Here is a 55727-nt window from a genome sequence, read left to right on the forward strand (position 1 = left end):
ACCGGGTGGCGGAGGCATACCGCAGCAGCCGGGGGTCGACGGGCTTCATGGCACGGGCCTCAGTGCCCGGCGGGGACGCGCTGGGCGCCGGAGGCGTCGGGGGCGTGCTGGGCGGGGATGTGCTGGGTGCCGATCCGCTGCCGGAACACCCAGTAGGTCCAGGCCTGGTAGCCGATCACCACCGGGGTCATCAGGCCCGCCACCCAGGTCATGATCTTCAGGGTGTAGGGGCTGGAGGCCGCGTTGCCGACCGTCAGGCTCCACCGGGGGTCGGTGGTGGACGGCATCACATCGGGGAAGAGGGCCAGGAACAGCATGGCGAAGGCGGCCACCACCACCAGTCCGGAGCAGGTGAACGCCCAGCCCTCCCGGCCCAGTCGGTTGCACACCAGGGCGGCGGCCAGCGCCGCCACCGCCACCCCCAGCGCGGGCAGGCTGCGGCCATTGCCCGACTGGATCTGCGTCCACACCAGGAAGGCCACCCCCAGCACCCCAGCGGCCAGGCCGTACCAGCGCGCCTGGGCGCGGGCCCGGTGCCGGATCTCGCCCACCGTCTTCAGCGCGGCGAACACCGCGCCGTGGAAGGTGAACAGCACCAGGGTGAACAGCCCGCCCAACAGGGCGTACGGGCCCAGCAGATCGAGCACCGAGCCGGTGAAGTTCTTGTCGGGGCCGATCGGTACGCCCCGTACCAGGTTGGCGAAGGCGACGCCCCACAGGAAGGCGGGCAGCAGCGAGCACCAGAAGATGACCTGTTCCCAGTTGCGCTGCCAGCGCTCCTCGGGGCGCTTGTGGCGGTACTCGAAGGCCACACCACGCAGGATCAGGCAGACCAGGATGGCCAGCAGCGGCAGATAGAAGCCGCTGAACAAGGTGGCGTACCAGTCGGGGAAGGCGGCGAAGGTGGCGGCGCCGGCCGTGATCAGCCAGACCTCGTTGGCGTCCCAGACCGGGCCGATGGTGTTGATCAGCACCCGGCGTTCGGTGCGGTCCCGGGCCAGGGTCCTGGTCAGGACGCCGATGCCGAAGTCAAAGCCTTCCAGGAAGAAGTAGCCGGTCCACAGGACCGCTATCAGCAGGTACCAGAAGTCGTGGAGGTGCATAAGGGGTTGTCTCCGTTCCGCCGCGCGCCGGGCCGTTCAGGGTCCGCCGTCAGTACGCGTCAGTACGCGAAGGTCATCGGCTTCTCATCGGCCTCGGCCGCCGCCGCACCCGTGGGCAGCCGCAGCCGGGGGTCCTTCGCCGGGGGCTGTTCGTCGGTATCCGGCCCGGCCTTGGCGTACTTGACCAGCAACCGGACCTCGACCACCGCCAGCACCGCGTACAGCACGGTGAACACGGCCATGGAGGTGATGACTTCGCCCTGGCTCACTCCGGGCGACACCGCCTTGCCGGCCTTCAGCAGGCCATAGACCGCCCAGGGCTGCCGGCCCATCTCGGTGAAGATCCAGCCGAAGGAGTTGGCGATCAGCGGGAAGCCCATGGTGAGGATGCCGATCCGCCAGGACCACTTGGTGAGGAAGGGGCCCATCTCCTTGGTGCGGGTGAGCATCAGCCGGGGCACCTCGTGCTCGCCGGTGCGGAACTCCGGTGCCAGCCACAGCTTTTTGCGGGTGGTCCACAGTCCGATGACACCGGCGACAAAGGAGGTCATCCCGAAGCCGATCATCAGGCGGAAGCCCCAGAAGGTCATAAAGATGCTGGGGATGTAGTCGTCCGGCTTGCCGCCGTAGCGGGCCGCCTCCTGCCGGGCGATGTCATTGATGCCGGGCACCGCCTCGGAGAAGTTGCTGTGCGCCAGGAAGGAGAGCACACCGGGGACCTCGATCTCCACGCTGTTGTGGCCCTTGGAGACATCGCCCACCGCGAACACCGAGAACGGCGCCGGTGACTGGGTGTCCCAGAGCGCCTCGGCGGCGGCCATCTTCATCGGCTGCTGCTCGAACATCACCTTGCCCAGGCTGTCGCCGCTGATCGCGGTGCCCAGTCCGGCGATCACCGCCACCACCAGGCCCAGCCGCAACGAGGCCCGCATGGCGCCCACTTGGTGACGCTGCTTCTCGCCCAGCTCCGCTCCGCGCAGCTGCCGGCGCTTGGCCCGCCAGAGGTGGAGGGAGGCGATGCCGACCACAAAGGCGGCACCGGTGAGGAAGGCCGCGGTGATGGTATGGAAGACCACCACCAGGGTGGTGTTCTGGGTCAGTACCGCCCAGATGTCGGTGAGTTGGGCCTTGCCGGTGGCCGGGTCCACCCGGTAGCCGGTGGGGTGCTGCATCCAGGAGTTGGCGGCCAGGATGAAGTACGAGGAGAGCAGGGTGCCCACCGCGACGATCCAGATGCAGGCGCAGTGGAGCTTCTTGGGCAGCTTGTCCCAGCCGAAGATCCACAGTCCGATGAAGGTGGACTCGAAGAAGAAGGCGAGCAGCGCCTCCATGGCCAGTGGTGCCCCGAAGACATCGCCCACAAAGCGCGAGTAGTCGGACCAGTTCATCCCGAACTGGAACTCCTGCACGATGCCGGTGACCACGCCCATGGCGATATTGATCAGGAAGAGCTTTCCCCAGAACTTCGTGGCGTGGAAGTACTTCTGCTTCCCGGTACGGACCCAGGCCGTCTCCAGCCCGGCGGTGATCGCCGCCAGGCTGATGGTGAGGGGGACGAACAGGAAGTGGTAGACGGTGGTGATGCCGAACTGCCAGCGCGCCAGGGTCTCCGGCGCCAGAGCCAGATTCACTCTGCCCCTCCTTGCCTCGTGCACCGCCGGCGCCACACGCCGACGCTTTTGCCCCGTATGCCCCACTGAAAGCTGGACATAAAGGCGAGCTTGTGAACGCGTTCACATTCACAAGCCATTATGACGCACGGGGTTTCGCCTTGGACAGGGGGGTCCCATCCGGCCCTTGACAAGAGTCCGGACATGGCAATGCCCCGGACCGGGTCCCGGTCCGGGGCATTGCCCAAAGGCGGTCCGCCGGTTGTCAGAGCTCCTTGCGGAACTCCTCGGCCGCCCGCAGGAACAGGTCGTTGGCCTTTACCTCGCCGATGGTCACCCGAACTCCCTCGCCCGGGAACGGCCGCACCACCACACCGGCCCGGTCACAGGCCGCCGCGAAGTCCGCGGCGCGCTCCCCCAGCCGCAGCCAGACAAAGTTGGCCTGGGTGTCCGGCACCGTCCAGCCCTGGCCGGCCAGCGCCTCCACCACCCGGGTGCGCTCGGCCACCAGCGCCTCGACCCGCTCCAGCAGCGCCGTCTCGCTGCGCAGCGAGGCCACCGCGGCGTCCTGGGCGACCTGGCTCACCCCGAAGGGGACGGCGGTCTTGCGCAGCGCGGCCGCCACCGGCTCATGCGCCACCGCGAAGCCCACCCGCAGCCCGGCCAGGCCGTATGCCTTGGAGAAGGTGCGCAGCACACAGACGTTGGGCCGGTCCCGGTAGAGCTCGATCCCGTCCGGGACCTCCTCGTCCCGGATGAACTCGCGGTACGCCTCGTCCAGCACCACCAGCACATCGGAGGGCACCCGGTCCAGGAAGGACTCCAGCTCGGCCCGGCGCACCACGGTGCCGGTGGGGTTGTTGGGGTTGCAGACGAAGATCAGCCGGGTCCGCTCGGTGATCGCGGCCAGCATGGCATCCAGGTCGTGCACATCCCCGGCGGTCAGCGGCACCTGCACCGGGGTGGCCCCGGCGACCCGGGTGATGATCGGGTACGCCTCGAAGGACCGCCAGGCGTAGAGCACCTCGTCACCGGGGCCCGCGGTGGCCTGCACCAGCTGCTGGGCCACGCCCACCGAGCCGGTGCCGGTGGCCAGGTGGGTCAGCGGCACCTTGAAGTGGTCCGCCAGCTCCGCCATCAGCTCCGCGCAGGCCATGTCCGGGTAGCGGTTGAAGGAGCCGGCCGCGGCCAGGGCGCTCTCCAGCACGCCGGGCAGCGGCGGATAGGGGTTCTCGTTGGACGACAGCTTGTAGGCGACCGGGCCCCCGGGGGCGGCCGGCCGGCCCGGCTTATAGGTCGGCACACTGTCCAGCTCAGGGCGCAGCCTGGGAGTCTTCTCGGTCACCGCGGATCCTCCTCGCTTGAATACTGCACACCTTATGAGGATTCCCCCGGACGGCGTCCAGAGCCTGGGCGGCGCATCTTGGTCCGGCGCGCGCCGTGGCGGGCGCCGTGGCGCGCATCGCTCATGAAGGTGAGTTGGGGACTGGGGGAGACCTGGACCAGTCATCAGAGGTGGATATGCCAGGTCCCGACGGCTCATCGCCGGATGGCTCAACTGCCTCTGGTTCCAAGGTCATTGCCGGGTGTTTGTCGTGCAGAAACGTACCTGTCAACAGTGAATTCCCGCGCCCTGCCAATAAGCCACCCGAGCCCTACTATCGGCTCGCCATGACAGCAGCAGGGAAGCATCAGGTGAGCCGCGCGGAGTCGACGCGCAGGGGCGGCCGGCCGGGCCGGGCGGGTATCCGCGATGTGGCCGCCGCCGCCGGGGTGTCGATCACAACCGTGTCCGACGCCCTCAACGGCAAGGGCCGGCTGCCGGACGCCACCCGCCGCCATGTCCGCGAGGTCGCCGACCGGCTGGGCTACCGCCCCTCGGCCGCCGCCCGCACCCTTCGCACGGGCAAGTCCGGGCTGATCGGGCTGACCGTGACCACCTACGGGGATGAACCTTTCACCTTCACCGAGTTCGCCTACTTCGCCGAGATGGCCCGGGCCGCCACCTCGGCGGCGCTGGCCCGGGGCTATGCCCTGGTGATCCTGCCCGCCACCTCCCGGCACGATGTGTGGTCCAACGTGGCCCTGGACGGCACCGTGGTCATCGACCCCTCCGACCATGACCCGGTCGTCTCCGACCTGGTGCGCCAGGGCATCCCGGTGGTCTCCGACGGCCGCCCGGCCGGCACCCTGCCGGTCACCGCCTGGGTGGACAACGACCACGAGGCGGCCGTGCTGGGCATCCTGGACCACCTGGCGGAGGCCGGCGCCCGCCGGATCGGCCTGCTCACCGGCACCACCACCGACACCTACACCCGGCTGTCCACCCACGCCTATCTGCACTGGTGCGAGCGGGTGGGCCAGGATCCGGTCTATGAGCAGTACCCCGCGCACGACCCCCGCGCCGGGGCGGTCGCCGCCGACCGGCTGCTGGCCCGGCCCGACCGGCCGGACGCGGTCTACGGGCTGTTCGACCCCAATGGCACCGATCTGCTGGCCGCCGCCCGCCGCTACGGCCTGCGGGTCCCCGACGACCTGCTGCTGGTGTGCTGCAGCGAGTCCACCGTCTATGCCAACACCGAGCCGCCCATCACCACCCTGTCGCTCAAGCCGCGCCGGATCGGCACCGCCGTGGTGCAGCTGCTGATCGACGCCATCGAGGGGCTGGACTGCGGACGGCCGGTGGAACAGGTCATACCCACCGAGCTGATCGTGCGGACCTCCTCCGAGCGCCGCCCCCCGCGCGCCACGGTCAGCGCCCCGCGCGGCCCCGCCACCACCTGACCACCACCCGGCCACCCCCAATGTCGCCGCACGCCCCTTCCCCGCGCCCTTCGAGCCCCCTCCCGCACCACTCCGTCCCGCTCCGGTCCGCTCCGGTCTCCGGCGTCAACACGGCCGGCCCCGGGTACAGCAAAGCGAGCAGTTCGGCCGGGGGCCGTGACGGCATGACCCGCCACCTCGTTGACCGCCGCGAATGACGCAATTGGGGAGAAATGACCGTCGAACCTCGGTCCGCTCCCCGATTGACGGACCCTGGTGCGTCACAAGCCGCGACGGTCATTCCTATGATGGGCGAACGACACCACGGGCCGCCGGCGACCAGGCAGGGTCCACAAGGTGCACTGCGGCGCGACGGTGGAGGGGTCGATGGCTCAGGGGGCCGAACAGGAACCAGCGGCAAGGGTGGCGGAGGCGGCTACGCCCTACCCCGGGTACGCCGTACCTCCCGTCGCCTCCCCGTACGCCGCCGAGGCCGCCAATCCGTACACCGTCGAATACGCCCGTCCCGTCGCGCACCCGGAATTCCCCGCCATGGATCACCCGACCGTGCCCGCCGAGGGCACCGCCCACCTCGCCGCTTACACCCCGACCGCCCGCGATCTCCCGGTGATCGCCCAGGCCGTCCCCCAGGATGTGCCCACGGTGGAGCTGACCCCGGTGAGCACCCCGCAGACCCAGCCGCTGCCGCCCGGCCCCGGCCCGCTCTTTGTGGTGGGCGACGTCCACGGCTACCTCGATGAACTGCATGAGGCGCTGGCCGCCCAGGGGCTGATCGACGACCAGGGCCACTGGGCCGCGGGCAATGCCCGGCTGTGGTTCCTGGGCGACTTCACCGACCGCGGCCCGGACGGCGTGGGCGTGATCGACCTGGTGATGCGGCTGTCCGCGGAGGCCGCGGCGGCCGGCGGCTACTGCAAGGCTCTGATGGGCAATCACGAACTGCTGCTCATCGGCGCCAAGCGGTTCGCCGACACACCGGTCAACTCCGGCGCCGGCACCGCCTCCTTCCAGGCGGCCTGGCTGCTCAACGGCGGCCAGCGCACCGACATGGAGCGCCTGGAGGACCACCACCTGCAGTGGATGTCCCGGCTGGACGCCATGGCGGAGGAGGACGGGCACCTGCTGGTGCACTCCGACACCACGGCCTACCTGGACTACGGCGACTCCATCGAGGAGGTCAACGACGCGATCACCGTTGCCCTGCAGCGCAATGACCCGGACGAAGTCTGGGATCTGTTCCGCAAGTTCACCAAGCGGTTCGCCTTCCGGGACGAGTCCGGCAGCCAGGCCGCCCGCGAACTCCTGGACACCTATGGCGGCAGCCGGGTGGTGCACGGCCACAGCCCCATCCCCTATCTGCTGGGCGAGGTCGGCGCCGAGGACGAGGACGGCGAGGAGGGCGCGCCGGTGGTCAGCGGTCCGCATCTGTACGCGGACGGGCTGGCGCTGGCGATGGACGGCGGGGTCACCATGGCCGGAAAACTGCTGGTCGTGCAACTTCCCCTGGCCGGCTGAGGATTCACGCCGGGTAACGACGGGCAAGTACGGAGTTCCACCGGCATGGGCTAATTCGCAAAACGCACTGTCACCCCATGCCGGTGCGGCTCTACCATCGGCTTATCCGTAGCAGGCTCTCCTCCGTTTCCGCCCACCGTCCGGTACCAGCCGGCTACTAGGCCCTACGGAGCATCGGGGGATGCACATGAACAGCGCTCCGCATCTGCTGGCCGAGGACCGCCCGGAGTTCGAGCGGGCCCTGGACCAGGCGTTGCGTTCAGCGGACCGAGACCCGGAAATCAGCGCACTGATCGCCGCCGTGGGACAGCGGCTCAACACCGAACAACTGCGCACCATGGCGCTGGGCGCCATGGCCGCCATCTCGGCGTGCGCGATGGCGGAATACCGCACCTATGTCAGAGCGCGTGAGGAACAGCGCAGCCACAGCACGGCCGTTCAGCCCCAGCCCGTCGTCGCCGGCGGGTCCGCCCGGGGCGCGGACGGCGAACGGACGTCCGGCACCGCCGACTCCCCGGCGGCCGCCGCCGAGGGTGCGGGCGCCGGTGCGGTGCTCGCCGTACTGGCCCCGGTGCTGGCGGGGATCGCCGCGCTCCTCTTCCTGGTCATCGGGTATGTGCTGCGGCTGACCGCGGCCCATGACTCGGTGGGCGGCCCCATGGTCACCGTGGGCTGGTGGTTCGCCGGCCTGACCGCCGCCAGCGCGCTGGTCGCCATGGCCGCGCTGCTGATCACCGCGCTGCGCAATGGCAGCGGTGCGGGTCCGGGCGCGGGCGCGGAGGGCCGTGGCCACCATCGGCCGACCGAGGTCGATCTGGCCCGGGATGCCTGGCGCGAGGCCCTGCTGGAGCGCGGCATCCTGCCGTTCCTCCGGGAGGCCCTGGCGAACGCCCCGTCCTCGAACGGCGGTTCCCACGTCCCGCGACCGCGCGAGAGCAATGGGCGTACGCCGCACCTGGGTTACTCGCGGCCCGGTTTCACCAGCCCGGATTTCGGGGGCGGGTCGTCGTCTTCGGAGGAACGGCGGGAGTGAGGGGCCCGCTTCTCCATTCGAGCACCTTGCTCGCACAGCGGAAGTCGATCGATCCGCCCCGATTGAGGGAACTTCCGTTTATACGGCGGTAGTCGGGGTTTCTGCCTGCTTACGGTCCGGTGTGGAGGTGATGCTCACCATGAGCACGAGACAATCCCCACCGGACCGGACGGCGGGCAGGCAAGAGGCCATTGACGTCGGTGACTTCGTGTATGCGGCGACGGGGGCGCGGATTCGACGGATCACTCTGCCGAACGGAGAGCACTGGTTCCCTGCGGTGGATGTGTGCAAGGAACTGGGCTACACAACCACACGCAAGGCCCTGCTCGATCATGTCCCAGAGGAGCGCCGAGAGTTTCTCGAGACAGTGACTGGAAGTCACTCTCTCAGCGTTCCCGCAGGCAGGGAGTGGCGCCGAGACTTGCAGATGGTCGACTTGCAGGGTCTCATCCTGCTCGTCAACGGGTCCACCAAGCCCTCGTGCCAGCCCTTCAAGCAGTGGGTGGCAAAGGTCATCCGCATGGTTCAACAAGACGGCTCGTACTCCCTGGACAGGGCCGAAGCACAACCGTCGGCGGCCACGACATATACCGTGCCGGTGGAGATTGCCGAGGCGATCGTAAGGCTGGAAGAGAGCAACCTCCGGCTGGCCGAAGAGCTTTCGGCCGCGCAACGGGAGACCGGGCGGTCCCAGCGCGAAGTGGTCGAGGGCATCCGGGAACTCAGCACCGTGCAACAGGGCACCAATGACGCCCTGATGCGATTCATGTCCGAACTGTCTTCACAGTTCGACCGGCTGGCCGACCGCATGAGCGAGATCGTCGACCGTCCGCCGTCGGCCCGGGAACGGGCCCCCGCCCGTCCCCGGGTAACGGCCGAGTCCGTGATCAACGGCTGGCGGGACCGCAATCTGGCGGTCACCAATGACATCTGGGCGGTGGCCGCCTACATCCTCCCGGCACTCATCGAATCCGGCGAGTGCGCCCACCGGTTGGACGCCATCGCGGTGCGCACCGGGCTCACCGTCTCACGCGTCCATGACGCGCTGCGCATGATGCTGAAGCGCGGTTGCATCCGGCAGACCGGGACGCTGGGCGACGGTACGCCCGTCTACGCGCTCAAGTAGACGGGCGAAAGCGGGGCCCGAAGTCGCAACCGAAACTTGCGGCTTCGGGCCCGCTCGGACTGTACCGGGTGACGCTCTCCCTACCAGGGCGAACGCCGAGACCGTACCGTCCAGTGACGGTCTCGGGATACGCATGCTGCGGAACTTCAGCAGTCAGTCCGCCAGTGGCAGGTAGACCCGGTTGCCCTGGGCCGCGAACTCCTCGGACTTGGCGGCCATGCCCGCCAGGGCCTCGGCGTCGTAGCCGTTCGCGACGGCCGTCGAGCCGTCCCCGTGCTCATCGCGGATCTGCTGACTGATCTTCATCGAGCAGAACTTGGGCCCGCACATCGAGCAGAAGTGCGCGGTCTTCGCCGGCTCCGCCGGCAGGGTCTCGTCGTGGAAGGCGCGGGCCGTGTCGGGGTCCAGGGCCAGGTTGAACTGGTCCTCCCAGCGGAACTCGAACCGGGCGTCGGAGAGGGCGTCGTCCCAGACCTGGGCGTCGGGGTGGCCCTTGGCCAGGTCGGCCGCATGGGCGGCGATCTTGTAGGTGATCACACCGGTCTTGACGTCATCCCGGTCCGGCAGGCCCAGGTGCTCCTTGGGCGTGACGTAGCAGAGCATCGCCGTGCCCCACCAGGCGATCATCGCGGCGCCGATGCCCGAGGTGATGTGGTCGTAGGCGGGCGCCACATCGGTGGTCAGCGGGCCGAGGGTGTAGAACGGCGCCTCCTCGCAGATCTCCTGCTGGAGGTCGATGTTCTCCTTGATCTTGTGCATCGGGACATGGCCCGGGCCCTCGATCATGGTCTGCACATGGTGCCGCTTGGCGATGGAGTTGAGCTCGCCGAGGGTCTTCAGCTCGGCGAACTGCGCCTCGTCGTTGGCGTCCGCGATGGAGCCGGGGCGCAGGCCGTCGCCCAGCGAGAAGGTGACGTCGTAGGCGGCGAGGATCTCGCAGAGTTCCTCGAAGTTCTCGTAGAGGAAGGACTCCTTGTGGTGGGCCAGGCACCAGGCCGCCATGATGGAGCCACCGCGCGAGACGATGCCGGTCTTGCGGCGGGCGGTGAGCGGGACATAGCGCAGCAGCACGCCCGCGTGGACGGTCATATAGTCCACGCCCTGCTCGGCCTGCTCGATGACGGTGTCCTTGTAGATCTCCCAGGTCAGGTCCTCGGCCTTGCCGTCGACCTTCTCCAGTGCCTGGTAGAGCGGCACGGTGCCGATGGGGACAGGGGAGTTGCGCAGCACCCACTCGCGGGTGGTGTGGATATTGCGGCCGGTGGAGAGGTCCATCACCGTGTCGGCGCCCCAGCGGGTGGCCCAGGTCATCTTCTCCACCTCCTCCTCGATGGAGGAAGTGACCGCCGAGTTGCCGATGTTGGCGTTGACCTTCACCAGGAACTTCTTGCCGATGATCATCGGCTCGATCTCGGGGTGGTTGACGTTGGCCGGCAGCACGGCCCGGCCCGCGGCGATCTCCTCGCGGACGACCTCCGGCGAGACGTTCTCGCGCAGCGCCACATATTCCATCTCGGCGGTGATCTCGCCGCGCCGGGCGTAGGCGAGCTGGGTCACCGCGGCGCCGTCCCGGCCGCGGCGCGGCTGGCGGGGGCGGCCGGGGAAGACCGCGTCCAGATTGCGCAGTCCGCCGCGCGGCGAGGTGTGCTTGATGCCGTCGTCCTCGGGGCGGACGGGGCGTCCGGAGTACTCCTCGGTGTCGCCCCGGGCGATGATCCAGTTCTCGCGGAGCGGGGTCAGCCCGCGCCGTACATCGGTCTCCACGGCGGGGTCGGTGTAGGGGCCGGAGGTGTCGTACAGCCGGACGTCCTGTCCATTGCTGAGGTGCACCCGGCGCACCGGGACCCTGAGGTCCGGCCGTGAGCCGGTGAGGTAGTCCTTGTGCCAGCCGATCCGCTCGGCGGAACCGCTGGTCTGGGTGGACGTGGTGGCAGACGTGTGCGCGTCCTGCGTGGCCATAAGACCGTAACTCCCTACGCCGGCATTACCCGGTAACAGGTTCGGCGGTCGACGCAGCGGCTTCCGTACGAGTTCTTCGGTACGGAGGTCAGCGCCCTCTCAGCCCGGTGCTCCGAGCTCCCGCGATTGCAAAGGTGGCACAACGCTAGCGCCTTCCCCGGCGACACGGCCAGTGGGCCTTGGCATGATGCGGCGGTGACCAGCACCGACCCCGTGCCTCGCGCGCCCCAGCCACCGGCGCACGCTCCCGCGCACGCCCACGACCGCTCCCCCGGGCACGCCCATGGCCATGCCCATGGCCACTCCCATGCGCATGCGCATGGCCCGGCCGCCCCGGTCTCCACGCATCTGCGCAAGGTGATCGCCGCGGTGCTGATCCCCTTCGCGGTCGCGGTGGTGACGGGGCTGGTGGTGCTGTGGCCGGGGGGCGCGCCGCCGCATCAGCACTCCGGGGTGGGCCTGGACCAGCAGACGCGCGCGGGGCGCGTGGTGAGCGTGCAGCGCGCCGACTGCGCCGCGCTGGGCGCCCAGCCCGCCGCGCCCCCGCCGTCGGGTCCGGGACAGAACGGGCAGAACGCACCGGTCCAGGGGCCCTGCGAGAAGACCACCGTGGAGGTGGCCTCGGGGCCGGATCAGGGGCGCACCTTCACCGAGATCGTGCAGCCGAGTGCCTCCCGGCACTACACCACCGGGCAGAAGGTGGTGCTGGCCTACGCCCCCAAGGCCCCGGAGAACCTTCGCTATTCGGTGATGGATGTGGACCGCAAGCTGCCCATGGGCCTGCTGGCCGGGGTGTTCGCGCTGGCGGTGGTGGCCATCGGCCGGCTGCGCGGGGTGTTCGCCCTGGTGGCGCTGGTGCTCAGCTTCGGGCTGCTGACGATGTTCATCCTGCCGGCCATCCTGCAGGGTTCGGATCCGCTGCTGGTGGCGGTGATCGGCGGCAGCGCCATCATGCTGATGGCGCTCTATATGTGCCATGGCCTCAACGCCCGTACCTCGGTGGCGGTGCTGGGCACGCTGAGCTCGCTGATGGTGATCGGGCTGCTGGGTTCGCTGTTTATCGGCTGGGCGCATCTGACCGGGGACACCGATGACCAGACCGGTCTGGTGCACACCCTCTATCCGCATATCGAGATCCGGGGACTGCTGCTGGCGGGGATCATCATCGGGTCGCTGGGGGTGCTGGACGATGTGACGGTGACCCAGACCTCCGCGGTGTGGGAGCTGAAGGAGGCGGATCCGTCCGCGAGTTGGCGCAAACTGTACGGTTCCGCGATGCGCATCGGGCGCGATCACATCGCCTCGGTGGTCAACACTCTGGTGATGGCCTACGCGGGGGCCTCGTTGCCGCTGCTGCTGCTGTTCTCGATCGCGGACAGCGGGGTGAGCACGGTGGCGACCAGCGAGGTGGTGGCGGAGGAAATTGTCCGCACCCTGGTCGGCAGCATCGGGCTGGTGCTGTCGGTGCCGGTGACCACCGCGCTGGCGGCGCTGGTTGTCAGTGCCGATCGCCACACTGTGAGTACCGGGCGGCATCCCGGGGCAAGGGGCAGGGCAAGAGCCAGGGGCGGGCGCCGGCGACGAGCCGGCTGACCGCCGCTGAGGTCGGGGAACGGGGGATCACCGGTGATCGGTGAACTGGGCAGAGTCACCGGGACGGTGGGTCCCGGGCTGGTGGGCGAGGTGATCGTCCGGGTGCGGGGCGGCGCGGAGGCGTTCCTGGCGTATCCGGCGGAGCCCGGCGCCCGCCTGGAGCGGGGCACGGTGGTGATGGTCGTGGAGTACCAGCCGCCGCGCACGGTCTATGTGACCGCCGCCTACGACGGCGGATGACCGGCCCACGACGGCGGTCAGGGCCGGCCGCGGTGGCGGCCGGCCGGCCCATGCCCCGTTGGCCCGGCGGCAATTGATCAACACCAAGCCCTGGGCAAACGGCGCCAAGGGCGTCAAGGGCGTATGGCAGAGGGGGGTTCAACCGTGTTCATCGGAGTCATCGCGGGGGTCGTGGTCGTCGCGGCCGCGGTGCTGATCGGCCTGTTCAAGCTGATGTGGCGGGTGGCGGAGCCCAATGAGGCGCTGGTCATCTCCGGTTCCAAGCACCGCACCGAGGGCCTGGGCGAGGGCATGGGCTTCCGGATCGTCACCGGTCGCGGCACCCTGGTGCTGCCCGGGGTACAGGCGGTGCGCAAGCTGTCGCTGGACCTCAACGAGGCGGATCTCCATGTGGATTGCGTGACAAAGCAGGGCATTCCGCTGAAGGTCCATGGCGTGGTGATATTCAAGGTCGGCGACGATCTGGTGTCGATCGCCAATGCCGCCCGCCGCTTCCTGGACCAGCAGAAGGTGATGGCCGACCGGGTGCACAACGTCTTCGCCGGTCATCTGCGGTCCATCGTCGGCGGTCTCACCGTGGAGGACATGATCCGGGACCGGGAGCGGCTGACCGGGGAGACCCGGGCGGCCTCCGGCACCGAGATGGAGAAGCTGGGCCTGATCATCGACTCGCTGCAGATCCATGAGATCCAGGACCCCACCGGCTACATCAAGAACCTTTCCGCGCCGCATGCGGCGGCGGTGCAGCGGGATGCCCGGATCGCGCAGGCGGAGGCGGACCGGCTGGCCACCGAGGCGGAGCAGCAGGCGGCGGCCCGGATGGCCCAGGCCAAGCGGGACAGCGAGATCCTCCAGGCCGGTTACCAGGCCGAGCGGGACAGCGCGGCGGCCAAGGCCCGGCAGGCCGGGCCGCTGGCGGAGGCGGCGGCCCGCCAGGAGGTGGTGGTCCAGGAGACCCGGGTGGCGGAGCTGGCGGCGCACCGCAAGGAGCAGCAGCTGCAGGCGGAGGTGCGCAAGCCGGCCGACGCGGCGGCCTATGAGAAGCGGACGCTGGCCGAGGCCGAGCGGGACGCCCGGATCTCGGCCGCCCAGGCCAACGCCCGGGAGACCGAGCTGGCGGCCGCCGCCGAGGCGACCCGGGTGAAGGCGGCGGCGGCCGCCGAGGCGGAGGCCACCAAGGCGCGCGGCACGGCGGCCGCCGAGGCCACCCGGGCCACCGGTGAGGCCGAGGCCGCGGCGGCGCGGGCGCAGGGTCTGGCGGCCGCCGAGGCGGCCCGGGCCAAGGGTCTGGCGGAGGCCGAGGCCATCAAGGCCCGGGCGCTGGCGCTGGCGGAGAACCAGGAAGCGGTGGTGGCCCAGCAACTGGCCGAGAACTGGCCGGAGATCGTCCGGGCCGGGGCCGAAGCGTTTGGCAGTGTCGACCATATGGTGCTGCTCAATGGCGCGGACGGGGTGTCCGAGCTGCTGGCGAAGGCGCTGACCATGGGGGGTACGGGGCTGGGGCTGGCCCGCCAACTGCTGGCGTCCATGGGCCCGAGCGGCGGACCGGGTACGGGGAACGGAGCGGGTTCGGCGCTCGTCGGCGCCCGGGGTGCCGGGGGCTCGGCCGAGGAGGCCGGGGCTTCGGTGGTGGACGGGCTCGTCCCCCCGGCACACACCGCGGTGGCGGAGGAGTCCGGGGCGGCCGGGCAGCGGGGTGCGGCCCCGCGTACCGAGCGGGTGCCGATCGAGGCGGAGCCCGCCGTGGAGGGCGGTGCCGCGCGGGAGGGTTAGGCCGTGTCCGGCGGGTGCGGACCGTGTGGGGTCGCGCCCACGCGGCACAGCCGCGGAGGAACCCGGCCCGCGCCCCCTGACGGGGCGCGGGCTAACCCGCGTTCTGCCCTTCGGGGTTGCCGGCCAGGATGCTGTCCAGGGCGGCGGCCAGCTCGTAGTCGAAGTCGGCGACCGAGTGCTCCTCGCCCAGCGGGGCGACGCGGTCGGTGCGGTCCAGGAAGGCCACCAGGGGGGCCGCACCGGCCCGGAACAGGGCACCCTCGCCGCCCACTTGCAGCCGGATGAAGACGTCCGACAGATGCTGCGCGGAGGCGGGGGCGATATGCACATCGCCCTCGCCGGACGGCTGGCTCAGCCCGTCCAGCAGCAACTCCCTTGCGAACGCCCAGGTCACCGGGGCGTCCCCGGGGAGGTGGAAGGTGAACTTCACCGCATAGGGGTCGCTGCTGTCGTAGCCCAGCTCCACCGGGATACGGAAGGACAGCTCCTCGGAGACGAGGAACGTCATGATCACTTCTGCCTGAACTGTGTCGCGCATCGCCCAATGCCCCGTCTTCGTCGGTTTGGCCGGGATTGGATCCTCATGACCCGCTAATGACGCCATAGTCTGACAACAACGTGGCTCGGACCACAAGGAGTGATTTTTCAGTTACCGATAGAGACCGAGAGGGAGCTTACGAGCTCTCCGACTCTGGAGCGTAGCGACTCGACTACGGGGCGGAGTCGTTCCCGGCGGAATCGGTCCCGGGCAACCACGAGGAACTGGCCAAAGTGGCAGTCATCACAGGGCTGCTGGCAATCCGGACGGCCAACCTGCGGACGTGCGGGCGAAACACGGACAGCAGGCAGCACCGAAGACCCACTCCTGTCACAGGCAAACAGGTTGGAATCGTGGCGAGATGGACAGGACGGGCAGATGACACAAGCCGCCCGCTCGCACACGCGGTGCCGGGGTGAAAGAGCGGTGGCCGCTGACGGAAAAAGTACACCCCGGGCATTACCGCGCTGAGTTGACGAACCCCCCGAATTCCACCGAGGACTTAAATCAGCGGGCACAGTCGACGAAAGGCGCTGAAGCGACAAAGACACCGAACCACCGGAGTGCTGGAGTGCGTAGGGCCCGCGCCGAGTTCGGCGCGGGCCCTACGCCCCACGGTGCCCCGCGGGCACGACGCGCTTACCAGTCGCCCTTGGAGGACGAGGAGGAAGTGAACTTCTTGAAGACGAAGACCAGGCCGCCGATCAGCGCCACCAGCAGCAGGGCCTTGAAGACCAGGCTGATCAGGAAGCCCAGCACGCTCATGATCAGCGAGCCGCACACCACAACCACCAGGATCGGCAGCGCGATCCACTTGACCCACCAGGGCAGCCCCGCGAGTATCCCCTTCTCCGTCATGTCGTCCCCTGCTCTCCACGCGTCGTTGATGACCCCGGAACGGGAAGCCGCTCCGGTCTGCTTTCGATGCTAGGGCGGCGAAGGGGTCCGGCGGGGGCCTCGCGGCCCCCGTAGACCCCTGAGCGGACCCCTACGGGATGCCGGGGACGGCCGTCAGCTCTCAGGGGGAGAGAAGACCACCAAAACCCTGAGGTCCTCGCTGATGTGGTGGAAACGGTGCGGCTGCCCGGCCGGTACGTACACCACGCTGCCCCGCCCCACTTCGGTGGTCTCGGTGCCCACGGTGATCGACGCCCGGCCGCTCATCACCAGGTAGACCTCGTCCTGTTGGTGCGGCCCCTGGGGGTCCGGGCTGCCCGCGTCCAGGGCATAGAGCCCGACCGACATAGTGCGCTCCCGCAGGAACTGCAGATACGCCCCGTTGTTGGCGGCCCGCTCCGCCTCCAGCTCGTCCAGCCGGAACGCCTTCATGCGCCGTCATCCTCTCCGCGCGGGCCCCCGCGCGCTCCGCTCGCCTCCGACCGCACTTATGTCGCCTGTCGGACCCGTCTGCCACGATCTCATGTATGAAGAATTTCGCAGTAAAGACGATCGCCAACGCCGCGGCCCTGGCCGCCGCCATCTGGCTGCTCAAGGGCATCAGCCTGGGCGGCGCGACCACCGTGAAGAAGGCGGTCTCCCTGCTGCTGGTGGCACTCCTCTTCGGCCTGGTGAACTTCCTGGTCAAGCCGGTGGTGAAGTTCCTGTCCTTCCCGCTGTTCATCCTCACCCTGGGACTGATCACCCTGGTGATCAACGCCCTGATGCTGCTGCTCACCAGCTATCTGGCGGGCCGGCTCGACCTGGCCTTCCATGTGGACGGCTTTGCCTCGGCACTGGTCGGCGGCGTGATCGTCTCGGTGGTGGCCTGGGCGATGCATGTGATCCTGCCGGACGACAACGACTGACCAACCGGACTGTTGCACAGGCCACTTGACCGGCCGGCCCGGTCAACCGACCGGACCCCGAGGAGAGTTCAGCGGGCCGGCGGACCGTCGTAGCCCACCGTATTGGTGGCCAGCTCCTCCGGGGTGATCTCGGTGGCCCAGCCGTCCGGGGGCTCCTGGTACGGACTGCAGCTGCCACAGGCGGCACAGGTCCACCGGCCGTGGATGCCGTGGACGATCGCCCCGCAGCCGGCGCAGGTGTCCGTGGTGTAGTAGGGCGGCTCACCCGGCAGCGCCGGCGAGCTCCATGGGTGCTCATCCATGCGCCCCAGACTGCCACGCGCCCGCCATGGGCGACACCGAAGGAGCACACCGGGGTGCGGACAGCGGGAGCGGACAGAGGAAAGGGCGGCTCGAGCCTCCCCCCTCTTGGCTCGAGCCGCCCGGGATCTCCGCGCGAACCGCACCGAAGCGGTTCCGACGGAGAAGTTCCGCCCGAATCAGGCTAGTTGACTCAGCGTCAGTGTCCAATCACCCTGGCGACACAGCCCTATCGACTTATTTATAGTTCTCTACGGTCGGTGCTGGGCTAGCCGGGGAGGCTGCATGGATCTGACCCTGTTGCGCACCTTTGTCACGGTCCACCGGGCAGGCTCCTTCACCCGCGCCGCCGCCCTGCTGGGGCTCTCCCAGCCCGCGGTCACCGGCCAGATAAGGACCCTGGAGCGCCGGCTGGGCCACCCGCTGTTCCTGCGCAAGGCCCGTGGAGTGGTGCCCACCACCCTCGGCGACGAGCTGGCCCACAAGGTGGCGCCGCATGTGGACGCCCTCCAGGAGATCACCGAGGCGGGCCTGGACGAGCAGTGGCCGCACCGCACCCTGCACCTGGCCGGCCCGCCGGAGTTCACCGCGCTGCGCGCACTGCCCGCGCTGGCCCCGCTGATCGTCCAGGGGCTGACGGTGCGCACCGCCCATGGCATGGCCGAGGAGCTCTTCGAAGGGCTGGCGGACGGCCACCATGAACTGGCCATCACCACCTCGCGCCCGCGCGGGCGGCTGCTGACCGCCACCCCGCTGTGCGACGAGGAGCATGTCCTGGTCGGCGCCCCGCGCTATGCCGCCCGGCTGGGCGGGGCCGCGGTGGTGCGGGACAAGGGTGTGGCGGTACTGGAGCACCTGCCGGTGGTGGAGGTGCATGAGAGCCTGCCGTTTGTCACCCGCTACTGGACCGCCGTCTTCGACGCAAAGCCGGTGGCCGCCGGCACGGTGATCGTCCCCGATCTGCGCGCGGTGCTGTCCTGTGTGGCGGCCGGCGCCGGGATCGGGGTGCTGCCCCGCTATCTGTGCGCGGAGGCCCTGGACACCGGCGAGGTGGTGGCCCTGCTCAGCCCGCCGGTGCCCCCGCTGCGCACCTACTTCCTGGTGGTGCGGGCCGGAACGCTGGCCCTGCCCCATCTGGCCCGGGCACATGAGTGGCTGCTGCGCGCCGCGGTCTCCTGGTGAGACGGGGGTTTTGGCGGGTGTTCCCCGCGGCAGATGTCGCTTATGACCGTACGACCGGTGGTCAAACGCACCGCCCGCGCCATCCTGCTGGCCGAGGATCCGGCCTCCGGCGAGCCCCAGCTGATCCTGATCAAACGCACCAAGCCCGGCGAGCCGCCGTACTGGATCACCCCCGGCGGGGGCGTGGAGCCGGCGGACGAGTCGGTGGTCGCCGCGCTGCACCGGGAGGTGGACGAGGAGCTGGGCGCCAAGGTGGTGGATGTGGTGCCGGCCTTTGTGGACACCGTGCCGCACCGGCACGGGGTCAAGGTGCAGCACTTCTTCGTCTGTCTGCTGGCCTCGATGGACCTCTCGCTGCGGCATGGCCCGGAGGTGGACGAGCCGCGCGGGACCTATGAGGTGGTCCGGATTCCCTTCACCCGGGAGGGCATCGCCTCGGTGGAGGTGGTGCCGCCCTCGCTGCGCCAGTACCTCAGCGGCAATGTCGAGGGGGTACGGGCCCTGCTGGCGGACGACCTGGGCTGAGCAACTCCCCGCCGGACGGGGCCCGTTGTGGCGCGGCCACCGTCCGGCGCGGGCCTCAGGACGCCGTCAGCGCATAGGCCTCGCGCAGGTCCGGACCGTCGTAGCAGTGGGTGGCCAGGTCGCGGACATGGTGGTCGGCGTTGACCGCGACCGCGACCGGGACGGCGGCGAACAGGGCCGCGTCGGACATGGAGTCTCCATAGGCGACACAGTCGGCGCGGCCCAGTCCATAGCGGGCGCACAGTTCGTCGGCGATCCGCACCTTGGCCCGGGCGTCGAGGATGCCGGCCGGGTCGATCGGTTCCCGCAGCGGGAGTTCGGGCCAGCGGGAGCCGTGCGCGGAGTGGGCGCCCCAGTCCAGCAGGCGTTCCACAAAGAAGTGCGGGGACAGCGAGATCACCGCGATCCGCTCGCCGCGCTCGGCGATCCGGGCCCAGACCTCCTTGATGCCGCCCAGCCAGGGGGCGCCCTCGAAGGTGGCGGCCAGCACCGCCTCGGTCAGCCGCTCGCCCCACAGGGCACAGGCCCGGGCCGCGAACTCGGCCGGGGTCAGCTGCTTGGCGGCAAAGGCCCGTTCCACCTCGGCGATCTCCGCCTCGGTGCCCAGCCGCCGGGATATCTCGATCGCCGCCGCGGACTTGTGGATCAATGTGCCGTCGAGGTCGAACAAGTGGAGTCTGCTCATGAAGGCGAGCGTAGGCGCACCCGGTTCCCGGGTGCGCCTGTGTTTTCGCGGCCTGCGCCGTGCTCAGCGGCCGGCGCCCACCGGGTCCGCGCCGACCGGCCGTACGGTCTCCCGGCCGCCGCCGGCGGTGGCGGTGTGCCGCTCCAGGGCCGCCGAGACAAGGGCCAGCAGCAGCGCGGAGAGCGCCATGGCGGCGCCGACCCAGTTGGGCGCGGTGTAGCCCAGGCCGGCCGCGATGACCAGGCCGCCCAGCCAGGCGGCGATGGCGTTGCCCAGGTTGAAGGCGCCGATGTTGGCCGCCGAGGCCAGGGTGGGGGCGTCGGCGGTGTGGTCCAGCACCCGCTTCTGCAGCGGCGGGACGGTGGCGAAGCCAAAGCCGCCGATCAGCGGGATGGCGATGGCCGCGGTGACCTTGTGCTGTGCGGCCAGCGGCATCAGGGCCAGCATCAGCGCCAGCCCGCCCAGCGCGGTGCACAGCATCGGCATCAGGGCCCGGTCGGCGAACCGGCCGCCGATCAGGTTGCCACCGAACATGCCCACCCCGAACAGCGCCAGCAGCCAGGTCACCGAGGCCGGGCCATAGCCGGTGACCTTGGTCATCATCGGGGTGACATAGGTGTTCATGGTGAACACGCCGCCGAAGCCCAGCACAGTCATCGCCATGGCGAGCAGCACCTGTGGCTTGCGCAGCGCGGCCAACTCCCCGCGCAGCGGGCTGTGTTCGGGGCGCGGCAGCCTGGGCACCAGGGCGAGGACGCCCAGCACGGCCAGCAGGCCCAGCCCGGCTATCAGGCCGAAGGTGATCCGCCAGCCCAGGTGCTGGCCGATCAGGGTGGAGGCGGGCACACCGACCACACTGGACAGGGTCAGGCCGGTGAACATCAGGGCGATGGCGCCCGCCTTCTTGCGCGGCGGGACCAGTCCGGCGGCCACGATGGAGCCGATGCCGAAGAAGGCGCCATGCGCCAGCGAGGCGACGATCCGCCCGGCCAGCATCACCGGGAAGGTGGGGGCCAGCGCGGACAGCGCGTTGCCCAGCGTGAACAGGCCCATCAGGCCGGCCAGCATCCGCTTGCGCTCGATCCGGCCGCCCAGGATGGCCAGCACCGGCGCCCCGGCCACCACACCGAGCGCATAGCCGGTGGTCAGAAAGCCGGCGGTGGGGATGGAGACGCCGAAGTCATCGGCGATCTCCGGCAGCAGGCCGGAGATCACAAACTCGGTGGTGCCGATACCGAAGGCGCCGATGGCGAGCGCCAGCAGGGCAAGGGGCATGGGAGGTCCTTCGGACAGGGGGACGGGGTGCGGCGGAGAACGGGCCGGGGAACGCAGATTCATTGCGTCCAGCCTTAACCGGCGTCCACAATAATTGCAGACGCCTGATACTTGCAAGCGCGGGCTATTGCGGAGGAGGTCTACCCTGGGAGCGGGCGACTGCCCGTACGCCCGACAAGTCGAAGGAGGGGCGCCCTATGTCCGCCATGCCTCGCGTTCCGGACCCCGCCCTGCTCGGCCTCGCCCAGGGCTGGTGCGCGCTCTCCGCCCTGCACGGCCGGATCGAGGGCCATATCGAACGGGCCCTGCAGGCCGGGCACGGACTGAGCGTGCGCGAGTTCTCGGTCCTGGACGTCCTCAGCCGCCAGCACGACGGCGAGGGCGGCCATCTGCGGATGAACGAGGTCGCCGAGGCCGTGGTGCTCAGCCAGAGCGCCACCACCCGGCTGGTCAACCGGCTGGAGGAGCGCGGGCTGTTGACCCGGTTCCTGTGCACCACCGACCGCCGGGGCATCTACACCGATGTCACCCCCGCCGGCCGCGCCCTGCTGGCCGAGGCCCGGCCCACCAATGACGCCGCTCTGCGCGAGGCGCTCCGGGAGGCCGCCCGGCGGCCGGAGCTGGCCCCGCTGGTGGCCGCGGTGGAATCCCTGGCACCGGCCACGGCGGCGGCCTCCGCCTGAGGTCCGCCCCCGGCCCTCAGCTACGAGCTCTGGCCCGCTCCCGGTGCGCCTTCTGCCGGCAGGCGCCACCGCAGTAACGGGCCGGACGGCCGGTACGGGCCGGCGGGATCGGCCCCCCGCACACCGCACAACCGGTTTCGTTACGGGGTTTGCCCGGAACCGGCGGCAGTTTCGTTATGGATCGTCCCGGGCGGAGACTGTCGCAGGCCAGCGTGGTCATCCGCCCGGGCGCCCCGTCCGGGCCGCGCCGCTGCTCCATCGACAGACAGCCCAGCAGCAGGGCCAGCACATCCTCCACGGTGACGTCCCGCCGTACCGCACCGGCCTGTTGGGCCCGTGCCAGCAGCACCGACAGGGCCTCCCGGAAGTCCTGCTCAATGCCCGGCGAGGGCTCGAACCGGCCCCTGGCGGATGCCTCCAGGGCGTCGCACAGGCCCTTGTTGCGCGCGGAGAGCCGGACCACCGAGGACAGATACCGGAAGAACACCGGTCCGGGGTCGGCGGAGTGGGCCAACTCCCTTGCGGTGTCGGTGAAAAGCCGGACCCGGTCCACCACCGTCGCCCTGAACAGGGCTTCCTTGGACGGGAAATGACGGTAGACGGTGCCCGCGCCGACCCCGGCCCGGCGGGCGATCTCGGTCAGCGGCACCGCCAACCCGGCTTCCTCAAAGGCCGATCGGGCCGCGGCGAGCACCAGCGCACGGTTGCGCCGGGCGTCCGAGCGGACGGCCACCGAGAGGGCCGAGGAGGCGGAGCCGGCGTTCCGGGCCATGGGCGGGGACCTCGAAGGGGGATCGGGAGTGAACCGGGTCAGGAATTCCGATTCTATCCGGGCCGCTGAACGCGATCATGGACGGCGCCTTCGATATGTGGGCGGCGTGGGCAACGAAAAAGGCCGCGACCCGGTGCGGATGCACCGGATCGCGGCCCGGCCGGAGGCCGTCCCCCGGATCAGCCCATGGTCGCGCTGTCCCAGGCCGTCTCCGCGGCCGCCAGCGCCTCGGCGGGGTGTTCCGCCACGCCCAGTGCCCGCAGCCCCTCGGCCAGCGCGGCCACCGAGGCGAGCACCACATCGCGGGCCGCGGCCGGCCCGTAGTGGTTGACCCGGATCATCTCCTTGGCCAGCGCCCCGCCCGCCGCCTGCACCGGCACCGAGCCATCGGCGGCCAGCGCCGCCCGGACCACCTCCCGGGCGTCCAGTCCGTCCGGCGCCCGCAGGGTGGTGGCCACCGGTGCGGCGTCCTGGTCCCGCACCACATACGGGGTCAGGGCGCCCAGCGCCCGTACCCCCGCCCGTACCGCGTCCCGGGCGGCGCGGTGGCGGGCGATGACCGAGTCCAGGCCCAGTTCCCCGATCCGGTCCACGGCCTGCTCCAGGGCCAGCATCTCCAGCTGGGCGGGGGCGTGCGGCAGCATGGTGCGCCCCGCGTCGATCCAGCGCTCCTTCCAGTCCAGCAGGGACAGATAGGAGCGGCGCGGCGCCCGCTCATTGGCGGCGATCCGCTCCCAGGCCCGGGCGCTGACCGAGACCGCGGAGACGCCGGCCGGTCCGCCCATCGCCTTCTGCGCGCCGATGACACACAGGTCCACGCCCCAGGCGTCGGTGAGCAGCGGCTCGGCGGCCACCGAGGCCACCGCGTCCAGCATCAGCAGCGCCCCGTGCTCGCGCACCACCGCGCCGATCTCGGCCACCGGGTTGGTGTTGCCGGTGGCCGCCTCCGCGTGCACCAGGCTGACGAAGTCGATGGCCGGGTGGGCGCGCAGCGCCTCGGCGATCCGCTCGGCGCTCACCGCGCCGCTGAACGGGGCGTCCACCGTGACCACTTCGGCGCCACAGGAGCGCAGCCAGCCGCCGAAGGTCTCGCCGTACGGCCCGGTGACCACATTGAGCGCGGTGCTGCCGGGGCGTACCGCCGAGCGGATGCATGCCTCCAGCGGCAGCAGCGCCTCGCCCTGGGTGGCGATGACGGTCTCCTCGGTGCGCAGCAGCGCGGCGATCTTGTCCTCGATGCGGGCGAAGTGCGCGGCGCTCAGCGGGGGCAGGCCGAGCAGGTCGGGTGCGGTGTCAGCGGTCACGGTGCCTTCCAGGTGTGTCGCGCCGCCTCGCGGCGCCGGCCGGTCTCGTCCCGACCCTACGTCCGCCCCTCAGCGCCAGCCGTGTCCGTCCACTCCCCCGGGCACCGCCTCGCCGGGCTCATAGGGCCGGCGGGTAAAGACAAAGGTGCCGATGTCCAGGTGGCTGAGGGTGCCGTCGGCCTGGCGCACCGCCCGTAGTGTCTCGCCCGCGTAGTAGCCGTCCAGGCCGGTGAAGGTGCCGTCCGGTTCGGGGCGGAAGGCGGCGGCCCGGCCACCGCCGCCGAGCGGGGACAGGTCCAGCGTCCCGTCGGCGCGCAGCCGCAGCGCCATGGGCTGGGCGCCCCAGTACCAGGGGCCGGTCAGTTCCAGCAGCGCGGGATCGATGCCCTTGGCCGGGCGCCAGGGCCGGGGGATACGGGGTTCCAGCCGGGCCACGGTCTCCAGCAGGTCCCCGCCGGGGCCGGCCACCTGGCCCGAGGTGGCGTTGGAGAGCAGCACGGCGGCCAGGCCGTCCTGCGGGCTGGTCCACAGCACGGCCGCGAAGCCCGGCATGGAGCCGGTGTGGCCGCAGAGCAATCTGCCGTCCCGGCGCAGCAGTTGGATGCCCAGGCCATAGCCACCGGACCCGTCGGGCCCGGACGGCGGGGCCAGCGGGGTGCGCATCTCGGCCAGGGTGGCGGCGCCCAGCACCCGGTCGTCGCCGTGCAGCAGGAAGGCCGCGAACCGGCTCAGGTCCTCGGTGGTGGACCACAGCTGCCCGGCCGGGGCCATCCGGCCGGTGTCCACCGCCGGTTCGGGCAGCAGCGCGTCCGCCCAGGGGTGCACCGCCCAGCCCTCGGCGTGCGGCGCCCGGGGCGCGTAGCCGGTACGGGCCATGCCCAGCGGCCGGAGCACCTCCTGGTCCAGCACCTGGTGCCAGGGGGCGCCGCGCAGCTCTTCCACCAGGGCGCCCAACAGGGCGTAGCCGGGGTTGGAGTAGTGGTGGACACGCCCCGCCGGATGGCGCTGGGGGTGCTCGCCGAACAGATCGGCCACCTCCGGGCGCAGTGCCCCGTCCGTGCGCTCCCACCATGGTCCGCGCGCCTCGGCCGCCAGGCCCGAAGTGTGCGCCAGCAGTTGGACGATCGTCGCCTCGCCGCCCTCGGCGGTCTCCAGGTGCTTGCCCAGCGGGTCGTCCAGGTCCAGCAGCCCCTCGTCGCGCAGCCGCAGCACCAGCACGGCGACCAGGGTCTTGGTGAGCGAGCCGATGCGGTACTGGGTGTCGCCGGTGGGCGGACGGCCGTTCACCTCGCCGCGTCCGGCGGACCACACCGTCCGCCCGTCCCGCAGCACCGCGGCCGCCAGCGAGGGCAGGCGGCCCTCGGACTGGGCGGTGGCGACCCGGTGCGTCAGCGCGCGGCGGGTGGCGGGGAGCAGGTCGTGGAAGTCGTCGGTGATCGTCATCCGGGCAGCGTAGGTGGTGGCGGGGGCGCTGTGGTGCGGGGCTGGCCTTGACGCCGACGGCAAGGTTTACCGTCATCGCCATGCGCATCGGGGAACTGGCCCGCCAGGCGGGTCTGAGCACGCGTGCCCTGCGGCACTACGAGTCGCTGGGGCTGCTGACCGCCCGCCGCGATGCCAATGGCTACCGCAGCTATGACGAGCGGGACCTGCGGCTGCTGCGGCAGATCCGTACCCTCCAGGACTTCGGCTTCGGCCTGGAGGACACCCGTCCGTTTGTGGAGTGCCTGCGTGCCGGCCACCCGGCGGGCGACTCCTGCCCGGCCTCGGTGGCGGTCTACCGCCGCAAGCTGGCCGAACTGGACGAATGCATCGAGCACTTGCAGCGGATCCGGGCCGAGGTCGGCGCCCAGCTGGTACGGGCCGAGGCCGAACTGCCCGGCGGACCGGCCCCGCGCTGCGCGCTCCCGTTCTCATCCCCCGCGCTGTCTGCGTCTCCGTCTTTGTCTCCGTCTCCGTCTCTGTCCGCGTCCGAGGAAGGCACCCTCCCATGACCGTCACATCTGTCGTATCCGTCACCGACGCCACCTTCGCCACCGAGGTGCTGGCCGAACAGCGGCCGGTGCTGGTGGACTTCACCGCCGAGTGGTGCGGCCCCTGCCGTCAGATCGCCCCGGTGCTGGAGCAACTGGCCGAGGAGGAGGGCGCCCGGCTGAAGATCGTCCAGCTGGATGTGGACCACAGTCCGGCCATCCCGGCCGCGTATGCCGTGCTGTCCACGCCCACCCTGATGCTCTTCCGGGAGGGCGGTCCGGTGCTGTCGGTGGTCGGTGCCCGTCCCAAGAGGCGGCTGCGGCAGGAGCTGTCGGCCGAACTGCCGTGGATCGCACCGGAGTAGGCACGTCCCTTGCTCAGGGCAACGCAGGAAGCGAACGGCAGAGTGCCTCCAGCGCCCCCGCGAACGCATGGTCGGGCGGCGTCGCATAGCCCACCACCAGGCCGTCGTAGGGGGTGTCGGAGCTCCGCGGGTGGCGGTAGCCGGCCAGTCCCTCCAGGGCCACCCCGCGCCGGGCCCCGGCCCGGACCACCGACTGCTCGGTGCCGGGCGGCAGCCGCAGCACCGCGTGCAGTCCGGCGGCGATGCCCGAGACCCCGATATGCGGGGCGTGTTGGGCCAGGGCGGCCACCAGGCGGTCGCGCCGGTCACGGTAGCGCTGGCGCATCCGGCGTACCTGGCGGTCATAGCCGCCGGAGTCCAGGAACTCGGCCAGGGTCAGCTGGTCCAGGGCGCTGGTGTAGCCCTCCCGTTCGCCCTTGAGCCGCAACAGTTCGTCCACCAGGTGGTCGGGCAGCACCAGCCAGCCCAGGCGCAGCGCCGGTGACAGGCTCTTGCTGACCGACCCCAGGTACACCACCCGTTCCGGGTCCAGCCCCTGGACGGCGCCGACCGGCTGCCGGTCGTAGCGGAACTCCCCGTCATAGTCGTCCTCCAGCAGCAACCGGCCGCTTCCGGCCCGGGCCCATTCCAGGGCCGCGGTGCGGCGGGCGGAGGACAGCGGGCCGCCGGTGGGGAACTGGTGGGCGGGGGTGAGCAGGGTGGCCCGTATACCCCTGGCCGCCGTCAACCCTCCCGTGTCTGCGCCATGTTGGTCCACCGGCAGCGGAATGGTGCGCAGCCCGGCGGCGGTCAGGATGGAGCGGTGGTAGTCCAGGCCGTAGGACTCCACCGCCACCGTGCCGCGCAGCACCCCGGCGCACAGCAGCCGCAAAGCGTGGGCGAACCCGGCGCAGATCACAATCCGTTCGGGGTCGGTGCGTACCCCGCGGGCCCTGGCCAGATAGCCGGCCAGGGCATGGCGCAGCTCAATGCGGCCCTGGGGATCGCCGGGGCCGAAGGCGGAGTTGGGGGCCGCGTTCAGGGCCCGGCGGGCGGCGGCCAGCCACGCGGTGCGGGGGAAGGAAGCGGCGTCCGGGCGGCCCTGGCGCAGGTCGTGTGCCAATTCCGGTGTGCCGTAGGCCGGTTCCCCGCGATCGTGGGACGGATACTGCCGGGTAAGTGACGTGCGGCGCGATGGCTGACGAGGTGCGGGCCGGTGGGCGACGCTGGTGCCGGAGCCCTGCCGGGCCGCCAGCCAGCCCTCGGCGACCAGTTCGGCATAGGCCTCGGCCACGGTGTTCCGGGCGATGCCCAGGTCGGCGGCGAGCGAGCGGTAGGGCGGCAGCATGGTGCCGGGGGCCAGCCGTCCGTCGCGGACCGCCTCGCGCAGCGCCGCGGTCAGCATGGCGCGGCGGCTGCCGGTGCCGGACAGCTCCAGGTGAAGATCGGTGCCCAGCGCGGAATTGACCCGGTTTTCTGCCATGGAAATGCACCCTATCCATGGTCGCCGGGCTGCCTAACGTGGCCCGTATGACGCACTCACAGCACACCTCCCGTCTGGACTTCCCCGCCGCCGCCCCCAAGGTCTTCAAGGCCGTGCTGGCCCTGGACGCGGCCGCCGGGGAGGGCCTGGACCCGGTGGTCCGGGAACTGGTGAAGATCTATGCCTCACAGCTCAATCACTGCACCTACTGCATCGAGTACCACACCACCGACGCCCGTGCGGCGGGCGAGACCGAGCAGCGCATCTACCAGCTCGGCGGCTGGCGGGAGTCGCTGCTCTACACCGCCGCGGAGCGGGCGGCGCTGGCCCTGACCGAGGCGGTCACCCTGCTGCCGGGCGGGGTCCCGGACGAGGTGTACCAGCGGGCCGCCGAGCACTTCGACGAGCGGCAGCTGGCCGGGCTGATCGCACTGATCGCCACGGTCAATGTCTGGAACCGCATCAATGTCACCGCCCGCACCACGCCCGGCACCCGCTAGAAGTAAACCTCGTTCACGGGGACTTGATGGTTCCGCATGCCCGATGCCCCGGCCGGCGCCGGTGACCACCGCGGCGGTCAACCAGCCACGAAACGAAGGGTGTTCACAGGGAGTCGAGCAGGGCGTCCACCGCCCGTCGCAGGCGCCGTGGATCCGCCTCGACCCGGGCGGTGAGCCGCAGCCCGACCAGGGTGGCGAGCAGCAGGCCGGCCAGGGCGGCGGCGTCCCGGGAGGCATCGATCTCGCCGGCGCGCTGCCCCTCTTCCAGCAGCGCCCGGAACGCATCCTCGATGCGGTCGAACATCCGGCGCACCAGCAGGCCGGCCGGTTCATCGCCCTTGCCCAGCTCTGCCGCGGTGTTGACGGCCAGGCAGCCCCGGCGGTCGGGGTCGGCGAAGTCCGTCTCCAGCAGCAACAGCAGCACCTCGCGCAGCCGTTCCTTCACCGGGCCGGACCGTTCCAGCAGCCCGACCAGGGCGAGGGCCTGGCTGTCGCGATAGCGGCGCAGCGCCAGGTCGAACAGGGCGCGCTTGCTGCCGAAGGCGTGGTAGAGGCTGCCCTTGCCGATGCCCAGCGCGTCCACCAGGTCCTGTGGCGTGGTGGCGGCATACCCCTTGCGCCAGAAGACCTCCATCGCCTGTTCCACGGCGACATCGGGATCGAACTGCTTCGGTCTGCCCATGGCCGCCACCTTAGCAAGTTAATGTACTCGTAAGTCAAGAACCTGGATGGGCAGTTGGGGCGGGGAGTTGACGGCCGCGCAACCTTTTACCGGGGTGGCCAGTCAATGCGGTGGGCGCGCCGCCGGTGTGCCCGGCGTGACCGACCCAGGGGGGACCACCCGTGATGCACCACCGCATATCCCGGCGCGCCGGCGGCGCGCTGTCGCTGGCCCTGGCCACCGGCGTGCTCGCGGCCGCCACCGCCTCACCCGCGGTGGCGGCCACTCCCCGGGTGGCCTGCACCTCGGCCAAGCCGGGCCTGGCCGACCGGCTGACCAGGGACCTCGAATCGGCCCTGCGCGGGCGGTCGTCCATCACCGCGATCGCCCTGTACGACCCGGCCACCGGCACCCGTTGCACCCTGCGGGAGAACCAGCGCTTCGACTCCGCCAGCGTGGTCAAGGTGACCGTGCTGTCCACCCTGCTCTGGGACGCGGACAAGCGGAACCGCAAGCTCACCCGGGACGAGACCCGGTGGGCGCACAAGATGATCACCGAGTCGGACAACGCCAGCACCACCGCGCTGTGGAAGCGGCTGGGCGTGGCCAGGGTACGGTCCTTCGTCCAGGCCGCCGGGATGACCCGTACGGTGCCCGGCACCGACGGCTACTGGGGCCTGACCCAGATCACCGCCCGGGACGAACAGCGCCTGCTCACCCTGCTGACCACCAACAACCCGGTGCTCAAGGACAGTTCACGCGCCTATGTGCTGGACCTGATGAACAAGGTGGTGCCGGCCCAGCGCTGGGGCACCCCGACCGGGGCGCCCCAGGACGCCCAAGTCCATGTGAAGAACGGCTGGTTGCAGCGGAGCGCCTCCCGTGACTGGCGGGTGCACAGCATCGGGGCGTTCACCGGCGGCGGGCACAACTACACCATCTCGGTGCTCACCGAGCACAACCGCACCATGAATGCCGGAGTGAGCACCATAAACGCCGTGGCCCGGGCGGTTCACCGCAACCTCAACCCGGCCGCCAGACCGCCCATGACCATCGCCCCGCCCGCGGAGCCGGAGGAGGTCATGCCGCCGGTGCCGGAGTCCAGACCGTCCTCAACTCTGCTTCTCCGCTCGCTCGATGAGCGTCTGGACGCCGTCCAGGAGGCGCTCCAGGCCGAACTCCAGCGGATCGATGGCGGCCGGGGCGAAGGCGCCGTCGACGATGGCCCGGGTCAGTGCGGGGAAGCGCTCGGCATGCCGGTCCAGCAGCTCGCCGGTGAGCCGGTTCCACTCCTGGCTGTGCTCCGCGTCGAAGTCCAGCACCTGCTGGATCAGGGTGCGCACCAGCCCGGCGACCAGGAGGAAGATCTGGTGGCGCTGGGCGGCCGGCAGGCCGGTCGGCTCCAGGGCGGCGAGCGCCGCGTCCAGCCAGGCGAGCTGGTGCGGGCCCATCAGCCGGCGGCGCATCGCGGTGGCCGCCAGCAGCCAGGGGTGGGCCCGGTGGACCTCCGAGGACTGCCGGGCCCACTGCTTCAGGCCGTCCCGCCAGTCGCCGCCCGCTGCCAGCCGGGGCGCCTCGGCCAGGATGGACTCCACCATCAGCTCGACCAGTTCGGCCTTGCCGGGCACATAGCGGTACAGGGCCATGGCCGAGACGCCGAACTCGCCGGCCACCCGGCTCATGGAGACGGCGTCCAGACCTTCGGCATCGGCGATGGCCACCGCCGCCTCCGCGATCCGGCGGGGACTCAGGCTGGGCTTGGGGCCCCGGGTCGGCCGGTCCTGTTCGTCCCACAGCAGCGCGATGCCCGCGCGCAGGTCGCGCGCCTTCTCCCTGGCCATTGGCCCTCCCTCTCGGTGGCGCCCAACGCCGTTCGTTGACACGCACCTCAACTGTATATACCGTAAACGCAGTCGCTTACGGCATAAACAGTTTCGGGGGTTACCAATGATCGGCACCATCGCCACCGCTTCCGCCGCCCTCCTCGCCACGCCGGTCGCCGGCCTGCTGGGCTACCGGCAGCTCAAGCGCGCGGCCCTGGCCCGGCGGCTGCGCATCACCAGCGCCCGGGGCATCGACGAGTCGGGCCCGGTCCGCATCGGCGGCATCGAGCAGTGGATCTCCATCCGCGGCGAGGACCTGGACAACCCGGTGATCCTGGAGATCCACGGCGGCCCCGGCGCGTCCAACCTGATCTACGCGGCCCGTACCCGGGACTGGGAGCGGCACTTCACCATCGTGCGCTGGGACTTGCGCGGATCCGGCAAGACCTTTGGCCACGGCGGCCCGGACGGACAGGGCGATATGACCCTGGACCGCCTCCAGGCCGACGCCCTGGAGGTCACCGCCCATGTCCGGGCCCGGCTCGGGGTGGCCAAGGTCCTGCTGGTCGCCAACTCCTTCGGCACCGTCCTGGGCCTCCGCCTGGCCCGCAGCCACCCCGAGCTGTACTCCGCCTATGTGGGCACCGACCAGAACATCATGGCGGGCGGCCGCGACCGCACCGCCTACCACGCCCTGCTGGCCCGGCTTCAGCGGGCGGGCAAGCGCAAGGAACTGGCCGACGCCACCGCGATGGGCCCGGATGCCACGGCCTGGAGCACCCACCAGTGGTCGCGGTACAACAAGCTGGTGGTCACCTCCCATCCGCTGACCTTCGACACCATGAAGACCGTGGTGATCCGCTCGCTGTGGTTCTCACCCCGGCACACGCTGCGCGAGGTGCGCGGCTACCTCAAGGGCATGACCTTCTCCGAGCGGCTCGGGCCGCAGGCCATGGGCATCGACGAATGGGCGGAGGGCACCGAGATCCCGGTCCCGTTCTTTGTCTTCCAGGGCGCCGAGGACGTCCTCACCCCGCCCGGCCCGGCCAAGCGCTTCTTCGACGACGCCACCGCCCCGGTCAAGGACTTCGCCCTGATCCAGGACGCCGGCCACTTCGCGTCCTTCCGGCACCCCGGCCGCTTCCTGGAACTGATGCTCACCAAGGTCCGGCCGGTGGTCACCGGGGAGCCGGTGGGGGTCTGACCTCCCGGATCACGGCTCTGCTGGGGGCGACCCGCGATCAGGTCTGCGCCATGTCCACAAAGCGCGAGTAGTGGCCCTGGAAGGCCACCGTGATGGTGGCCGTCGGACCGTTACGGTGCTTGGCGACGATCAGGTCGGCCTCACCGGCCCGCGGGGACTCCTTCTCATAGGCGTCCTCGCGGTGCAGCAGGATGACCATGTCGGCGTCCTGCTCGATGGAACCCGACTCACGCAGGTCGGAGACCATCGGCTTCTTGTCGGTGCGCTGCTCGGGGCCTCGGTTCAGCTGGGACAGCGCGATCACCGGCACCTCCAGCTCCTTGGCCAGGAGCTTGAGGTTACGGGACATGTCGGAGACCTCCTGCTGACGCGACTCGGGGCGCCGCGCACCACCGGACTGCATCAGCTGGAGGTAGTCGATGACCACCAGCTTGAGGTCATTGCGCTGCTTCAGCCGGCGGCACTTGGCGCGGATCTCCATCATCGACAGGTTCGGGGAGTCGTCGATATAGAGCGGCGCGGCCGAGACATCGGGCATCCGGCGGGCCAGCCGGGTCCAGTCCTCGTCGGTCATGGAGCCGGAGCGCATATGGTGCAGGGCGACCCGGGCCTCGGCCGACAGCAGACGCATGGCGATCTCATTGCGGCCCATTTCCAGCGAGAAGATCACGCTGGGCAGCGCATGCTTGATGGAACAGGCCCGGGCGAAGTCCAGGGCGAGCGTGGACTTACCCATGGCGGGCCGGGCCGCGATCACGATCATCTGGCCCGGGTGCAGGCCGTTGGTCAGGGCGTCCAGGTCACTGAAGCCGGTGGGGACGCCGGACATCTGGCCGCTGCGCGAGCCGATCGCCTCGATCTCGTCGAGCGCGCCCTCCATGATGTCGCCCAGCGGCAGATAGTCCTCGCTGGTGCGCTGCTCGGTGACGGCGTAGATCTCGGCCTGGGCGTTGTTGACGATGTCGTCCACATCGCCGTCGGCCGCGTATCCCATCTGTGTGATGCGGGTGCCCGCCTCGACCAGGCGGCGCAGCACGGCCCGCTCATGGACGATCTCGGCGTAGTACTCCGCGTTGGCAGCGGTGGGGACGGTCTGGACCAGGGTGTGCAGATAGGCCGCGCCACCGACCCGGGTGATCTCGCCGCGCTTGGTGAGCTCGGCGGCGACCGTGATCGGGTCGGCGGGCTCGCCCTTGGCATAGAGGTCCAGGATGGCCTGGTAGACCGTCTCGTGCGCGGGCTTGTAGAAGTCGGCGCCCTTGAGGACCTCGACCACATCCGCGATGGCGTCCTTGGACAGCAGCATGCCGCCGAGCACGGACTGCTCGGCCTCCATGTCCTGCGGGGGCACCCGCTCGAAGCCGCTCTGGGCGCCCTGCCAGGGGCCGTCCTCCTCGCCGCCACGGGGCTTGCCCTCGCCGCGCCGGGAGCGGGGGAAGGGGAGCCGGTCGCCGGGACCGCCGTCGGCCCAGGGGTCGTCCATGGGCTCGGGGACGCTCACCCTGCCACCTCCTCCCGTCCGCGGCGCGGACCTCGCAGTGCCCGATCAGTCTTACGGCACGGCACCGACAAACAGGACGCCCGGCTCCGGTTGGGACACGTCCATTCGGACCGGCCTCGTACCCTCGATGGAGGGTCCGCGGGACGGGGAAACAGACGGCGGGCGCCGGTCCACGGTAGGCCCGCGGGCACCGTCAGCCAATCTGGTTATCCACAGGGCATGTGGATGAGAGGCGCCATCCTGTGGAGAACCCGCCCCAACCTGTGCACGGGTCGGGGGAAACCGCTGTGGACAAACCCACAGTCACCTTGGGCGCACCGCTCTGACCTGCGGGTTTACCGTCCACGGGCTGTTGAGGAGAAAAACTTCTGCGGCCGGGGCTAGATCACGACAAACGGCGCAGAGAAGATCGCCCACCGGGGAGTGAAGTAAGTGACAAAAGGCCATTGTGCTTGTTACCTGTGGAAGATTGAATGGGACCTGTGAGTCATACGCTTCCGCTGTCCCGGCGCGCCGCCCGCCGTCATGACCGCGAGATATTCGCGCTGGCCCTGCCCGCCTTCGGCGCGCTGGTCGCCGAGCCCCTGTTCGTGCTGGTGGACAGCGCCATCGTGGGCCATCTGGGCACCCGGCCACTGGCCGGTCTCTCGGTGGCCGCCACCCTGCTGACCACCGCGGTCGGCGTCTTTGTCTTCCTGGCCTATGCCACCACCGCCGCCGTCTCCCGCCGGGTGGGCGCCGGCGACCTCCGGGCCGCCATCCGCCAGGGCATGGACGGCATCTGGCTGGGGCTGCTGCTGGGTGCGGTGATCGCGCTCCTGGTGCTGCCCACCGCCCCGGCCGTCGTCCAGCTGTTCGGCGCCTCCCCCGCCGCCGCCCCATACGCCGCCGAGTACCTGCGCATCAGCGCCCTGGGCATCCCGGCCATGTTCGCGGTGCTGGCGGCCACCGGGGTGCTGCGCGGACTCCAGGACACCCGCACCCCGCTCTATGTCGCCATCGGCGGCTTCACCGCCAACGCGGCCCTCAATATCGGCCTGGTCCAGGGGGCCGGCCTGGGCATCGCCGGCTCCGCCTGGGGCACGGTGATCGCCCAGTGCGCCATGGCCGCCTGCTATCTGGCCGTGGTGGTACGCGGCGCCCGCCGGCACGGCGCCTCACTGCGGCCGGACGCGGCCGGGATCCGCGCCTGCGCCCAGGCCGGCGCCCCGCTGCTGGTGCGCACCCTGGCCCTGCGCACGGTGCTGATGACCGCCACCGCGGTGGCTGCCCGGCTGGGCGACAGCGAGGTCGCCGCCCACCAGATCGTGCTGTCCCTGTGGTACCTGCTGGGCTACGCCATGGACGCCCTCGCCATCGCCGGGCAGGCGATCATAGGGCGCTCGCTGGGCTCCGGCGACACCGAGGGAGCACGCGCGGCCTGCCGGCGCATGGTGCAGTGGGGAATCACCGCCGGAGTGCTGCTGGGAGTGCTGCTGGCCATGACCCGGCCGCTGCTGCTCCCGCTGTTCACCACGGACGCCGCGGTACGGAGCGCGGCGCTGCCCGCCCTGCTGGTCGCGGCGCTCAGCCTGCCGGTGACCGGCGTGGTCTGTGTGCTGGACGGGGTGCTGACCGGCGCTGGGGACGGCCCCTACCTGGCCTGGGCCATGCTGGGCGTGCTGGCCGTGTTCACCCCCGCCGCCCTGCTGGTCCCCGCGCTGGGCGGCGGGCTGACCCTGCTGTGGTGCGCGATGGCGCTGATGCTGCTCACCCGGACGGTGACCCTCTGGGCCCGGGCCCGGTCCGGCCGGTGGCTGGTCACGGGGGCGGTGCGGGGCTGAGGCGCATAAAAAGCCGAAGCGCATGAAGAGAGGGCCGTACCCCGGGGGGTACGGCCCTCTCTACGCTTCGCGGCCCTTAGGCGGCGATGACCTCGACGCCGAGCTTGGCGACAACGTCGGCGTGCAGACGCACGGACACCTGGTGGGCGCCCAGGGTCTTGATCGGCGAGCCCAGCTCAACGCGGCGCTTGTCGACCTCGGGGCCACCCGAGGTCTTGATCGCGGACGCGACATCGGCCTGGGTGACCGAGCCGAACAGGCGGCCGGCCTCGCCGGCGCGGACGGCAAGGCGGACCTTGACGCCCTCGAGCTGCGCCTTGACCTCGTTGGCCTGCTCGATCGTGGCGATCTCGCGCAGCTTGCGGCCACGGCGGATCTGCGCCACGTCCTGCTCGCCACCCTTGGTCCAGCGGATCGCGAAACCGCGCGGGACCAGGTAGTTGCGGGCGTAGCCGTCCTTGACGTCAACGACGTCACCGGCGGTGCCGAGGCCGGAGACCTCGTGGGTGAGGATGATCTTCATTAGTTGGTCACCCTTCCCTTATCGCGCGGACGAGGTGTAGGGCAGCAGCGCCATCTCACGGCTGTTCTTCACGGCCGTGGCGACGTCACGCTGGTGCTGGGTGCAGTTGCCGGTCACGCGACGGGCACGGATCTTGCCGCGGTCGGAAATGAACTTCCGCAGCATGTTCGTGTCCTTGTAGTCCACGTAAGCGGTCTTGTCCTTGCAGAAAGCGCAGACCTTCTTCTTGGGCTTGCGCGGAGGCGGCTTAGCCATTGTCTCTCTCCAGTGTGATCAAGAAGTTTGTTGCTGTTCGCCCTAGAAGGGCGGTTCGTCGGAGTAGCCGCCGCCGGAGTTGCCGGAGCCGCCGCCCCAGCCGCCTCCGCCGCCGCCCTGCTGGCCGCCGGACGGAGCGCCGGTCGCCCACGGGTCGTCGGCGGGAGCCCCGCCGCCGCCCTGCTGGCCGCCGGGACCGCCGCCCCAGCCGCCACCCTGGCCACCGCCGTTGCCGCCGCCATAACCACCCTGGCCACCACGACCGGTGGTCTTGGTGACCTTCGCCGTGGCGTTCTTCAGGCTGGGCCCGACCTCTTCGACGTCGAGCTCGTAGACCGTGCGCTTGACGCCCTCGCGGTCCTCGTAGGACCGCTGCTTGAGCCGGCCCTGCACGATGACGCGCATGCCGCGCTGAAGCGACTCGGCGACGTTCTCCGCCGCCTGCCGCCACACCGAGCACGTCAGGAAGAGGCTTTCGCCGTCCTTCCATTCGTTGGTCTGGCGGTCGAAGGTGCGGGGAGTGGACGCGATACGGAACTTCGCGACCGCCGCACCGGACGGGGTGAAGCGCAGCTCGGGGTCGTCGACGAGATTGCCGACGACCGTGATGACGGTCTCGCCTGCCATGGGTGAACCTCTCGGCGGGTGTGCTGGCTGCTTGCTACTCGTTGCGATACAGCCCGATTACCGCTGAACCGGTGGGGTTCAGTGGGTCTCGGGACGGAGGACCTTGGTCCGGAGGACCGACTCGTTCAGGTTCATCTGGCGGTCGAGCTCCTTGACGACCTCAGGCGTGGCCTGCAGGTCGATGACCGAGTAGATGCCCTCGGGCTTCTTCTTGATCTCGTAAGCGAGACGACGACGGCCCCAGGTGTCGACCTTCTCGACCTTTCCGTTGCCCTCACGGACGACGGAGAGGAAGTTCTCGATCAGCGGGGAGACAGCACGCTCCTCGAGATCGGGGTCGAGGATGACCATCACCTCGTAGTGACGCATGTGGAACCCACCTCCTTTGGACTCAGCGGCCACGGTCGATCCGTGGCAGGAGGGTCGTAATGCGTTGTCAACGGTATCCGCCGACACTGACAAGCAGGTGCGGCTATGAGAGATACCGATGCAGACCGTCCAGAGTACCCGCACCCTGCCGTCCGGTTGAAATCCTCTCGCCCGGGCCCGCAAGCTGGACGCATCGGTGTGACCGGCGCTACAGCGCGCCGCCCGCCTTCAGGAGGTAGTGCCATGACACAGGCAGTCCGGCAGACCCCGAGGAGTCCCCGCGGGCTGCTCGCCGTGCTCAACAGTGACGGCAAGCCCCATCCCCTTGAGAACACCCTGGTCGCGGTGACCGTGGCGCTCGGCGCCCTGGCCTTTATCTCCTCGGCCTTCAAGGACCTGCATCTGCTCAGCTCCTGGAGCGGGCTGGCGGGCGTGCTGACCGGCGCGTACGGGCAGTACATCTCGGCCACCACCGGCGAGCGCTTCTTCCTGGTCATCGCCATGGGAGCGGCCGCCATCGGGCTCTTCCTGGGCATCGCCCACGGCGGGCTGTGGGGCGGCGTCATCGGATAGCGGACCGTACGCCCAAACGGGGCACTCCCCGGTCGCAGTAGGCTTCGGCGCGAGAGCCGGAGCCCCGACCCTGGGGACACACCTGCCGAGGAGCGCCCCGCATGACCCTGACCCTGAGGACCATCAGCCGAGAGCAGCATCTGGCATACATCCAGAGTCTGCCCGCGGCCAGCCACATGCAGGTTCCGGCGTGGGCGGACGTCAAGGCGGAGTGGCGCTCGGAGAGCCTGGGCTGGTTCGACAAGACCGGCCAGATGGTCGGCGCCGGCCTGGTGCTCTACCGGCAGCTGCCCAAGATCAAGCGGTACCTGGCCTATCTGCCCGAGGGACCGGTCATCAACTGGTACGCCCCCAACCTCGAGGACTGGCTGCAGCCCATGCTGGCCCACCTCAAGAAGCAGGGCGCCTTCTCGGTGAAGATGGGCCCGCCGGTGGTCATCCGGCGCTGGGACGCGGGCGCCATCAAGACCGGCATCGCCGACCCGGACGCCAAGCGGCTGCGGGACGTGGAGCCCACCTTCATCGAGCCGCGCGCCTTCGAGGTCGCCGACAAGCTGCGCCGGATGGGCTGGCAGCAGGGCGAGGACGGCGGGGCCGGCTTCGGTGACGTCCAGCCGCGCTATGTCTTCCAGGTGCCGCTGCAGAACCGTTCCCTGGAGGACGTCCACAAGGGCTTCAACCAGCTGTGGCGACGCAACATCAAGAAGGCCGAGAAGGCCGGCGTCGAGGTCGTCCAGGGCGGCTACGAGGACCTGGCGACCTGGCAGCACCTCTATGAGATCACCGCGGAGCGCGACAAGTTCCGCCCGCGGCCGCTGAGTTACTTCCAGCGCATGTGGACGGCCCTCAACACCGAGGACCCCAACCGGATGCGCCTGTACTTCGCCATCCACGAGGGCGAGGCGGTGGCCGCCGCCACCATGCTGATCGTCGGCGGGCACGTCTGGTACTCCTATGGCGCCTCCGCCAACCACAAGCGCGAGGTGCGGCCGTCCAACGCCATGCAGTGGCGGATGCTCCGCGACGCCTACGCACTGGGCGCCAGCGTCTACGACCTGCGCGGCATCGGCGACTCCCTCGACGAGAGCGACCACCTGTTCGGCCTGATCCAGTTCAAGGTCGGCACCGGCGGGCAGGCGGCCGAGTACCTCGGCGAGTGGGACTTCCCGCTGAACAAGCTGCTGCACAAGGCGCTCGACATCTACATGTCGCGCCGCTGACCCCACCGATCCGTCCACATCCAGGGAAAGGCTCCAGGACCGGTCATGGCGCTCACGCTCTATGTCGACACCCAGCGCTGGCGGGCACACCAGCAGTCCGTCCTCCAGCAGTTCCCGGGCATCGTCCCGGTCTGCAAGGGCAATGGCTACGGCTTCGGCCACGAACGGCTGGCCGATGAGGTCACCCGCTTCGGCGCGGACACCCTCGCCGTGGGCACCACCTACGAGGCGGCCCGGATGAAGGACCTCTTCGGCGGTGATCTCCTGGTGCTCACCCCCTTCCGGCTCGGCGAGGAGCCCGTTCCGCTGCCGGACCGGGCCATCCGCTCGGTCTCCTCGGTCGAGGGCGTGCGCGGCCTGGTCGGCGCCCGGGTGGTGGTCGAGGTGATGAGCAGCATGAAGCGGCACGGCATCAGCGAGGAGGACCTGCCCAAGCTGCACGCCGCCATCGAGGACGTGCGCCTGGAGGGCTTCGCGATACACCTCCCGCTGGACCGGGCCGACGGCACCACCGGGGTGGACGAGGTCGCCGGCTGGATGGAGCGGCTGCGCGCCGCCCACCTGCCGCTGCACACCATGTTCGTCAGCCACCTCAAGGCCGATGAACTGGCCCGGCTGCAGCAGCAGTACCCGCAGACCCGGTTCCGGGCTCGCATCGGCACCCGGCTGTGGCTCGGTGACCATGACGCCACCCAGTACCGCGGCGCGGTGCTGGATGTCACCCCGGTCGCCAAGGGCGACCGCTTCGGCTACCGCCAGCAGAAGGCGGCCGGCGACGGCTACCTGGTGGTGGTGGCCGGCGGCACCTCGCACGGCGTGGGCCTGGAGGCGCCCAAGGCGCTGCACGGCATGATGCCGCGGGCCAAGGGCGTGGCCCGGGCGGGCCTGGCCACCATGAACCGCAACCTCTCGCCGTTCGTCTGGGCGGGCAAACAGCGCTGGTTCGCCGAGCCGCCGCATATGCAGGTGTCCATCCTGTTCGTGCCGAACGACGCTCCCGCGCCGCAGGTCGGCGACGAGCTGGTGGCTCATCTGCGGCACACCACCACCCAGTTCGACCGCATCGTCGACCACTGATCCCACCCCCTCGGTGACCGGGCCGGCAGCGGTGGCGCTAAACCGTGCCGCCGCTCCCGGCCCCCCATCGGACCGGCTCGTCCGCCCGCTCCCCCAGGGGCCGCGCGTCCCGTACGGCGGGGAGGGTGACCCTGTCCGGCGCCCCGTCCAGCACACCCCCCGAGGGGTCGTCCGAGCCGTCCCGGCGCACCACGTCGTGGTGCGGGGCCAGGATGTCGCGCACCACCAGGGCGCACAGGCAGAGGGTGCCCAGCAGATGCAGGACCAGGGCGAGTTGGTAGCCCTCCAGGGGCAGCCCCTGGCGCTTGTCGCCGCTGCCGGTGTAGGCCAGGTAGTACCAGATGCCCAGGAAGTACAGGACCTCGCAGCCCTGCCAGATCAGGAAGTCCCGCCACCTGGGCCGGGCCAGCGCGGCCAGCGGGACCAGCCACAGCACATACTGCGGTGAGTAGACCTTGTTGGCCAGCACAAACAGGGCCACCATCAGGAAGGCCAGCTGGGTCAGGCGCGGCCGCCGGGGGGCGTACAGCGCCAGGGCGCCGATGGCCAGCGTGCCGAGGATCATCACCACGGCCACATAGGTGTTGACGTCATCCAGCGGATCACCGGTGCGCTGGGAGATCAGCAGCCAGAGCGAGCCATAGTCCACCGGCCGCTGCTGGCTGAAGGAGTAGAACTTGGCCCAGCCGGGCCGGATATGCAAGCCGCCCCCGGAAAGGGTGAGCATCACCGGCAGGTTGACCAGCAGCCAGGCGCCGGCGCTGGCCGCCAGGGTGCCGAGGAACTGCCGCAGCCGTCCGGCCCGCAGGCACAGCACCAGCAACGGGCCCAGCAGCAGCAGTGGATAGAGCTTGGCCGCCCCGGCCAGCCCGATGAGCACGCCCGCCGCCACCGGCCGGCTCCGGGACCACATCAGCATGGCCCCGGCCGTCAACGCCACCGCGAACAGGTCCCAGTTGATGGTGGCGGTCAGCGCGAGCGCCGGGGCCAGCGCCACCGGGAGCGCGTCCCAGGGGCGGCGGCGGTGGGTGCGCGCCACACAGATCACGGTGATCACGGCGCAGACCATCAGCAGCCCGGCGTTGGCGAACCAGTTGTACTGCTCGCGCGCCTGCAGGCTGCCGCCGCCGGGGGTCAGCAGCGCGGCGGCCTCCATGAACAGCCCGGTGAGCACCGGGTATTCGAGGTAGTCCATATCACCGGAGCTCTGCGGGATCCGGTCGAAGTACGGGATCAGCCCGCGGTCGAAGCCACGGCCGGAGAACAGGTGCGGGATGTCGGAGTAACAGGCGTGGGTGTACTGGGTGGTGGCGCCGAAGAACCAGCCGTGGTTGTAGCAGGGCAGCTTCTGCACCATGCCCAGCGCGAACATGCCGATCATCAGCAGCGCGACCACCAGCGCGGCGGCCCGCCACCCGCCGGGCAGCGCCCGCCGCCCGGCCGGCCCGCCGATGAGCTCACTGCTCACGGCGGCCACCTCGTCCTCCTCGGTGGGCCGTACCGGCTCCTCGTCCCGCTCGCTCCTCATGCGCCCATCCTGCCGTACGGCGCCAGGGCCCGCTGGGGGCTGTGCATGAGGCGCCGCTTGTGGACAACTCCGTCACCCGGCGGGGGAGCCGGCGGTGCTCACCCCGCGCGGGAGCCGGCCGGTCTCACCCCGCGGGCCCGCCGAAGAGGCCGCCGCCCGCCCGCCGGGTCGGGGCCGCCGGTGCGGGTTCGCCCTGGTCGCCGCCGCTGCCGGTGCCGCCGGGCCCGCCGTCGTCCGTCCCGCCACTGTTGCCGGTGGCGCCGGGGGGGCAGTGGTGGTCCAGCGGGGAGCAGCCCCTGCTCGGGGAGGGCGAGGCAGTGGGCGAGGCGGTGGCGGGCGGCGAGGCGGACGGGGAGGCCGAGGGGGAGGGCACGGCCGTGGGCGCGGGGGAGGGCGAGGGGCTGGCGCCGCCGCCGTAGACCTTCTCCCCGATCGGCTGGGGCGCGTCGAAGTCCTCCACCGGCCGGCCCCGGAGCGCCTGGCCCATATAGGCCGCCCAGATCTCGGCGGGGAACGAGGCACCGTGGATGGTGGGCTTTCCGCCCACCCCGCGCATCGACAGGAACTCCTGGTTACGGGCGTTGGGGTCGACGCGGAACATGCCGATGGCGGTGGACAGCTGGGGTGTGTAACCGGCGAACCAGGCCGAGCGGTTGCCGTCCGTGGTGCCCGTCTTCCCGGCCACCGGCCGGCTGCCCAGTTGCGCCGCGGTACCGGTGCCGGCCTCCACCACCGTCTTCAGCACATCGGTGACATTGTTGGCCACATTCGCCGGGAACGCCTGCCTGCTCTGTTTCTCGTGCTGGAAGGCGGGCTTGCCGTTCTTCTCCACCTTCTCCACCGAATAGGGGTCGATCTGCCGCCCGCTGTCGGCGAAGGTCGCATAGGCGCCGGCCAGCCGGATGGCGCTGGGCGCCGAGGTGCCCAGCGAGAAGGTCGGGGTGAGCGAGGCCAGTTGCTCCTTGTCCAGGCCGGCGTTCAGCGCCGCGTCCCGCACCAGGTCCGTCCCCACGTCCATGCCCAGCTGGATGTACGGGGTGTTCACCGAGAACTGCATGGCGGTGCGCAGGCTGATCAGTCCGCGGTCCTCGCCCCCGTCGTTCTTCTGGTGCCATTCGCTGCCGTCCCGGTCGTGCCAGACGGCGCCGTTGTAGGTGCGCAGGGTCAGCATGTTGTCGCCGTTGTAGACGCTTTCCGGGGCGACCCGGGTGCGCTGGTCGTCGCTCTGCTGCGGGCCGAGCGCGGGATTGCGCCTGCCGTGTTCCATGGCGGCGGCCAGGACGAAGGGCTTGAAGGTGGAGCCCACCTGGGCACCGGTGTAGTCGGCGTTGTCGGTGTAGTGGGTCAGCGCGTTCTCGCCGCCGTAAATGGCCACGATCTTCCCGGACTTGGGCTCCACCGAGGCACCGCCGAATTGCACGAACTGGTCGACGCCGCGCACTTCCGGCTTGATGTTGGTCTTGCGCACCGCCTCCACCGATTTCGACAGGGATTCCACCTTGTCTCGGTCGAAGGTGGTGTAGATCTGGTAACCGCCCTTGTCCAGCTCGCCCTTGCTGATCTTCGAGTGGGCCACGATGTAGTTGTCGGCGAGGTCGGTGAGGTAACCGATCTGCCCGGCCCGGTTGGTGGCGGGCTTGGGTTTCTGCGGGGTGGGGAACCCCTTGGCCGCCCACTGGTCGCGCTCGGCGGCCTTCAGATGGCCGACCTGCACCTCCCGGTCCAGGGTCCATTTCCAGCGGTCGCTCGCCCGCTTGAGGTTCTTCTCCGGGGTCGCGGCCGGCCCCTGGCCGCCGTAGGGGTCGTAGAGGTTGGGGCCGTTGAGGGTGGCCGCCAGATAGGCGCTCTCGCTGGCCGTCAGGTCGGCGCAGTCCTTGTCGTAGTAGGCGCGTGCGGCGGCCTGGATGCCATAGGCGCCGCGCCCGTAGTAGGCCGTGTTCAGATAGCCCGCGAGAATGTCGTCCTTGTTCTGGGTGGCGCCCACCTTCACCGAGATCAGCAGCTCGGTGGCCTTGCGCTTGAGCGTCTGCTCCTGGCTCAGATAGGTGTTCTTGACGAACTGCTGGGTGATGGTCGAGCCGCTCTGGGTCTCACCGCCCTCGGCCATCTTGACCACGGCGCGGAGAATGCCCATCGGATCCACGCCCCAGTCCTTGTAGAAGCTGGCGTTCTCGGCCGAGATCACCGCGTTCTGCATGGACTTGGGAATCTGCGCGATGGGCACGATCTGCCGGTTGAGACTGCCGCCGCCGGCCACCACCATCTGTTTGCCGTCGGCCCAGTAGTAGACGTTCTTCTGCACCTTGGAGGCCAGCTGGGCGCTGGGCACCCGCACCACCGCCAGGGCCACGCCCACGGTGCCCAGCAGGAGTCCGGCGAAGATGCCGCAGACCCCGGCGACCAGCTTCCAGGAGGGGATCCAGCGCCATATCCCGGCCTTGCCGGCGCGCGGGTAGTCGATATACCGCCCCAGGCCCGTTCTGGGCGGCCGGGCCGGGCGTCTGCGCCCGCCGCCGCGCTGGGCGGCGCGGCGGGCCGCGGCCCGTCCGCCGTGCCCGGGCGGCTCTCCCCGGCGCGGGCCCGGCGCCGGGGAGCCGCTCCGCGGGGTGGCGCGGCGGCCGGGCGTCGGCTGCTGGGCCGCGCGCCGGGCCGCGGCTCGTGAGCCACCGCTGTGGGACCGCGGCGGCTTGCGGCGATGCTCGCTCATGGAACGACTACTTCCTCGGGGTGGGACCGGTCCGCGTGGCGCACAGACTACGCACGGTCAAACCCCGACTACTGCGGATGTTCACTCCAAATGTGGCTCCGCATGTCCCACGAACCGGTGATGTGAGCTCGTTCACCACCCCCGCTCTTGTCGACGGATGATCGCCGTTCTATCGTCTGGATGTATCGAGTCGATACATCAGCTCGGCATAAGGGACCAATAAAGGCAAGGGATCAAGGGATTAGGCTGTGGGGGACAAGGAGGCGAAACATGAGCAGACGCTCCGGCATCCTCGAGTTCGCCGTCCTCGGCCTGCTCCGCGAGTCCCCGATGCACGGCTACGAGCTGCGCAAGCGCTTGAACACCTCACTCGGGGTGTTCCGTGCGTTCAGCTACGGAACCTTGTATCCCTGCCTGAAGTCGCTGGTGGCGAACGGCTGGCTGGCGGAGGAGACCGGCGGCGCTCCCGAGGACGCCCGTGCGGCGTCCCTGGCCGGACGGCGGGCGAAGATCGTCTACCGTCTGACGGCCGAGGGGAAAGAGCACTTCGAGGAGTTGCTCGCCCACACCGGTCCGGACACGTGGGAGGACGAGCACTTCGCCGCCCGCTTCGCGTTCTTCGGACAGACCTCACGGGATGTCCGGATGCGGGTGCTGGAAGGCCGCCGCAGCCGGCTGGAGGAGCGCCTGGAGAAGCTGCGCGCTTCGCTGGCCCGTTCCCGCTCCCGGCTGGACGACTACACCCTCGAACTCCAGCGGCACAGCATGGAGTCGGTGGAGCGCGAAGTCCGCTGGCTGAACGAGCTGATCGAAAGCGAGCGGGCCGGGCGTGACAGACGCATCGGTCCGGACAAGTAAGCCCTGCGACCCGCAGGGCTTGGTCGAGAACACACAGGGAGCAACCGGAATGGGTTCGGTTCGCGTAGCCATCGTCGGCGTGGGCAACTGCGCCGCCTCGCTGGTGCAGGGCGTCGAGTACTACAAGGACGCCGACCCGAACGGCCGCGTGCCGGGTCTGATGCACGTGCAGTTCGGCGACTACCACGTGCGGGACGTCGAGTTCGTGGCCGCCTTCGATGTGGACGCCAAGAAGGTGGGCCTGGACCTCGTGGACGCCATCGGCGCCAGCGAGAACAACACCATCAAGATCTGCGACGTGCCGGCCTCCGGTGTCACCGTCCAGCGCGGCCACACCCTCGACGGCCTGGGCAAGTACTACCGTCAGACCATCGAGGAGTCCGCCGAGGCCCCGGTCGACGTCGTCCAGGTCCTCAAGGACAAGCAGGTTGACGTCCTGGTCTGCTACCTGCCCGTGGGCTCCGAGGACGCCGCCAAGTTCTACGCCCAGTGCGCCATCGACGCCAAGGTCGCCTTCGTCAACGCGCTGCCGGTCTTCATCGCCGGCACCAAGGAGTGGGCGGACAAGTTCACCGAGGCCGGTGTGCCGATCGTCGGTGACGACATCAAGTCGCAGGTCGGCGCCACCATCACGCACCGGGTGATGGCCAAGCTGTTCGAGGACCGGGGCGTCATCCTGGACCGCACCATGCAGCTGAACGTCGGCGGCAACATGGACTTCAAGAACATGCTCGAGCGCGAGCGCCTGGAGTCCAAGAAGATCTCCAAGACGCAGGCCGTCACCTCCCAGATCCCCGACCGCGAGCTGGGCGAGAAGAACGTCCACATCGGCCCGTCCGACTACGTGGCCTGGCTGGACGACCGCAAGTGGGCCTACGTCCGCCTGGAGGGCCGTGCCTTCGGTGACGTCCCGCTGAACCTGGAGTACAAGCTCGAGGTCTGGGACTCCCCCAACTCGGCCGGTGTCATCATCGACGCGGTGCGCGCCGCGAAGATCGCCAAGGACCGCGGCGTCGGCGGCCCGATCCTGTCGGCCTCCTCGTACTTCATGAAGTCCCCGCCGGTGCAGTACTTCGACGACGAGGCGCGGGACAACGTCGAGAAGTTCATCAAGGGTGAGGTCGAGCGCTAAGCGCCGAGCTCCGTTCGTTACGGGCCCCCGGGGAATCGCCCCCGGGGGCCCGTCGCGTATGTGAGGCTGACCGCATGCCCGTTGTGCGTGATCTTCGCGTCCTGCTGCGCCTGCGCGATTTCCGCCGCCTGCTGGCCGTCCGGCTGCTCTCCCAGGGGGCCGACGGCGTCTACCAGGTCGCCCTGGCCTCCTTTGTGGTCTTCTCCCCCGAGAAACAGCCCTCCCCCGCCGCCATCGCCTCCGCCATGGCGGTGCTGCTGCTGCCGTACTCGCTGCTGGGGCCGTTCGCCGGGGTGCTGCTGGACCGCTGGCGGCGCCGCCAGGTGCTGCTGCACGGCAATCTGCTGCGGGCCGCGCTGGCCGTGGGCACCGCGCTGCTGATCGCGGCACGGGTGCCGGACTGGCTGTTCTATGTCTCCGCCCTGTCGGTCACCGGGGTCAACCGCTTTGTCCTGGCGGGGCTTTCCGCGTCGCTGCCGCATGTGGTGGACGGCCCGCAGCGGCTGGTCATGGCCAACGCCCTCTCGCCGACCGCCGGCACCCTGGCGGCCACCGCGGGCGGTGGTCTGGCCTTCGCGGTACGCCTGGTCAGCCCGGGCGGCGCCGCCTCCGACGCCATGGTGGTGCTGGTGGGCGCCGTGCTCTACCTGACCGCCGCGCTGGCCGTCCTGCGGCTGCCCATCGCCCTGCTGGGGCCCGAACTCCCGCTGCCCCGCGCCCAGTTCGGCCTGGCGCTGACCGGTACCGCGCGCGGCCTGGCGGCCGGGCTGCGGCATCTGGCCCGACGCCGGCCGGCCGCCCGGGCGCTGGCCGCGGTGACGGTGATGCGGTTCTGCTACGGCGCGCTGACGGTCACCCTGCTGATGCTCTGCCGGTACACCTGGACCCACAGCAGCGCCGCCGGGCTGGCCCTGCTGGGTCTGGCGGTGGGTGTGTCCGGGGGCGGGTTCTTCGCCGCCGCCCTGCTCACCCCCTGGGCGGTCGGACGGCTGGGCCGGCTGGGCTGGATCGGGGCCTGCGCGGGGGCGGCGGCGGTCCTGACCCCGGCCCTGGGCCTGCCCTTCCGGCTGACCCCAATGCTGATCGCCGCCTTTGTGGTGGGACTGGCCACCCAGGGCGCCAAGATCGCCACGGACACCGTGATCCAGTCCTCGGTGGACGACCGCTTCCGGGGCCGGGTGTTCTCGATCTACGACGTGCTGTTCAACGCCGCCTTTGTCTCGGCGGCCGGGGTGGCCGCCCTGATGCTGCCGCACGACGGGCGGTCGGCGGCCCTGCTGATCACCGTCGCGGCGCTCTACGCGGCGGTCGCGGTGGCCATGGCCCGCGAGGTTTCACGTGAAACACGGCCCCCGGCCGACGGGAGCGGCTGTTTCACGTGAAACAGCGGACGCAGCGGCGACGGGCACTCAGCCCTGGGCCGCCCACCACTCCTTGAGCGCGGCCACGGCCCGTTCCCGCTCCATCGGGCCGTACTCCAGCCGCAGTTCCAGCAGGTGCCGGTACGCCTGGCCGATCTGCGGGCCGGGGCCCACGTCCAGGATCTCCATGATCTCGTTGCCGTCGAGGTCGGGCCGGATGGCGTCCAGCTCCTCCTTCTGCTTCAGCTCGGCGATCCGCACCTCAAGCCCGTCATAGGCCTCGGAGAGCGCCTGCGCCTTGCGCTTGTTGCGCGTGGTGCAGTCGGACCGGGTGAGCTTGTGCAGCCGGTCCAGCAGCGGACCCGCGTCCCGCACATAGCGCCGCACGGCCGAGTCGGTCCACTCCCCGGTGCCATAGCCATGGAAGCGCAGGTGCAGCTCCACCAGCCGGGAGACGTCCTTGACCAGCTCATTGGGGTACTTGAGCTTGGTCATCCGGAACTTGGTCATCTTGGCGCCCACCACCTCATGGTGGTGGAAGGAGACCCGGCCGTCCTTCTCGAAGCGGCGCGTCCTGGGCTTGCCGATGTCATGCAGCAGCGCGGCCAGCCGCAGGGTCAGATCCGGGCCCGTGGTCTCCAGCGCTATGGCCTGGTCCAGCACGATCAGGGTGTGCTCGTAGACGTCCTTGTGCCGGTGGTGCTCATCGCGCTCCAGCCGCAGTGCCGGAAGCTCCGGGAGCACCAGGTCGGCCAGCCCGGTCTCCACCAGCAGCCGCAGACCCTTGCGCGGGTGGCCGGAGAGGACCAGCTTGTTCAGCTCGTCCCGGATCCGCTCGGCGGAGACGATCTCCAGGCGCCCGGCCATCTCCCGCATGGCGGTGACCACCTCGGGCGCGACCTCGAAGTCCAGCTGGGCGGCGAAGCGGGCGGCCCGCATCATCCGCAGCGGGTCGTCGGAGAAGGACTCCTCCGGGGTGCCGGGGGTGCGCAGCACCCGCTCGGCCAGGTCCTCCAAGCCGCCGTGGGGGTCGATGAACTCCTTCTCCGGCAGCTTCACGGCCATGGCGTTGACCGTGAAGTCACGCCGGACCAGGTCCTCCTCGATGGAGTCGCCGTAGGAGACCTCCGGCTTGCGGGAGGTCCGGTCGTAGGCCTCCGACCGATAAGTCGTGATCTCCAGATCAAGGCCCGATTTGCGGCAGCCCACCGTGCCAAAGGCGATGCCGACCTCCCAGACCGCGTCCGCCCACGGCCGCACGATCCGCAGCACATCCTCGGGACGGGCGTCGGTGGTGAAGTCCAGGTCGTTGCCGAGCCGGCCGAGGAGCGCGTCCCGTACCGACCCGCCGACCAGGGCCAGCGTGAATCCGGCCGCCTGGAAGCGGCGGCCGAGGTCGTCGGCCACGGGGGAGACCCGCAGCAGCTCGCTCACGGCACGGCGCTGCACCTGGGTGAGCTCATCGGGCGGGGTCTGGTGGCTGTCGTTGGCGTTCGGCACAACAGGAAAGGGTACGTGGCCCGGTGCCCACGGGCCTCCCGGCGGCGGCCCGCCCGGCGATCACCGAGCGATCACCCCGGCGACTCTCCGGTGACAGACCTCACATAGCAGGCAGAGTAGGGCATCGGGCTTACTGGACGATCTTGTACAGCGGTCCGCAGCACTTCGCCACAGCGCATCTCGTTACCATTCGTGGACGCACAACCGACGACCACTGACGACGACGAGAGACGGGCGAGCGCGTGGCCGAGGCGGCAGATTTCCGGGAGAGGTTCCAGGAGACATTCCAGGGAACGCCCCAGGAGACGCCGTCCGCCCCTGCCCGCCGCCGGTCGCGGCCGCTGGCGGTGCTGCTCACCGGGGTGCTGTTCTTCCTGGGCCTCACCCAGCTGCCGGCCGCGCCCAAGGCGCACGCGGAGCCCATCGGCTCCCGCACCGTGGGCGTCTCGGTCGACTCCCTGACGCCCGCCGCGCCCACCCAGGGCGACAAGATCACGGTGTCCGGCACCGTCACCAACAACGGCAGGTCGGTGATCACCGGCGCCCATGTGGGACTGCGGGTGGGATCGCTGCTCAGCACCCGCAGCGACATCGACGACATCGCCGGCCGCACCGGCTACTCCCCGTCCTCGGACGGCGGCGAGCTGTCCGGCCACACCCAGAAGATCGACAAGCTGGCTCCGGGCGTCAGCCGGGAATTCAGCCTCAGCCTGCCCGCCAAGGACCTGGGCCTGGACAAGGACGGCGTCTACCCGCTGGGCGTGACCCTCTCCGGACAGACCGCCGACCAGCAGTACGACCGGGTGCTGGGCATCAAGCGCACCCTGCTGCCCTGGCAGCCCTCGTCCGGCGAGGGCAAGAAGACCCAGCTCACCTTTCTGTGGCCGCTGATCTCCAGCACCCACCTGACCGGCCACACCGAGCCGGACCAGCAGCAGACGCCGATCTTCCGCAATGACGACCTGACGGCGGAGCTGGCCCCCGGCGGCAGGCTGCAGCAGCTGGTCGCGCTGGGCAAGGACCTCCCGGTCACCTGGGTGGTCGACCCGGACCTGCTGGCCACCGCCGAGGCGATGACCAAGAGCTACCACGTGGCCGGCCCGGACGGCACCACCACCCAGGGCCACGGCCAGGTGATCGCCAAGCAGTGGCTCAGCCAGCTGCAGAACGCGGTGGCCGGCCATGAGGTGGTGGCCCTGCCCTTCGGCGACCCCGACCTGGCCTCGCTGGCCCACCGCGGCAAGGACGTCCCCGGCGCGCTGGGCCACCTGCAGCCCGCCACCGAGCTGGCCGCCACCACCGTGGACACCATCCTCGGCGTCAAGCCGCGCACCGACTTCTCCTGGCCGGTGGACGGCGCCGTGGACTCCTCGATCGTGGACGTGGCCACCTCGGCCGGCGCACATAACGTCATCGCCCGCAGCGACAGCCTGCGCGAGCCCGGCGGCTCCCCCTACGCCCCCACCGCCGCCCGGCAGATCGGCGGCGGCAACACCGCCGTGGTCGCCGACGCCCGGCTCTCCACCGCCTTCCAGGGCGATATGACCCGGGCCGGCGACGCCTCGCTGGCGGTGCAGCAGTTCCTGGCGCAGAGCCTGATGATCAACAAGCAGGCCCCGGAGAACGAGCGCAGCATCGTCGTCGCCCCCCAGCGGATGCCCACCACCAGCCAGGCCCAGACCATGGCGGCCGCCCTGCGCGGCCTGTCGGACGGCCGCTGGACCCAGCCCCTGGAGCTGGGCGACGCCACCAAGACCAAGCCCGACCCGGCCGCCAACCAGCAGGTGCCCGGCCCCGGCTCGTACCCCGCCGCGCTGCGCGCCCAGGAGCTGCCCTCCCAGGCGTTCCAGGACATCCAGGTGACCCAGACCACCCTGGACCGCTTCAAGACGATCCTGACCTCCCAGGACCGGGCGGTCACCCCCTTCGGCAACACGATCATGCGGGAGATGTCCAGCTCCTGGCGGGGCGACGCCGGGGGCGGGGCCGCCTTCCGGGGCGGGGTGCAGTCCTATCTGGACGACCTCACCAAAAAGGTGCAGCTGGTCAAGAAGTCCGACGCCACTCTTTCCGGCCGCAGCGCCACCATCCCGGTGACCGTGCGGAACGGCCTGCTGCAGGGCATCACCGGACTGCGCCTGGAACTGGAGTCCAGCCAGCCCAACCGTCTGAGCGTGGACAAGTCGCAGCCCATCAAGATCGAGGGCGGGCACAGCCAGACGGTGAAGTTCGAGACCCGGGCCTATGCCAACGGTCCGGTGAAGGTGACGGCGCGGCTCTACACTGCCGACAACCAGCAGTACGGCCAGGACATGACCTTCACTGTGCAGGTCACCTCGATCACCCCTATCGTGCTCCTGGTCATCGCCGTCGGTGTGCTGCTCCTGGTGCTCGCGGGGCTGCGTATCTACCTCAAGCGCAAGCGCTCGGGCACCCGCCCGGCGGGCAACGACGGCCCCCCGGCCGGCAGTGAGGGCGGCCCGGACGGGGACGGAAACGGCGACGACGGCAAGCCCGGCCGGGACGGTGCCCACACCATGGACACCGGAACGCCGAGCGGTGAGCAGTCCGGCCCGGGTGAGAAAGTGGAACATTGACGTGTTGCGGGGCCGGTCGGCCGCGGACTGATGAGGTGGGGTAGCGATGAACGCGCCGTACGACGGTGACCGCGGCCAGGGCGCGGGTGGTGACCAGCGGGCCCAGTACCCGCAGGTACCGCCCGTCCCCGAGCCGCAGCACCCCGGGCCGTACGCCCAGGACCCCTATCTGCGGGACGCCTACCCCGCCGGCCCGTACCAGGGCGAGGCCCCGGCCGCGCCCGCGCCGTACGACCCGCCGCCCTACGACCCGCTGTACGACCCCGCGCAGGCCGCGCCCGCGCCGGCCCCGCAGCAGCGCCCCTGGCCGCAGGCCCCCGGCTACGGTCCCGAGGAGTCGACCCAGCTGATCGTGGGCGGCTTCCCCGGCCGGTCCCCGGAGCAGCAGGACGCCTTCGCGCACCTGTACCGGGACCAGCAGCAGCCGCAGCCGCATGAGCCGCCGCAGGCCCAGCCTCCGGTGCCGGCCGCGGGTGCCTTCGTCCCGCCGCCCTCCGAGCCGCTGTCGGCGGAGCCGCTGGACGAGCAGGAGCCGGTCCCGGCCGCGCCGGCCGCCAAGAGCAGCAAGGCGGGCGGGCTGCTGAAGTCCAGCGCCCTGATGGCGGCCGGAACGCTGGTGTCGCGGCTGACGGGCTTTGTGAAGTCGGCGCTGCTGGTGGCGGCGCTGGGCGCCGGCATGCTGGGCGACACCTACCAGGCGGCCAATATGGTCCCCTCGATGATCTTCTTCCTGACCATCGGCGGCGGCCTGAACTCGGTGTTCGTGCCCCAGCTGGTCCGGGCCATGAAGAACGACGAGGACGGCGGCGAGGCATACGCCAACCGGCTGCTGACCCTGGTGGCCGTGATCCTGGGCGCCCTGGTGGTGCTCTGTGTGGCCGGGGCGCCCCTGCTGGTCCGCCTGGTGTCCAACGACTTCGCCAATGACCCGGCGGCCAACTCGGTCACCGTGACCTTCGTCCGCTACTGCATGCCCACCATCTTCTTCACGGGCATCCATGTGGTGATGGGCCAGATCCTCAACGCCCGTGGCCGCTTCGGCGCCATGATGTGGACCCCGGTCCTCAACAACGTCGTGGTGATCACGACCGTCGGCCTGTTCATCGGGGTCTACGGCACCTTCGCCCACAGTGGCATGACCGTCAGCACGATCCCGCCTGAGGGCCTGCGCCTGCTGGGCCTGGGCACTCTGCTCGGGCTGGTCGTCCAGGCCCTGGCGATGGTCCCCTATCTGCGCGCGGCGGACTTCAGCATCCGGCCTCGGTTCGACTGGCGCGGCCACGGCCTGGGCAAGGCCGCCAAGCTGGCCAAGTGGACCATGCTCTTCGTGCTCGCCAACCAGGCGGGGAACATCGTGGTCACCCAGCTCGCCACGGCGGCCGGTCACACAGCGGAACATCAGGGACACCCCGGCACCGGCATCACCGCCTACCTCCAGGCGCAGCTGATCTGGGGCATGCCGCAGGCCATCCTCACCGTCTCGATCATGGCTGCGATGCTGCCGAGACTGTCCCGGTCCGCCGTGGACGGCGACACCGCGGCCGTCCGCGACGACATCTCCCAGGGCCTGCGCACCTCGGCCGTCGCCATCGTGCCCCTGGCCTTCGGCTTTGTCGCGCTCGGTGTCCCCATGTGCACCCTGCTCTTCGGCTCCTCCGGCCTGACCAGCGCCCGCTCCATGGGCCACGTCCTGATGGCCTTCGGCCTCGGCCTGATCCCGTTCTCGGTGCAGTATGTGGTGCTCCGCGCCTTCTACGCCTACGAAGACACCCGCACGCCGTTCTACAACACCGTGATCGTCGCCGCCGTCAACGCGGCCGGCGCCGCCCTCAGCTATCTGCTGCTGCCCGCCCAGTGGGCGGTGGCCGGCATGGGTGTCTCCTACGGACTGGGGTACGCGGTGGGGGTCAGCGTCGCCTGGAAGCGGCTGCGCAAGCGGCTCGGCGGTGACCTGGACGGCGCCCGTGTGGTGCGCACCTACGCCCGCCTGGCCGGGGCCTGCGTCCCCGCCGCCCTGATCAGCGGGGTCGCCGCCTATGGCATCGGCCAGACGCTGGGCGGCGGCGTCACCGGATCGCTGGCGGCGCTGACCGGTGGCGGCCTGCTGCTGCTCGCGGTGTTCTACATCGCGGCCAAGCGCATGCGCGTCGAGGAACTGACCGCCATGGTCGGCATGGTCCGCGGACGCCTGGGCCGCTGACCGGAGCACAACCTTGGCCCGCATTCGCGTGTCGTGCATAGCGTCGGACTGTGGGCACAATTGTCGTGGCTGTGGACAGGGTGCAACGGATGGGGAGGCAGGAGCGGCGGTGGCGGAACGGAGCAGGGCTGCCGTCGACGTGGCAGACAACAGCGACACCCCTGACAAGGCGTCGCTGACCGCCAAGGCGGGCAAGGCCACGGCCGACGGGGCGGAGGCCGAGAAGAACACGCCCAAGGACGGCTCTGGTGCCCATGGCACGAGTGCCGCCCACGACACTCAGCGCCCGGAGCCGCACAGCGGCCACAAGCTCGCCAGAAGGTACCGCCTGGAGGAGTGCGTCACCCGTCTGGAGGGATTCAGCAGCTGGCGTGCGGTGGACGAGAAACTGCGCCGTGCCGTCGGAGTCCATCTGCTGCCCGCCGACCACCCGCGGGCCCGCTCGGTGCTCGCTGCCGCCCGCTCCGCCGCGCTCCTCGGCGACCCCCGCTTCGTCCAGGTGCTGGACGCGGTCGAGGAGAACGACCTTGTCTATGTGGTCCATGAGTGGCTGCCCGACGCCACCGAACTGACCACCCTGCTCGGCTCCGGCCCCATGGAGCCGCACGAGGCGTACCAGCTGGTCAGCCAGGTCTCCCAGGCCATGGCCGCCGCCCACCGGGAGGGCCTGGCCCATCTGCGCCTGGGCCCCGGCGCCGTGCTGCGCACCGGCACCGGCCAGTACCGCATCCGCGGCCTGGCCGTGCTGGCCGCGCTGCGCGGCATCACCTCCGACCACCCGCAGCGCACCGACACCGAGGCCATCGGCGCCCTGCTGTACGCCGCGCTCACCCAGCGCTGGCCGTACGAGGGCAACGCCCACGGGCTGCCCGGCCTGCCCAAGGGCGTCGGCCTGATCGCCCCGGACCAGGTGCGGGCGGGGGTGCACCGTGGCCTGTCCCAGCTGGCGATGCGGGCGCTCGTCAACGAGGGAGCCACCGCTTCACGGCAGGAACAGCCGTGCACCACGCCGGAGGAGCTCGCCAAGGCGGTCGCCGCGATGCCGAAGATCCGGCCACCGGAGCCGGACTTCACCGCCGCCCCCGCCTATGGGCGCACCACCTACCAGCCGGGCAGCTACGGGGCGGGGACCTACGGGCCGCAGCCGGCGCCGGTCACCCCGCCGCCCCCGCTGCAGAGCCGCACCGGCACCGCGATCAAATGGGTCGTCAGCACCCTGCTCATCGTGGCGCTGGGGCTGGGCACTTGGCAGCTGGCGGACACCCTGCTCAAGCACACGGACAGCGATGAGCAGCGGTCGTCGGTGCCGGGCGACAACGGGTCGCGGAAGCAGCCGAAGCCGGTGAAGCTGAAGATCGCGGGTGCCCGGGAGTACGCGCCGGACGGCAATTTTCAGCACGAGAGCCAGGTCCAGGACACCTACGACAACGATCCCGCCACGATGTGGCGGACCAGGTCGTTCAACGACCAGCTGGGGACCACCGACTTCAAGAAGGGCGTGGGCATCGTCTACGACCTCGGGTCCGTGCACACCCTTTCCAGTGCCACGGTGAACATGGAGTTCGGCGGAGACCACACCACCCTGGCGCTCTATGCGAGCGACCACCTGACCCCCGGTCAGCCAGTCAGCGCCATGAAGCAGCTGGCCAAGACCACGGTCTCGGCGAACAAGGCCGTGCTCTCGGTCAAGAAGCCGGTCAAGACCCAGTATGTGCTGCTGTGGCTGACGGCACTCCCTTACGGGGATAGCGGGGAGTGGAGCCAGGCCGGCTACAAGCAGTCCATCAGCGAAGTACGGTTCCTGGGTCAATGACCACTCATCGGTAAAGCCCGGCTGAACCCCATCAGCCGGGCCCCGTTGCCCCTATCCAGCCAAACCCCCTCCTCTCTAAGTTGGTCTTGGCAACGGGCCGTTCCCGGCGCGGGACGGCGCTCTCTGGGCGGGGTGAGTGCGATCACAGCAGACGACCGGCGGCGGGGACCCCGGACAGACGACAGCGAACTGCTCGCCCAGCACCTCGCGGGCGACCCGCATGCCTTCGGTGAACTCGTCCGGCGCCACCGCGACCGGCTCTGGGCCGTG

Annotated in this window: 51 protein-coding genes, 1 pseudogene and 1 riboswitch (2 of these 53 running past the window's edge); of the genes and pseudogenes, 27 read left to right on the forward strand and 25 right to left on the reverse strand. The window is 70.5% G+C overall.

What is annotated here, in order from left to right; translation table 11 throughout:
* The 4 genes from cydD to hisC all read right to left on the reverse strand — a co-directional run.
* Window positions 1-49 carry the beginning of a thiol reductant ABC exporter subunit CydD gene (gene cydD, locus ACIHFE_RS14930; RefSeq protein WP_400106444.1) on the reverse strand. It extends 3467 nt beyond the left edge of the window, so the window shows 49 of its 3516 coding nt (coding positions 1-49); it begins with the start codon at window positions 47-49; its stop codon lies beyond the left edge, outside the window.
* Window positions 50-59: 10 nt separating this feature from the next.
* On the reverse strand, window positions 60-1103 hold the full coding sequence (cydB, locus tag ACIHFE_RS14935) for a cytochrome d ubiquinol oxidase subunit II (RefSeq protein WP_400106446.1): 1044 nt from the start codon (window positions 1101-1103) through the stop codon (window positions 60-62).
* Window positions 1104-1162: 59 nt separating this feature from the next.
* A complete protein-coding gene (locus ACIHFE_RS14940) occupies window positions 1163-2734 on the reverse strand; it encodes a cytochrome ubiquinol oxidase subunit I (RefSeq protein ID WP_400106448.1) in 1572 nt (523 codons plus the stop codon).
* Window positions 2735-2978: 244 nt separating this feature from the next.
* A complete protein-coding gene (hisC, locus tag ACIHFE_RS14945; protein WP_400106450.1) occupies window positions 2979-4058 on the reverse strand; it encodes a histidinol-phosphate transaminase in 1080 nt (359 codons plus the stop codon).
* A 326-nt stretch (window positions 4059-4384) separates the two neighbouring features.
* Between hisC and ACIHFE_RS14950 the strand changes: the two genes are divergently transcribed.
* From ACIHFE_RS14950 to ACIHFE_RS14965, 4 genes are all read left to right on the forward strand, one after another.
* Window positions 4385-5497 carry a LacI family DNA-binding transcriptional regulator gene (locus ACIHFE_RS14950; RefSeq protein ID WP_400106452.1) on the forward strand — a complete coding sequence of 371 codons (1113 nt, stop codon included), beginning with the start codon at window positions 4385-4387 and terminating at the stop codon, window positions 5495-5497.
* 366 nt (window positions 5498-5863) lie between these two features.
* A complete protein-coding gene (locus ACIHFE_RS14955) occupies window positions 5864-7012 on the forward strand; it encodes a metallophosphoesterase (protein WP_400106454.1) in 1149 nt (382 codons plus the stop codon).
* A 181-nt stretch (window positions 7013-7193) separates the two neighbouring features.
* Complete coding sequence (locus ACIHFE_RS14960; protein ID WP_400106456.1) at window positions 7194-8045, forward strand: hypothetical protein; 852 nt, start codon at window positions 7194-7196, stop codon at window positions 8043-8045.
* A 130-nt stretch (window positions 8046-8175) separates the two neighbouring features.
* Entirely contained in the window at window positions 8176-9171 is a 996-nt protein-coding gene (locus ACIHFE_RS14965) for a Bro-N domain-containing protein (RefSeq protein WP_400107011.1), read from the forward strand.
* Window positions 9172-9324: 153 nt separating this feature from the next.
* Here the strand turns inward: ACIHFE_RS14965 and thiC are convergent, their stop codons facing one another.
* Window positions 9325-11130 carry a phosphomethylpyrimidine synthase ThiC gene (gene thiC, locus ACIHFE_RS14970; protein WP_400106458.1) on the reverse strand — a complete coding sequence of 602 codons (1806 nt, stop codon included), beginning with the start codon at window positions 11128-11130 and terminating at the stop codon, window positions 9325-9327.
* Window positions 11125-11264, reverse strand: a riboswitch (TPP riboswitch). Its footprint overlaps the gene before it by 6 nt.
* 61 nt (window positions 11265-11325) lie before the next feature.
* On the opposite strand from thiC, the gene ACIHFE_RS14975 reads away from it, so the two are divergent.
* The 3 genes from ACIHFE_RS14975 (at window position 11326) to ACIHFE_RS14985 (ending at window position 14736) form a co-directional block, all read left to right on the forward strand.
* Window positions 11326-12723: a YibE/F family protein gene (locus tag ACIHFE_RS14975; RefSeq protein WP_400106460.1), complete on the forward strand. Its 1398-nt coding sequence runs from the start codon at window positions 11326-11328 to the stop codon at window positions 12721-12723.
* Window positions 12724-12756: 33 nt separating this feature from the next.
* Window positions 12757-12963, forward strand: coding sequence for a hypothetical protein (locus ACIHFE_RS14980; protein ID WP_400106462.1), 207 nt, complete (start codon window positions 12757-12759; stop codon window positions 12961-12963).
* 144 nt (window positions 12964-13107) lie between these two features.
* Entirely contained in the window at window positions 13108-14736 is a 1629-nt protein-coding gene (locus ACIHFE_RS14985) for an SPFH domain-containing protein (protein WP_400106464.1), read from the forward strand.
* Between the two features lie 91 nt (window positions 14737-14827).
* Here the strand turns inward: ACIHFE_RS14985 and ACIHFE_RS14990 are convergent, their stop codons facing one another.
* The 3 genes from ACIHFE_RS14990 to ACIHFE_RS15000 form a co-directional block, all read right to left on the reverse strand.
* A complete protein-coding gene (locus ACIHFE_RS14990) occupies window positions 14828-15274 on the reverse strand; it encodes an SsgA family sporulation/cell division regulator (protein WP_109282317.1) in 447 nt (148 codons plus the stop codon).
* Window positions 15275-15913: 639 nt separating this feature from the next.
* Complete coding sequence (locus tag ACIHFE_RS14995; protein WP_400106467.1) at window positions 15914-16132, reverse strand: DUF5326 family protein; 219 nt, start codon at window positions 16130-16132, stop codon at window positions 15914-15916.
* A 153-nt stretch (window positions 16133-16285) separates the two neighbouring features.
* A complete protein-coding gene (locus ACIHFE_RS15000; protein WP_400106469.1) occupies window positions 16286-16603 on the reverse strand; it encodes a cupin domain-containing protein in 318 nt (105 codons plus the stop codon).
* 95 nt (window positions 16604-16698) lie between these two features.
* On the opposite strand from ACIHFE_RS15000, the gene ACIHFE_RS15005 reads away from it, so the two are divergent.
* Window positions 16699-17079, forward strand: coding sequence for a phage holin family protein (locus ACIHFE_RS15005; RefSeq protein ID WP_400106471.1), 381 nt, complete (start codon window positions 16699-16701; stop codon window positions 17077-17079).
* A 68-nt stretch (window positions 17080-17147) separates the two neighbouring features.
* Here ACIHFE_RS15005 and ACIHFE_RS15010 read toward each other — a convergent pair whose 3' ends face one another.
* Window positions 17148-17381, reverse strand: a complete 234-nt coding sequence (locus ACIHFE_RS15010) for a hypothetical protein (protein ID WP_400106473.1) — start codon at window positions 17379-17381, stop codon at window positions 17148-17150.
* 283 nt (window positions 17382-17664) lie between these two features.
* Here ACIHFE_RS15010 and ACIHFE_RS15015 point away from each other — a divergent pair, with 283 nt between their 5' ends.
* Together ACIHFE_RS15015 and ACIHFE_RS15020 are read left to right on the forward strand one after the other, a co-directional pair.
* Entirely contained in the window at window positions 17665-18561 is an 897-nt protein-coding gene (locus ACIHFE_RS15015; RefSeq protein ID WP_400106475.1) for a LysR family transcriptional regulator, read from the forward strand.
* A 42-nt stretch (window positions 18562-18603) separates the two neighbouring features.
* Window positions 18604-19086 carry an NUDIX domain-containing protein gene (locus ACIHFE_RS15020; RefSeq protein WP_400106477.1) on the forward strand — a complete coding sequence of 161 codons (483 nt, stop codon included), beginning with the start codon at window positions 18604-18606 and terminating at the stop codon, window positions 19084-19086.
* A gap of 55 nt (window positions 19087-19141) precedes the next feature.
* Here the strand turns inward: ACIHFE_RS15020 and ACIHFE_RS15025 are convergent, their stop codons facing one another.
* The gene (locus tag ACIHFE_RS15025; RefSeq protein ID WP_400106479.1) at window positions 19142-19771 is read right to left on the reverse strand and encodes an HAD family hydrolase; all 630 of its coding nucleotides are present in this window, start codon (window positions 19769-19771) and stop codon (window positions 19142-19144) included.
* A 63-nt stretch (window positions 19772-19834) separates the two neighbouring features.
* Window positions 19835-21046: an MFS transporter gene (locus tag ACIHFE_RS15030; protein ID WP_400106481.1), complete on the reverse strand. Its 1212-nt coding sequence runs from the start codon at window positions 21044-21046 to the stop codon at window positions 19835-19837.
* 206 nt (window positions 21047-21252) lie between these two features.
* On the opposite strand from ACIHFE_RS15030, the gene ACIHFE_RS15035 reads away from it, so the two are divergent.
* Window positions 21253-21729 carry a MarR family winged helix-turn-helix transcriptional regulator gene (locus ACIHFE_RS15035; RefSeq protein WP_400107013.1) on the forward strand — a complete coding sequence of 159 codons (477 nt, stop codon included), beginning with the start codon at window positions 21253-21255 and terminating at the stop codon, window positions 21727-21729.
* A gap of 16 nt (window positions 21730-21745) precedes the next feature.
* Here ACIHFE_RS15035 and ACIHFE_RS15040 read toward each other — a convergent pair whose 3' ends face one another.
* The 3 genes from ACIHFE_RS15040 to ACIHFE_RS15050 all read right to left on the reverse strand — a co-directional run bounded on the left by ACIHFE_RS15040 (window position 21746) and on the right by ACIHFE_RS15050 (window position 25248).
* Window positions 21746-22501, reverse strand: a complete 756-nt coding sequence (locus ACIHFE_RS15040; RefSeq protein ID WP_400106482.1) for a TetR/AcrR family transcriptional regulator — start codon at window positions 22499-22501, stop codon at window positions 21746-21748.
* Between the two features lie 179 nt (window positions 22502-22680).
* On the reverse strand, window positions 22681-23805 hold the full coding sequence (locus ACIHFE_RS15045) for a pyridoxal-phosphate-dependent aminotransferase family protein (RefSeq protein WP_400106484.1): 1125 nt from the start codon (window positions 23803-23805) through the stop codon (window positions 22681-22683).
* Window positions 23806-23874: 69 nt separating this feature from the next.
* Window positions 23875-25248: a serine hydrolase domain-containing protein gene (locus ACIHFE_RS15050; RefSeq protein WP_400106486.1), complete on the reverse strand. Its 1374-nt coding sequence runs from the start codon at window positions 25246-25248 to the stop codon at window positions 23875-23877.
* 80 nt (window positions 25249-25328) lie between these two features.
* Between ACIHFE_RS15050 and ACIHFE_RS15055 the strand changes: the two genes are divergently transcribed.
* Both ACIHFE_RS15055 and trxA read left to right on the forward strand, forming a co-directional pair.
* A complete protein-coding gene (locus ACIHFE_RS15055) occupies window positions 25329-25799 on the forward strand; it encodes a MerR family transcriptional regulator (protein WP_400106488.1) in 471 nt (156 codons plus the stop codon).
* Complete coding sequence (gene trxA, locus ACIHFE_RS15060) at window positions 25796-26143, forward strand: thioredoxin (RefSeq protein ID WP_400106490.1); 348 nt, start codon at window positions 25796-25798, stop codon at window positions 26141-26143. Before ACIHFE_RS15055 ends, trxA begins: the two co-directional genes overlap by 4 nt.
* Window positions 26144-26156: 13 nt before the next feature.
* Here trxA and ACIHFE_RS15065 read toward each other — a convergent pair whose 3' ends face one another.
* The gene (locus ACIHFE_RS15065) at window positions 26157-27605 is read right to left on the reverse strand and encodes a PLP-dependent aminotransferase family protein (protein ID WP_400106492.1); all 1449 of its coding nucleotides are present in this window, start codon (window positions 27603-27605) and stop codon (window positions 26157-26159) included.
* A gap of 47 nt (window positions 27606-27652) precedes the next feature.
* Between ACIHFE_RS15065 and ACIHFE_RS15070 the strand changes: the two genes are divergently transcribed.
* Window positions 27653-28105 carry a carboxymuconolactone decarboxylase family protein gene (locus tag ACIHFE_RS15070; protein WP_400106494.1) on the forward strand — a complete coding sequence of 151 codons (453 nt, stop codon included), beginning with the start codon at window positions 27653-27655 and terminating at the stop codon, window positions 28103-28105.
* Window positions 28106-28208: 103 nt separating this feature from the next.
* On the opposite strand, the gene ACIHFE_RS15075 is transcribed toward ACIHFE_RS15070, so the two are convergent.
* Entirely contained in the window at window positions 28209-28787 is a 579-nt protein-coding gene (locus tag ACIHFE_RS15075) for a TetR/AcrR family transcriptional regulator (RefSeq protein WP_400106496.1), read from the reverse strand.
* Between the two features lie 164 nt (window positions 28788-28951).
* Here ACIHFE_RS15075 and ACIHFE_RS15080 point away from each other — a divergent pair.
* Window positions 28952-29869: pseudogene (locus tag ACIHFE_RS15080) on the forward strand (serine hydrolase); the annotation flags it as partial.
* Between the two features lie 9 nt (window positions 29870-29878).
* On the opposite strand, the gene ACIHFE_RS15085 reads toward ACIHFE_RS15080, so the two are convergent.
* Complete coding sequence (locus ACIHFE_RS15085) at window positions 29879-30727, reverse strand: TetR/AcrR family transcriptional regulator (protein WP_400107015.1); 849 nt, start codon at window positions 30725-30727, stop codon at window positions 29879-29881.
* On the opposite strand from ACIHFE_RS15085, the gene ACIHFE_RS15090 reads away from it, so the two are divergent.
* On the forward strand, window positions 30714-31793 hold the full coding sequence (locus ACIHFE_RS15090; protein ID WP_400106498.1) for an alpha/beta fold hydrolase: 1080 nt from the start codon (window positions 30714-30716) through the stop codon (window positions 31791-31793). The genes ACIHFE_RS15085 and ACIHFE_RS15090 overlap by 14 nt on opposite strands.
* 37 nt (window positions 31794-31830) lie before the next feature.
* Here ACIHFE_RS15090 and dnaB read toward each other — a convergent pair whose 3' ends face one another.
* Window positions 31831-33294 carry a replicative DNA helicase gene (dnaB, locus tag ACIHFE_RS15095; RefSeq protein ID WP_400106499.1) on the reverse strand — a complete coding sequence of 488 codons (1464 nt, stop codon included), beginning with the start codon at window positions 33292-33294 and terminating at the stop codon, window positions 31831-31833.
* Window positions 33295-33776: 482 nt separating this feature from the next.
* Here dnaB and ACIHFE_RS15100 point away from each other — a divergent pair, with 482 nt between their 5' ends.
* The gene (locus ACIHFE_RS15100) at window positions 33777-35117 is read left to right on the forward strand and encodes an MATE family efflux transporter (RefSeq protein WP_400106501.1); all 1341 of its coding nucleotides are present in this window, start codon (window positions 33777-33779) and stop codon (window positions 35115-35117) included.
* A gap of 76 nt (window positions 35118-35193) precedes the next feature.
* Here the strand turns inward: ACIHFE_RS15100 and rplI are convergent, their stop codons facing one another.
* From rplI to rpsF, 4 genes are all read right to left on the reverse strand, one after another.
* Entirely contained in the window at window positions 35194-35640 is a 447-nt protein-coding gene (gene rplI, locus ACIHFE_RS15105) for a 50S ribosomal protein L9 (protein WP_400106503.1), read from the reverse strand.
* An 18-nt stretch (window positions 35641-35658) separates the two neighbouring features.
* Window positions 35659-35895 (reverse strand): 30S ribosomal protein S18, encoded by a 237-nt coding sequence (gene rpsR / locus ACIHFE_RS15110; protein WP_004950692.1) that lies wholly within the window; start codon window positions 35893-35895, stop codon window positions 35659-35661.
* Window positions 35896-35937: 42 nt separating this feature from the next.
* The gene (locus tag ACIHFE_RS15115; RefSeq protein WP_400106505.1) at window positions 35938-36522 is read right to left on the reverse strand and encodes a single-stranded DNA-binding protein; all 585 of its coding nucleotides are present in this window, start codon (window positions 36520-36522) and stop codon (window positions 35938-35940) included.
* Window positions 36523-36600: 78 nt separating this feature from the next.
* Window positions 36601-36891 (reverse strand): 30S ribosomal protein S6, encoded by a 291-nt coding sequence (rpsF, locus tag ACIHFE_RS15120; protein ID WP_049719052.1) that lies wholly within the window; start codon window positions 36889-36891, stop codon window positions 36601-36603.
* A 243-nt stretch (window positions 36892-37134) separates the two neighbouring features.
* On the opposite strand from rpsF, the gene ACIHFE_RS15125 reads away from it, so the two are divergent.
* The 3 genes from ACIHFE_RS15125 to ACIHFE_RS15135 all read left to right on the forward strand — a co-directional run bounded on the left by ACIHFE_RS15125 (window position 37135) and on the right by ACIHFE_RS15135 (window position 39761).
* Window positions 37135-37464 (forward strand): hypothetical protein, encoded by a 330-nt coding sequence (locus ACIHFE_RS15125; RefSeq protein ID WP_400106508.1) that lies wholly within the window; start codon window positions 37135-37137, stop codon window positions 37462-37464.
* Between the two features lie 101 nt (window positions 37465-37565).
* Window positions 37566-38684, forward strand: a complete 1119-nt coding sequence (locus ACIHFE_RS15130; RefSeq protein WP_400106510.1) for a lipid II:glycine glycyltransferase FemX — start codon at window positions 37566-37568, stop codon at window positions 38682-38684.
* Between the two features lie 45 nt (window positions 38685-38729).
* Window positions 38730-39761 (forward strand): alanine racemase, encoded by a 1032-nt coding sequence (locus ACIHFE_RS15135; RefSeq protein WP_400106512.1) that lies wholly within the window; start codon window positions 38730-38732, stop codon window positions 39759-39761.
* A gap of 37 nt (window positions 39762-39798) precedes the next feature.
* Here ACIHFE_RS15135 and ACIHFE_RS15140 read toward each other — a convergent pair whose 3' ends face one another.
* Both ACIHFE_RS15140 and ACIHFE_RS15145 read right to left on the reverse strand, forming a co-directional pair.
* The gene (locus tag ACIHFE_RS15140; RefSeq protein ID WP_400106514.1) at window positions 39799-41289 is read right to left on the reverse strand and encodes a glycosyltransferase family 87 protein; all 1491 of its coding nucleotides are present in this window, start codon (window positions 41287-41289) and stop codon (window positions 39799-39801) included.
* A 124-nt stretch (window positions 41290-41413) separates the two neighbouring features.
* Window positions 41414-43996, reverse strand: a complete 2583-nt coding sequence (locus ACIHFE_RS15145; protein ID WP_400106516.1) for a transglycosylase domain-containing protein — start codon at window positions 43994-43996, stop codon at window positions 41414-41416.
* Between the two features lie 270 nt (window positions 43997-44266).
* Here ACIHFE_RS15145 and ACIHFE_RS15150 point away from each other — a divergent pair, with 270 nt between their 5' ends.
* From ACIHFE_RS15150 to ACIHFE_RS15160, 3 genes are all read left to right on the forward strand, one after another.
* Complete coding sequence (locus ACIHFE_RS15150) at window positions 44267-44854, forward strand: helix-turn-helix transcriptional regulator (protein WP_400106518.1); 588 nt, start codon at window positions 44267-44269, stop codon at window positions 44852-44854.
* A 49-nt stretch (window positions 44855-44903) separates the two neighbouring features.
* Window positions 44904-45986 (forward strand): inositol-3-phosphate synthase, encoded by a 1083-nt coding sequence (locus ACIHFE_RS15155; protein WP_400106520.1) that lies wholly within the window; start codon window positions 44904-44906, stop codon window positions 45984-45986.
* 74 nt (window positions 45987-46060) lie between these two features.
* Entirely contained in the window at window positions 46061-47368 is a 1308-nt protein-coding gene (locus tag ACIHFE_RS15160; protein WP_400106522.1) for an MFS transporter, read from the forward strand.
* A 27-nt stretch (window positions 47369-47395) separates the two neighbouring features.
* Here the strand turns inward: ACIHFE_RS15160 and ACIHFE_RS15165 are convergent, their stop codons facing one another.
* A complete protein-coding gene (locus tag ACIHFE_RS15165) occupies window positions 47396-48847 on the reverse strand; it encodes a CCA tRNA nucleotidyltransferase (RefSeq protein WP_400106524.1) in 1452 nt (483 codons plus the stop codon).
* Window positions 48848-49089: 242 nt separating this feature from the next.
* Here ACIHFE_RS15165 and ACIHFE_RS15170 point away from each other — a divergent pair, with 242 nt between their 5' ends.
* The 4 genes from ACIHFE_RS15170 to sigM all read left to right on the forward strand — a co-directional run.
* Entirely contained in the window at window positions 49090-51444 is a 2355-nt protein-coding gene (locus tag ACIHFE_RS15170) for a DUF6049 family protein (protein ID WP_400106526.1), read from the forward strand.
* Window positions 51445-51490: 46 nt separating this feature from the next.
* The gene (gene murJ / locus ACIHFE_RS15175) at window positions 51491-53644 is read left to right on the forward strand and encodes a murein biosynthesis integral membrane protein MurJ (protein ID WP_400106528.1); all 2154 of its coding nucleotides are present in this window, start codon (window positions 51491-51493) and stop codon (window positions 53642-53644) included.
* A gap of 109 nt (window positions 53645-53753) precedes the next feature.
* The gene (locus tag ACIHFE_RS15180) at window positions 53754-55457 is read left to right on the forward strand and encodes a protein kinase family protein (RefSeq protein WP_400106530.1); all 1704 of its coding nucleotides are present in this window, start codon (window positions 53754-53756) and stop codon (window positions 55455-55457) included.
* Window positions 55458-55589: 132 nt separating this feature from the next.
* A protein-coding gene (gene sigM, locus ACIHFE_RS15185; RefSeq protein WP_400106532.1) for an RNA polymerase sigma factor SigM crosses the window boundary here: on the forward strand, window positions 55590-55727 show its 5' end (the start). Its footprint extends 570 nt past the window's final position; only the first 138 of its 708 coding nucleotides appear in the window; the start codon lies at window positions 55590-55592; its stop codon lies beyond the right edge, outside the window.

The sequence above is a fragment of the Streptomyces sp. NPDC052396 genome, from assembly GCF_044593195.1.
GTDB lineage: Bacteria > Actinomycetota > Actinomycetes > Streptomycetales > Streptomycetaceae > Streptomyces.

What these genes read in the sequence shown, in the direction of transcription:
- trxA (WP_400106490.1), top strand. Translation starts at nt 25,796, where the DNA reads ATGACCGTCACATCTGTCGTATCCGTCACCGACGCCACCTTCGCCACC.
- ACIHFE_RS15090 (WP_400106498.1), top strand. Translation starts at nt 30,714, where the DNA reads ATGATCGGCACCATCGCCACCGCTTCCGCCGCCCTCCTCGCCACGCCG.
- ACIHFE_RS15070 (WP_400106494.1), top strand. Translation starts at nt 27,653, where the DNA reads ATGACGCACTCACAGCACACCTCCCGTCTGGACTTCCCCGCCGCCGCC.
- ACIHFE_RS15145 (WP_400106516.1), bottom strand. Translation starts at nt 43,996, where the DNA reads ATGAGCGAGCATCGCCGCAAGCCGCCGCGGTCCCACAGCGGTGGCTCA.
- ACIHFE_RS15130 (WP_400106510.1), top strand. Translation starts at nt 37,566, where the DNA reads ATGACCCTGACCCTGAGGACCATCAGCCGAGAGCAGCATCTGGCATAC.
- ACIHFE_RS15015 (WP_400106475.1), top strand. Translation starts at nt 17,665, where the DNA reads ATGGATCTGACCCTGTTGCGCACCTTTGTCACGGTCCACCGGGCAGGC.
- murJ (WP_400106528.1), top strand. Translation starts at nt 51,491, where the DNA reads ATGAACGCGCCGTACGACGGTGACCGCGGCCAGGGCGCGGGTGGTGAC.
- ACIHFE_RS15005 (WP_400106471.1), top strand. Translation starts at nt 16,699, where the DNA reads ATGAAGAATTTCGCAGTAAAGACGATCGCCAACGCCGCGGCCCTGGCC.
- ACIHFE_RS15020 (WP_400106477.1), top strand. Translation starts at nt 18,604, where the DNA reads ATGACCGTACGACCGGTGGTCAAACGCACCGCCCGCGCCATCCTGCTG.
- cydB (WP_400106446.1), bottom strand. Translation starts at nt 1,103, where the DNA reads ATGCACCTCCACGACTTCTGGTACCTGCTGATAGCGGTCCTGTGGACC.
- ACIHFE_RS15075 (WP_400106496.1), bottom strand. Translation starts at nt 28,787, where the DNA reads ATGGGCAGACCGAAGCAGTTCGATCCCGATGTCGCCGTGGAACAGGCG.
- ACIHFE_RS15035 (WP_400107013.1), top strand. Translation starts at nt 21,253, where the DNA reads ATGCCTCGCGTTCCGGACCCCGCCCTGCTCGGCCTCGCCCAGGGCTGG.
- ACIHFE_RS15065 (WP_400106492.1), bottom strand. Translation starts at nt 27,605, where the DNA reads ATGGCAGAAAACCGGGTCAATTCCGCGCTGGGCACCGATCTTCACCTG.
- ACIHFE_RS15140 (WP_400106514.1), bottom strand. Translation starts at nt 41,289, where the DNA reads ATGAGGAGCGAGCGGGACGAGGAGCCGGTACGGCCCACCGAGGAGGAC.
- ACIHFE_RS15115 (WP_400106505.1), bottom strand. Translation starts at nt 36,522, where the DNA reads ATGGCAGGCGAGACCGTCATCACGGTCGTCGGCAATCTCGTCGACGAC.
- ACIHFE_RS14990 (WP_109282317.1), bottom strand. Translation starts at nt 15,274, where the DNA reads ATGCGCGACACAGTTCAGGCAGAAGTGATCATGACGTTCCTCGTCTCC.
- ACIHFE_RS15160 (WP_400106522.1), top strand. Translation starts at nt 46,061, where the DNA reads ATGCCCGTTGTGCGTGATCTTCGCGTCCTGCTGCGCCTGCGCGATTTC.
- rplI (WP_400106503.1), bottom strand. Translation starts at nt 35,640, where the DNA reads ATGAAGATCATCCTCACCCACGAGGTCTCCGGCCTCGGCACCGCCGGT.
- ACIHFE_RS15125 (WP_400106508.1), top strand. Translation starts at nt 37,135, where the DNA reads ATGACACAGGCAGTCCGGCAGACCCCGAGGAGTCCCCGCGGGCTGCTC.
- ACIHFE_RS15135 (WP_400106512.1), top strand. Translation starts at nt 38,730, where the DNA reads ATGGCGCTCACGCTCTATGTCGACACCCAGCGCTGGCGGGCACACCAG.
- ACIHFE_RS15050 (WP_400106486.1), bottom strand. Translation starts at nt 25,248, where the DNA reads ATGACGATCACCGACGACTTCCACGACCTGCTCCCCGCCACCCGCCGC.
- ACIHFE_RS15030 (WP_400106481.1), bottom strand. Translation starts at nt 21,046, where the DNA reads ATGCCCCTTGCCCTGCTGGCGCTCGCCATCGGCGCCTTCGGTATCGGC.
- ACIHFE_RS15150 (WP_400106518.1), top strand. Translation starts at nt 44,267, where the DNA reads ATGAGCAGACGCTCCGGCATCCTCGAGTTCGCCGTCCTCGGCCTGCTC.
- ACIHFE_RS14965 (WP_400107011.1), top strand. Translation starts at nt 8,176, where the DNA reads ATGCTCACCATGAGCACGAGACAATCCCCACCGGACCGGACGGCGGGC.
- rpsR (WP_004950692.1), bottom strand. Translation starts at nt 35,895, where the DNA reads ATGGCTAAGCCGCCTCCGCGCAAGCCCAAGAAGAAGGTCTGCGCTTTC.
- ACIHFE_RS15055 (WP_400106488.1), top strand. Translation starts at nt 25,329, where the DNA reads ATGCGCATCGGGGAACTGGCCCGCCAGGCGGGTCTGAGCACGCGTGCC.
- thiC (WP_400106458.1), bottom strand. Translation starts at nt 11,130, where the DNA reads ATGGCCACGCAGGACGCGCACACGTCTGCCACCACGTCCACCCAGACC.
- ACIHFE_RS15155 (WP_400106520.1), top strand. Translation starts at nt 44,904, where the DNA reads ATGGGTTCGGTTCGCGTAGCCATCGTCGGCGTGGGCAACTGCGCCGCC.
- rpsF (WP_049719052.1), bottom strand. Translation starts at nt 36,891, where the DNA reads ATGCGTCACTACGAGGTGATGGTCATCCTCGACCCCGATCTCGAGGAG.
- ACIHFE_RS15085 (WP_400107015.1), bottom strand. Translation starts at nt 30,727, where the DNA reads ATGGTGCCGATCATTGGTAACCCCCGAAACTGTTTATGCCGTAAGCGA.
- ACIHFE_RS15025 (WP_400106479.1), bottom strand. Translation starts at nt 19,771, where the DNA reads ATGAGCAGACTCCACTTGTTCGACCTCGACGGCACATTGATCCACAAG.
- ACIHFE_RS15040 (WP_400106482.1), bottom strand. Translation starts at nt 22,501, where the DNA reads ATGGCCCGGAACGCCGGCTCCGCCTCCTCGGCCCTCTCGGTGGCCGTC.
- ACIHFE_RS14960 (WP_400106456.1), top strand. Translation starts at nt 7,194, where the DNA reads ATGCACATGAACAGCGCTCCGCATCTGCTGGCCGAGGACCGCCCGGAG.
- ACIHFE_RS14950 (WP_400106452.1), top strand. Translation starts at nt 4,385, where the DNA reads ATGACAGCAGCAGGGAAGCATCAGGTGAGCCGCGCGGAGTCGACGCGC.
- ACIHFE_RS14995 (WP_400106467.1), bottom strand. Translation starts at nt 16,132, where the DNA reads ATGACGGAGAAGGGGATACTCGCGGGGCTGCCCTGGTGGGTCAAGTGG.
- ACIHFE_RS14955 (WP_400106454.1), top strand. Translation starts at nt 5,864, where the DNA reads ATGGCTCAGGGGGCCGAACAGGAACCAGCGGCAAGGGTGGCGGAGGCG.
- ACIHFE_RS15010 (WP_400106473.1), bottom strand. Translation starts at nt 17,381, where the DNA reads ATGGATGAGCACCCATGGAGCTCGCCGGCGCTGCCGGGTGAGCCGCCC.
- ACIHFE_RS15000 (WP_400106469.1), bottom strand. Translation starts at nt 16,603, where the DNA reads ATGAAGGCGTTCCGGCTGGACGAGCTGGAGGCGGAGCGGGCCGCCAAC.